This is a genomic window from Goodfellowiella coeruleoviolacea (genome assembly GCF_024171785.1).
Taxonomy (GTDB): domain Bacteria; phylum Actinomycetota; class Actinomycetes; order Mycobacteriales; family Pseudonocardiaceae; genus Goodfellowiella; species Goodfellowiella coeruleoviolacea.
Genome location: NZ_JAMTCK010000013.1, coordinates 85,900 through 143,570, shown reverse-complemented (window position 1 = coordinate 143,570; position 57,671 = coordinate 85,900). Strand labels below are relative to the sequence as shown.

The 57,671-nt window shown below is 72.3% G+C and carries 48 protein-coding genes and 1 pseudogene (1 of these 49 running past the window's edge); 31 read left to right on the top strand and 18 right to left on the bottom strand.

Translation table 11 applies throughout. The features are described from left to right. On the top strand, positions 1-95 hold the final stretch of the coding sequence (locus tag LX83_RS26180) for a hypothetical protein (RefSeq protein ID WP_253776000.1). 124 nt of this gene lie to the left of the window's left edge; the window shows 95 of its 219 coding nt (coding positions 125-219); the start codon falls outside the window, past its left edge; its stop codon occupies positions 93-95. Positions 96-215: 120 nt separating this feature from the next. Beyond that, complete coding sequence (locus LX83_RS26175) at positions 216-1,238, top strand: PrsW family intramembrane metalloprotease (RefSeq protein WP_253775998.1); 1,023 nt, start codon at positions 216-218, stop codon at positions 1,236-1,238. A 16-nt stretch (positions 1,239-1,254) separates the two neighbouring features. Here LX83_RS26175 and LX83_RS26170 read toward each other — a convergent pair whose 3' ends face one another. Both LX83_RS26170 and LX83_RS26165 read right to left on the bottom strand, forming a co-directional pair. Then, a complete protein-coding gene (locus LX83_RS26170) occupies positions 1,255-3,129 on the bottom strand; it encodes an ATP synthase subunit B family protein (protein ID WP_253775996.1) in 1,875 nt (624 codons plus the stop codon). 159 nt (positions 3,130-3,288) lie between these two features. Then, positions 3,289-4,095, bottom strand: coding sequence for a TetR/AcrR family transcriptional regulator (locus LX83_RS26165; RefSeq protein WP_308204050.1), 807 nt, complete (start codon positions 4,093-4,095; stop codon positions 3,289-3,291). Between the two features lie 283 nt (positions 4,096-4,378). On the opposite strand from LX83_RS26165, the gene LX83_RS26160 reads away from it, so the two are divergent. Both LX83_RS26160 and LX83_RS26155 read left to right on the top strand, forming a co-directional pair. Continuing rightward, entirely contained in the window at positions 4,379-5,599 is a 1,221-nt protein-coding gene (locus tag LX83_RS26160; RefSeq protein ID WP_253775994.1) for a sensor histidine kinase, read from the top strand. 77 nt (positions 5,600-5,676) lie between these two features. After that, positions 5,677-6,369 (top strand): response regulator, encoded by a 693-nt coding sequence (locus LX83_RS26155; protein ID WP_253775992.1) that lies wholly within the window; start codon positions 5,677-5,679, stop codon positions 6,367-6,369. Between the two features lie 90 nt (positions 6,370-6,459). Here the strand turns inward: LX83_RS26155 and LX83_RS26150 are convergent, their stop codons facing one another. The 6 genes from LX83_RS26150 to LX83_RS26125 all read right to left on the bottom strand — a co-directional run bounded on the left by LX83_RS26150 (position 6,460) and on the right by LX83_RS26125 (position 10,815). Continuing rightward, positions 6,460-7,251, bottom strand: coding sequence for an ESX secretion-associated protein EspG (locus LX83_RS26150; protein ID WP_253775990.1), 792 nt, complete (start codon positions 7,249-7,251; stop codon positions 6,460-6,462). A gap of 80 nt (positions 7,252-7,331) precedes the next feature. Beyond that, complete coding sequence (locus LX83_RS26145; protein ID WP_253775988.1) at positions 7,332-8,723, bottom strand: PPE domain-containing protein; 1,392 nt, start codon at positions 8,721-8,723, stop codon at positions 7,332-7,334. 18 nt (positions 8,724-8,741) lie between these two features. Beyond that, positions 8,742-9,350, bottom strand: a complete 609-nt coding sequence (locus LX83_RS26140; protein ID WP_308204060.1) for a DUF3558 domain-containing protein — start codon at positions 9,348-9,350, stop codon at positions 8,742-8,744. 79 nt (positions 9,351-9,429) lie between these two features. Then, positions 9,430-9,843 carry a hypothetical protein gene (locus LX83_RS26135; protein WP_253775984.1) on the bottom strand — a complete coding sequence of 138 codons (414 nt, stop codon included), beginning with the start codon at positions 9,841-9,843 and terminating at the stop codon, positions 9,430-9,432. Between the two features lie 125 nt (positions 9,844-9,968). Beyond that, the gene (locus LX83_RS26130; RefSeq protein ID WP_253775982.1) at positions 9,969-10,220 is read right to left on the bottom strand and encodes a hypothetical protein; all 252 of its coding nucleotides are present in this window, start codon (positions 10,218-10,220) and stop codon (positions 9,969-9,971) included. Between the two features lie 10 nt (positions 10,221-10,230). Then, a complete protein-coding gene (locus tag LX83_RS26125) occupies positions 10,231-10,815 on the bottom strand; it encodes a hypothetical protein (RefSeq protein ID WP_253775980.1) in 585 nt (194 codons plus the stop codon). A 217-nt stretch (positions 10,816-11,032) separates the two neighbouring features. On the opposite strand from LX83_RS26125, the gene LX83_RS26120 reads away from it, so the two are divergent. The 19 genes from LX83_RS26120 (at position 11,033) to LX83_RS26030 (ending at position 35,828) form a co-directional block, all read left to right on the top strand. Further along, positions 11,033-11,863 (top strand): helix-turn-helix domain-containing protein, encoded by an 831-nt coding sequence (locus LX83_RS26120; RefSeq protein ID WP_253775978.1) that lies wholly within the window; start codon positions 11,033-11,035, stop codon positions 11,861-11,863. An 11-nt stretch (positions 11,864-11,874) separates the two neighbouring features. Next, positions 11,875-12,093 carry a DUF397 domain-containing protein gene (locus LX83_RS26115; protein WP_253775976.1) on the top strand — a complete coding sequence of 73 codons (219 nt, stop codon included), beginning with the start codon at positions 11,875-11,877 and terminating at the stop codon, positions 12,091-12,093. Position 12,094: 1 nt separating this feature from the next. After that, entirely contained in the window at positions 12,095-12,286 is a 192-nt protein-coding gene (locus tag LX83_RS26110) for a DUF397 domain-containing protein (protein ID WP_301328921.1), read from the top strand. 158 nt (positions 12,287-12,444) lie between these two features. After that, the gene (locus LX83_RS26105; RefSeq protein ID WP_407649675.1) at positions 12,445-13,644 is read left to right on the top strand and encodes an ROK family transcriptional regulator; all 1,200 of its coding nucleotides are present in this window, start codon (positions 12,445-12,447) and stop codon (positions 13,642-13,644) included. A gap of 373 nt (positions 13,645-14,017) precedes the next feature. Next, the gene (locus tag LX83_RS26100) at positions 14,018-15,313 is read left to right on the top strand and encodes an ROK family transcriptional regulator (RefSeq protein WP_253775970.1); all 1,296 of its coding nucleotides are present in this window, start codon (positions 14,018-14,020) and stop codon (positions 15,311-15,313) included. A gap of 89 nt (positions 15,314-15,402) precedes the next feature. Then, entirely contained in the window at positions 15,403-16,905 is a 1,503-nt protein-coding gene (locus LX83_RS26095) for a sugar ABC transporter ATP-binding protein (protein WP_253776252.1), read from the top strand. Positions 16,906-16,961: 56 nt separating this feature from the next. Then, positions 16,962-17,960, top strand: a complete 999-nt coding sequence (locus LX83_RS26090; RefSeq protein WP_253776250.1) for an ABC transporter permease — start codon at positions 16,962-16,964, stop codon at positions 17,958-17,960. A gap of 46 nt (positions 17,961-18,006) precedes the next feature. Continuing rightward, a complete protein-coding gene (locus tag LX83_RS26085; RefSeq protein WP_253775968.1) occupies positions 18,007-19,074 on the top strand; it encodes a substrate-binding domain-containing protein in 1,068 nt (355 codons plus the stop codon). Between the two features lie 59 nt (positions 19,075-19,133). After that, on the top strand, positions 19,134-20,282 hold the full coding sequence (locus LX83_RS26080; protein WP_253775966.1) for a Gfo/Idh/MocA family protein: 1,149 nt from the start codon (positions 19,134-19,136) through the stop codon (positions 20,280-20,282). Between the two features lie 339 nt (positions 20,283-20,621). Continuing rightward, entirely contained in the window at positions 20,622-24,317 is a 3,696-nt protein-coding gene (locus LX83_RS26075; protein WP_253776248.1) for a ThuA domain-containing protein, read from the top strand. A 138-nt stretch (positions 24,318-24,455) separates the two neighbouring features. Beyond that, entirely contained in the window at positions 24,456-25,601 is a 1,146-nt protein-coding gene (locus LX83_RS26070) for an inositol-3-phosphate synthase (protein ID WP_253776246.1), read from the top strand. Positions 25,602-25,609: 8 nt separating this feature from the next. Further along, the gene (locus tag LX83_RS26065; RefSeq protein WP_253776244.1) at positions 25,610-26,464 is read left to right on the top strand and encodes an SCO3242 family prenyltransferase; all 855 of its coding nucleotides are present in this window, start codon (positions 25,610-25,612) and stop codon (positions 26,462-26,464) included. Between the two features lie 445 nt (positions 26,465-26,909). After that, the gene (locus LX83_RS26060) at positions 26,910-28,457 is read left to right on the top strand and encodes an EboA domain-containing protein (RefSeq protein WP_253775964.1); all 1,548 of its coding nucleotides are present in this window, start codon (positions 26,910-26,912) and stop codon (positions 28,455-28,457) included. A gap of 45 nt (positions 28,458-28,502) precedes the next feature. Further along, positions 28,503-29,396 (top strand): TatD family hydrolase, encoded by an 894-nt coding sequence (locus tag LX83_RS26055; RefSeq protein ID WP_253775962.1) that lies wholly within the window; start codon positions 28,503-28,505, stop codon positions 29,394-29,396. A gap of 2 nt (positions 29,397-29,398) precedes the next feature. Further along, the gene (eboE, locus tag LX83_RS26050) at positions 29,399-30,520 is read left to right on the top strand and encodes a metabolite traffic protein EboE (protein ID WP_253776242.1); all 1,122 of its coding nucleotides are present in this window, start codon (positions 29,399-29,401) and stop codon (positions 30,518-30,520) included. Positions 30,521-30,543: 23 nt separating this feature from the next. Continuing rightward, positions 30,544-31,971 (top strand): alkaline phosphatase family protein, encoded by a 1,428-nt coding sequence (locus LX83_RS26045; RefSeq protein ID WP_253776240.1) that lies wholly within the window; start codon positions 30,544-30,546, stop codon positions 31,969-31,971. Continuing rightward, positions 31,971-32,972 carry a sugar phosphate isomerase/epimerase family protein gene (locus LX83_RS26040; protein ID WP_253775960.1) on the top strand — a complete coding sequence of 334 codons (1,002 nt, stop codon included), beginning with the start codon at positions 31,971-31,973 and terminating at the stop codon, positions 32,970-32,972. The genes LX83_RS26045 and LX83_RS26040 overlap by 1 nt, the downstream gene beginning before the upstream one ends. Positions 32,973-33,012: 40 nt before the next feature. Further along, entirely contained in the window at positions 33,013-33,915 is a 903-nt protein-coding gene (locus LX83_RS26035; protein ID WP_253775958.1) for a sugar phosphate isomerase/epimerase family protein, read from the top strand. A gap of 179 nt (positions 33,916-34,094) precedes the next feature. After that, positions 34,095-35,828, top strand: a complete 1,734-nt coding sequence (locus LX83_RS26030) for a pyruvate dehydrogenase (RefSeq protein WP_253775956.1) — start codon at positions 34,095-34,097, stop codon at positions 35,826-35,828. Positions 35,829-36,003: 175 nt separating this feature from the next. On the opposite strand, the gene LX83_RS26025 is transcribed toward LX83_RS26030, so the two are convergent. Further along, entirely contained in the window at positions 36,004-36,909 is a 906-nt protein-coding gene (locus LX83_RS26025; RefSeq protein ID WP_253775954.1) for a cyclase family protein, read from the bottom strand. A gap of 43 nt (positions 36,910-36,952) precedes the next feature. Then, on the bottom strand, positions 36,953-37,207 hold the full coding sequence (locus LX83_RS26020) for a DUF6461 domain-containing protein (RefSeq protein WP_253775952.1): 255 nt from the start codon (positions 37,205-37,207) through the stop codon (positions 36,953-36,955). On the opposite strand from LX83_RS26020, the gene LX83_RS26015 reads away from it, so the two are divergent. Continuing rightward, positions 37,196-37,486, top strand: coding sequence for a hypothetical protein (locus tag LX83_RS26015; protein ID WP_253775950.1), 291 nt, complete (start codon positions 37,196-37,198; stop codon positions 37,484-37,486). The genes LX83_RS26020 and LX83_RS26015 overlap by 12 nt on opposite strands. Before the next feature lie 90 nt (positions 37,487-37,576). On the opposite strand, the gene LX83_RS26010 is transcribed toward LX83_RS26015, so the two are convergent. From LX83_RS26010 to LX83_RS25995, 4 genes are all read right to left on the bottom strand, one after another. Beyond that, positions 37,577-40,633: an AAA family ATPase gene (locus LX83_RS26010; RefSeq protein ID WP_253775948.1), complete on the bottom strand. Its 3,057-nt coding sequence runs from the start codon at positions 40,631-40,633 to the stop codon at positions 37,577-37,579. Positions 40,634-40,920: 287 nt separating this feature from the next. Continuing rightward, positions 40,921-41,415, bottom strand: coding sequence for a DUF4262 domain-containing protein (locus LX83_RS26005; RefSeq protein WP_253775946.1), 495 nt, complete (start codon positions 41,413-41,415; stop codon positions 40,921-40,923). Positions 41,416-41,752: 337 nt separating this feature from the next. After that, positions 41,753-42,655, bottom strand: coding sequence for a DUF72 domain-containing protein (locus tag LX83_RS26000; protein WP_253775944.1), 903 nt, complete (start codon positions 42,653-42,655; stop codon positions 41,753-41,755). A gap of 106 nt (positions 42,656-42,761) precedes the next feature. Continuing rightward, a complete protein-coding gene (locus LX83_RS25995; RefSeq protein WP_253775942.1) occupies positions 42,762-44,174 on the bottom strand; it encodes a glycoside hydrolase family 16 protein in 1,413 nt (470 codons plus the stop codon). A 178-nt stretch (positions 44,175-44,352) separates the two neighbouring features. Between LX83_RS25995 and LX83_RS25990 the strand changes: the two genes are divergently transcribed. The 6 genes and pseudogenes from LX83_RS25990 to LX83_RS25965 all read left to right on the top strand — a co-directional run bounded on the left by LX83_RS25990 (position 44,353) and on the right by LX83_RS25965 (position 48,869). Continuing rightward, positions 44,353-44,541: a hypothetical protein gene (locus LX83_RS25990; RefSeq protein WP_253775940.1), complete on the top strand. Its 189-nt coding sequence runs from the start codon at positions 44,353-44,355 to the stop codon at positions 44,539-44,541. Between the two features lie 88 nt (positions 44,542-44,629). Then, complete coding sequence (locus LX83_RS25985; RefSeq protein ID WP_253775939.1) at positions 44,630-45,418, top strand: PP2C family protein-serine/threonine phosphatase; 789 nt, start codon at positions 44,630-44,632, stop codon at positions 45,416-45,418. A 148-nt stretch (positions 45,419-45,566) separates the two neighbouring features. After that, complete coding sequence (locus LX83_RS25980) at positions 45,567-46,334, top strand: hypothetical protein (RefSeq protein ID WP_407649674.1); 768 nt, start codon at positions 45,567-45,569, stop codon at positions 46,332-46,334. A 232-nt stretch (positions 46,335-46,566) separates the two neighbouring features. Next, positions 46,567-46,977: pseudogene (locus LX83_RS38050) on the top strand (DUF6359 domain-containing protein); the annotation flags it as partial. Positions 46,978-46,986: 9 nt separating this feature from the next. Further along, the gene (locus tag LX83_RS25970) at positions 46,987-47,778 is read left to right on the top strand and encodes an endonuclease I family protein (protein WP_407649673.1); all 792 of its coding nucleotides are present in this window, start codon (positions 46,987-46,989) and stop codon (positions 47,776-47,778) included. 62 nt (positions 47,779-47,840) lie between these two features. Beyond that, positions 47,841-48,869, top strand: coding sequence for a DNA polymerase IV (locus LX83_RS25965; protein ID WP_253775935.1), 1,029 nt, complete (start codon positions 47,841-47,843; stop codon positions 48,867-48,869). 42 nt (positions 48,870-48,911) lie between these two features. Here the strand turns inward: LX83_RS25965 and LX83_RS25960 are convergent, their stop codons facing one another. After that, entirely contained in the window at positions 48,912-49,562 is a 651-nt protein-coding gene (locus tag LX83_RS25960; RefSeq protein WP_253775933.1) for an NADPH-dependent F420 reductase, read from the bottom strand. A 41-nt stretch (positions 49,563-49,603) separates the two neighbouring features. On the opposite strand from LX83_RS25960, the gene LX83_RS25955 reads away from it, so the two are divergent. Next, positions 49,604-50,002, top strand: coding sequence for a winged helix-turn-helix transcriptional regulator (locus tag LX83_RS25955; RefSeq protein WP_253775931.1), 399 nt, complete (start codon positions 49,604-49,606; stop codon positions 50,000-50,002). A gap of 360 nt (positions 50,003-50,362) precedes the next feature. Here the strand turns inward: LX83_RS25955 and LX83_RS25950 are convergent, their stop codons facing one another. The 3 genes from LX83_RS25950 to LX83_RS25940 form a co-directional block, all read right to left on the bottom strand. Further along, on the bottom strand, positions 50,363-51,100 hold the full coding sequence (locus tag LX83_RS25950) for a phosphotransferase family protein (protein WP_253775929.1): 738 nt from the start codon (positions 51,098-51,100) through the stop codon (positions 50,363-50,365). A 615-nt stretch (positions 51,101-51,715) separates the two neighbouring features. Next, the gene (locus tag LX83_RS25945; protein ID WP_253775927.1) at positions 51,716-54,223 is read right to left on the bottom strand and encodes a SpoIIE family protein phosphatase; all 2,508 of its coding nucleotides are present in this window, start codon (positions 54,221-54,223) and stop codon (positions 51,716-51,718) included. 250 nt (positions 54,224-54,473) lie between these two features. Next, on the bottom strand, positions 54,474-57,671 hold a 3,198-nt coding region (locus LX83_RS25940; protein ID WP_253775925.1), incomplete at its 5' end, for a HAMP domain-containing protein.

Genomic DNA, 57,671 nt, shown 5'->3' with positions numbered 1-57,671 from the left:
TCGTGCACCACTACGACCTGCACTACGCCGTGGAGTTCGGCTGCGAGTACCGGCTGCGGGTCGACGAGGCCGAGCACCCGGAACCGCCCCGCTGATTGCGCCCACCGCAGCGTCCTGACCTGGGGCGAGGCTGATTCGGCGGTGGTTCACCCGGCCGGAGCGCCCCCGTCGGCGGTCACGCTGCGCCTCGCCGGGCACGGCCCTAGCCTTCGCCCGTGAGCCTTGCTGGACCACCCGGTCCCCGGCCCGACGCGGTGCCCGCGCCCGGCCGGGCGCCCAGGGCGTGGCCGCGGGTCCTGGGCACCGGCGCGCTGCTGTGGGTGCTGAGCGTGGTGGTCACCTTCCTCACCGGCAACACCACCCTGCTGCCCACCGTGGTGCTGCTGGGCAGCTTCCTGGTGCCGGTCACGTTCGTGGCGTGGGCGTTCGAGCACCTGCGCGGCAACACCGTGACGCTGTACCTGGTGGCCAGGGCGTTCCTGGTGGGCGGGCTGCTCGGGGTGCTGGCCGCCTCCCTGGTGGAGAGCTACCTGCTGGCCCCGACGGTGTGGCTGTACCTGGGGGTCGGTCTGGTCGAGGAGCTGGCCAAGCTGCTCGCGCTCATGCTGGTCACCCGGCGCGCCTTCGCCGGGGGCGGGGCCGAGCGCACCCTGGCCGACGGCCTGCTGCTGGGCGCGGCGGTCGGCTTCGGCTTCGCCGCGCTGGAGACCTCCGGCTACGCCTTCAACGCCATGCTGACCATGCGCGGCCTGTCCCTGGGGCAGCTGGTGGAGACCGAGATCCTGCGCGGGGTGCTGGCGCCGGTCGGGCACGGCCTGTGGACGGCGATCCTGGGCGGGGTGGTGTTCGCCGCCAGCCGAGGCGGGCGGTTGCGGCTGACCGGCGGGGTGGTGCTCGCCTACCTGGGCGTGTCCCTGCTGCACGCGCTGTGGGACGCCATGCACGGCATCGCCGTGGTGCTCACCGTGGTGCTCACCGGCACCGCCTGGCAGTACCAGCTGTTCCAGCTCGGGTACGTGGTGGCGCCGACACCGTTGCAGGCGCACCTGTTCACCCTGATCAACTGGGTGGGGCTGGCCCTGGTGGCGCTGCTCGGGCTGGCGTGGCTGGCCCGGCTGCGCGAGCGCCTGCCCCGCACCAGTCCCGCACCAGGGCAGACACCGCCGGGGCCCGCGGCGGGACCAGCGCCACCCGGACCGCTGGGACCGCCGCCCAACCCGCTGGGGCCGCCAGCCTGAACCTGCCGGCACCGGGTCAGCGGCGCAGGTCGCGCACGTTGGCGACGAGCAGTGCGGTCGCGCCGATGCCGAGCAGGCCCACCAGGGCCAGCCGGCGGAAGTGGACCAGCAGGAACAGCAGCCCGATCAGCACCAGCAGCGCGCCCACCAGCATGCCGAGGCTGGCCAGGAACGCCAGCAGCTTGCGCCGGGCCAGCGCCTCGACCGTGGTGAACGCGAGCAGCACGGCGGCGAACGCGGGCAGTCCGATGTGGACCGGCACCGAGGTCAGCGCGGCCATGGTCAGGATGAACAGCGGGATGCTCAGCGCGGCCCAGACCCGCAGGAACCCGACCCGGCCGCGCTGGGTGCTGCGGTAGGGCAGGTGCGGGTCGCGCAGGTGGGCCTGGGGCGGGTCGGGTGGCAGCGGGTCGCGCAGCGACTCCCGGTGGGCGGCGCGCTCCTCGGCCAGGCGGGTGCGGTGCGCCGACAGCTTGGCCAGTTCCCGCTCGGCCTCCTCGATCGCCTGGGCGCGTTCCCTGGCCAGCTCCCGGGTGGCCAGTTGCCGCCGCAGCGAGGCCAGTTCCGCGGCCTGGGCGCGCAGCCGCCGCCGGCGCTCCTCGATGTCGGCCTCGGCCTCGGCGATCAGCTCGTCGAGCGCGGTGACCCGCTCGGCCAGCGCCCGGGTGCGGGCCGCCGGGTCCGGGGCGACCTTGTGCAGCCCGGCCCAGCCCACCGGGTCCGCCCAGGAGGTGCGCACGGTGCCGTCGCGGTTGTAGCGGGGGCCGGCCGGGGCGCGTTCCCCGCTGAGCCAGTCCCGGGTGTCCCGGCCCCACAGGCCCCGGAAGGAGCGCACCCACGGGGTGTCGTCGTCGATGAGCACGGCCTGCCACGGGTGCGCGCCGCCCGGCCCGACCTGGGGGCCGTCGCCGCGCGCGTAGTCGATGAACGGCACGGCGATGCCCCGCCGGTCCCGGTCCCTGGTCCACGGCAGCAGGAACCCGGTCAGCTGCTGGTAGCGGTGCACCAGGGGGCGCAGCGGCTTGGGGTTGACCGCGATCAGGTAGTCGCCGGGCAGGATGGCGCCGGAGTGCGAGCCGGCGCCCACGAACACCACCGGGTGGTCGCCGCGCCGCCGCAGGTCCGGGTCGTCCCAGCGGCGCCGCAGGTTGTCGCCGACCGACTCGTGGGTGGACGCGGCCACCCACGCCGGCCGCAGCCCCTCGGGGGTCTCGGCCAGGTACACGCTGACCGTCTCCCAGTCGGCCTCGTGCTCGTTGAGCCCGCCGAACGTGGTGCGCCAGTCGTTCATGGCGTAGAAGAACCAGTACTGGCAGACCACGAACCCGCCGTCGCGCACCACCCGGCCGTAGTAGGTGCAGCCGGCCGGGGCCAGCGTCCGCTGGTACTGGGTGGCCGCGGCGGCGGCCAGCCCGCCGGGCACCGTGCCGCGCACCACCAGGGAGATCTTGACCAGCACGTCGATCACCCTGCTGACCATGCCCACCGCGGCCAGCCGGCCGGACAGCCCGGTGCTCGGCCGGTTCTGCCGGCGCCAGCGCCGCACCTCGGCCGGCCCGAACGGCTCGTGCACGAACCGCAGGTGCAGCGCGTCGGTGGACCGGGCGGCGGCGATGTCGGCCAGCGCCTCCAGGGTCAGCTCGCCGGGCTCGGCCACCGGCTCCTGGTGGCCGTCCCTGGTGGTCACCCACAGCCCGCACGCGCGCACGTAGCCGTCCACGGCGGTGGGCAGGAACTGCTCGCCCCTGGTGTGCATGATCACCGGCTCGTACGCGCGCAGCAGCGCCAGCGCACCGCCGTCGGCCCACTTCTCGGTGGCCAGCGCCGCGGGCGGGGCGAGCGTGGCGGCTGGGGGAGCCACCGCGCCGGGGTGGCGGTCTGGCTGCGGCATGTCCCTCCTCGGCGGGCCTCGGCGTCGGCCTCCGGCGCGTGTCACTGGTGTACCAGCGCCGGCCGACCAGCAGGAGAATGACATGCACACACGCGGTGACGTCGGTGAACTCGTTCGGTGTGCGCGAATCGGGCCGACGCGGCCGGCCCAGCCCCAGTGTCAGCTCCCGGCGCGCAGTCCGGTGAACACGACGTCGAGGATACGGTCCCGGGTCGCGGTGTCGCAGCCGGCGTGCTCCACCGCTCGGGCGGCGCCCACCAGCAGCGCGATCACCTCGGCCGGCCGCAGGTCCGCGCGCACCGCCCCGGCGCGCTGGGCCCGGCCGAGCAGGGCACCGACCGCGCGCAGCAGGTCCTGGCCGGCCTGGTCGACCGCGCTGCCGCCGCCCGGGGTGCGGCCGGGGCCGGTGTCGCTGGATGCGGTGTCGTTGGGGCCGGTGTCGTTGGGCCCGGTGTCGCTGAGTGCGGTGTCGGCGAGTGCGGTGTCGGCGAGTGCGGCCAGGTAGGCGGTCCTGGCCGCGGCCTGGCCGATCACCCGCCGGAAGAACGCGAAGAACGCCGTGCCCGCGTCGCCGTCCCCACCGGATTCGTCCGCCTCCCGGGCCAGGGCGCGCAGCCGGCCCACCACGATCGCCTGGAGCAGCGCCTCCTTGGTGGGGAAGTGGCGGAACACGGTGGCGATGCCCACGCCGGCGCGCTGGGCGACCTCCTCGGTGGACGCGGCCGCGCCACCGGCGGCGAACACGGCCTCGGCCGCGGCCAGGATGCGGGCCCGGTTGCGCCGGGCGTCGGCCCGCAGCGCCGGTCGGGCCGCGCGTGCGGGTGCGCATGTCGTGGACGCCGGTGCCGCGGACGTCGGTGCCGCGGACGTCGGTGCCGCGGACGTCGGTGCCGCAGACGTCGGTGCTGTGGACGCCGGTGTTGGGGGCGCTGGTGCCGTGGACGTCGGTGCTGGGGGCGCCGTCATCGGTCCACGTCCACGTCCACGTTCATGTCCACGCCGCGCAGCCGGCTCGCCGCGTCCGGTCGTGCCGGATCGTCCGAACAGGACATGTGCGGCCCCCTGCTGGTGTGCGCCACGGCGATCGGCGCGCAACGCTAGTCGGGCCGGGCCGCGATCACGTCCCGCACGCGGTGGATTCCGGGTCCACCTGGGGGTGACGCCGCCGCGGCCGGGTCAACCTGGGGAGTAGCGCGGCTGCGCCTCCGGTGCGACGCGACCGGGCGGCGTGGCTGGTTAGGCTCTGGCGGTGTCTGTCCGGGCGAGGGTGGAACAGCGACTGCGGCGGACAGATCCACGCGTCGCGGACGCCGTCCTGGCCGTGGTGCTGTTCGCCGCCATGTGCGTGATGGGCGCGGTGTACCACGAACCGGGGTGGCGCCGGTTCCACCTGGACTCCTACCTGCTGACCGCGCTGATCTGCCTGCCGCTGGCGGTGCGCCGGCTGGCGCCGATGCTGGTGCTGCTGCTGGTGTCCCTGGCCTACGTGGCCTACCTGACCGTCGGGCACAGCCCCAGCCTCAACTACTGGGGCCCGGTGCTGGCCCTCTACAGCCTCGCCGGCCTGCGCCCGAACCGGGAGGCGGCGTGCGGCGCGCTGGTCACCGCCGCGGTGCTGTTCTACAGCGGGATGACCCCGCAGTTCCCGTGGGCCGCGGCCCTGGTGCAGGCCACCGCGGTGCCGGCGGGCGCGTGGATCCTGGGCGGGCTGACCCGGCAGCTGGCCGAGCGCAACCGGCAGCTGGCCGAGACCACCGCGCGGCTGCGCGAGGAACAGCGGCGCCGCGCCGAGCAGGCCGTGGCCGAGGAGCGGCTGCGCATCGCGCGGGAGCTGCACGACGTGGTCGCCCACCACGTGGCGGTGATCTCCATGCAGGCCGGGCTGGCCAGTTACGTGTTCGACACCGACCCGGCGACCGCGCGCGGCGCGGTGGACGTGATCGGCGGGACCAGCCGGGAGACGCTCAGGGACATGCGGCGGCTGCTGACCCTGCTGCGCGGGGCGGACGGGCCCGGGGCACCCGACGCCGACGCCGGTGGCGCGGCCGACCCGCTGCTGCCCGAGGACGGGCCGGCGCCCGGGCTCGACCGGCTGCCCGCGCTGGCCGAGCGGGTCCGCGCGGCCGGGGTGGACGTGGTGGTCGACCTGGCCGACGACGTGCGCACGCTGCCGTCCGCGTTGCAGCTGACCGTGTACCGGGTGGTCCAGGAGGCGCTGACCAACGTGCTCAAGCACGCCGGCCCGTGCCGCGCCGAGGTGCGGCTGCGGCGCGACGGCCAGCGGCTGACCGTGCGGATCAGCAACGACGCGGGCAGCGCGCCGCCCCCGGCCGAGGACAGCACCGGGGACGGTGGCGGGCACGGACTGGTGGGCATGCGGGAACGCGCCCGGCTCTACGGCGGAACCGTGACGGCCGGGCCTTGCGTCGAAGGCGGGTTCGCTGTGGAGTTGACCATGCCGCTGCCGTGATCGCTCCCCGGGGGAGCAGCGAACCTTGGGCGGCGGCACCAACAGTGAACCGGCGCACCAGGGAAGAACACCAGCTGATGATCAGCGTGCTTGTCGTCGACGATCAGGCGCTCATCCGAGCGGGCCTGGTCGCGCTGCTGACCGCGGCACCCGGGCTGAACGTGGTGGGCGAGGCGGCCGACGGCGAGCAGGCCGTCGGCATGGCCGCGGCGCTGCGACCGGACGTGGTCCTGATGGACATCCGCATGCCCGGCGTGGACGGCATCACCGCGACCCGGCGCATCCTCGCCGCCGCGCCCGAGCCGCCGCCCCGGGTGGTCATGCTCACCACCTTCGACCTCGACCAGTACGTCTACCAGGCGCTGCGCGCGGGCGCGGCCGGGTTCGTGCTCAAGGAGACCGAGCCGGCGCGGCTGCTGCGCGCCATCCACACGGTGGCCGAGGGCGAGATGCTGTTCGCGCCCAGCGTGATCCGCCGGATGGTGGAGACCTACGTCCAGCGCGCCGCCGAGACCGCCGAACCCACCGCGCCGGCGGGCCGCTGGTCGCTGGACGCGCTCACCACCCGGGAGCAGGAGGTGCTGCGGCTGGTCGGCACCGGCATCACCAACGCCGACATCGCGGCGCGGCTGTCCATCAGCGAGGGCACGGTCAAGACGCACCTCAACCGGATCATGACCAAACTCGACCTGGCCAGCCGCGCCCAGGCGGTGGTCGTCGCCTACGAGACGGGGTTGGTGGTGGCCGGGCGGGGTGTCGACCCGCGCTGAGCCGCCCAGCGCCAGAACGCGCGATCAGCGGTTCGGCGGCAGCGGCTGGCCCGTGCCGTGCTCAGTGCGCGGTCCTGACTCCGTGGGGGCTCACCCCCGGGTTTCCCCTACCAGCTCTCCGATCGCGGTCACCAGCTGCCGCGGCCCGGCCGGCACCAGCGTGACCCAGCCGTCCCGGCGCAGGTGCATGATCCGCCCGGCGGGCGTGTCGTGGAACCCGACCACCCGGCGGGCCCGCCGCCAGGTTCCCCTTTCCTCCGCCACGGTCGCCCCGAACTGCCCGCGCCAGCCCGCGCCGTCCACCATGCGCGCCACCGCCCGCGCCTGCGCCGCCCGCACCCCGCGCCGCGTCAACGCGTCCGCGAGCACGCCGACGTCACTGGTCTGTGTCTGCCTCGCCTCGGCCACCGCCGCGTCCAGCGTGGACGCCTCGACACTCACCGAGTCGTACCGCGGCGTCTCGGCCTGGGGCAACAGCCCCACCAGCTGGCTGAGCAACGCGTGTTCCGGCAGGGCACGGGTGACCACCGTGTCCCGGTCGTCGTCAACCACGGCCAACACCGCGGCCCCGCCGATGACCGAGCCCCACGCCCGCAGTCGCTGTTCGGTGTGCAGGCGGGCGTCCACCGCCCAGGAGAACCGTGCGAGCCTGGCCAGCTGCCCGGCCAGGTCCGGATGCAGACTCCGCTGATCAGCCAACCCCCTGGCCGCCAACGATTCTCGGGTGGACCTGACGATCTCCTCGCGCTCCGGCCAGGTGTCGCCCGGGCTGGGAAGATCGAGAACGTGGGGCAGCTCACCGAGCCCAAGCGTCGACCAGCACACTTCAAACTCCGTTGTGGACAGCTCAACCGGTGTCCACTCACCTATGGCAGCAGTCATCGCCTCACCAACACGAGCAGCGGAAACCCCGCGACAGCAACGTCACGGGGTGGGGAATCAGGTGGGGTGAGAACGCGTGATCAGCGGTGCGGCAGCTCGCCGATCACCGGCGGCGCGACCTTCTGCCCACCCTCGTCGTCAACGAAGTGCTCATCGGTGGGACGGGCGTACTTGTCGGAGTGCTCCACGTCCTCCTCGCCCTTGCCGCCGCGCCCGACCGCACCGGCACCCATGCCCGCACCAGCAGCCGCGCCAACCCCACGTCCCGCACCAGCACCGGCCGCCGTGCCAGCCCGGGTGCCCGCCGCCCCACCAACCCGCTCATCCGCGACCGCGCCCACACCCGGCCGGGCCACCCCACCCGGGACCCTGCCACCCGGCTCGCCCCCACCGGGCACGCCACCGGGGATACCACCTCGCGTTCCCGCACCAGCCAGGCCCCGCGACCCCACGCCACCAACCGTTCCACCCGGTCCCTGCCCAACACCTCCCGGCGGCAACCCCCACGCGGGCAGGCGCTGCGCCTCGCGCCGCTGCCGCAGGCCGTCCTCGTACTCGCGGCGCAGCTGCTCCAGGCGCTGCTGTTCCCGCTGCTGCTCCAGCTGCCGTTGACGCTCCACTTCGGACACCGGGTCTTGGTGGTGGAAGGACGGAGTGGTCGTGTCCACCGGTGGACACGGCACCGGTCGCACCTGCCGGACGGGGTCCGGTCCTCGCGGCGGAACCACACCCGGGTAGTCCACTCCTGGAGTGGTCGGTGGCAGCGACGGTGCCCGCCGCACCTGATCCCCGGTCGTGGCATACGAGGCGTACGACGGGTCGGCCTGCCCCGCCCGCCGATCAACCGAATACGTCGACGAATCAACCGACTGAACGTTGGTGGTGTCGGTCACCGGAGCCGGGTTCACCACCATCGTCGGCGGCTCCCGCATGGCCGGCATGCTCGTCGCCCGAGCACGAGTGGCCGACTCGTACTCGTACAGCGCCCGGTTGGCTTCCTGGTCGGCCTGCCGATAGGCGGCCACCTTCTCCTGCGCGTCGGTCTGCACGTCGAACACGCCGAACGTCCACGCGTTGACCATGCTCGCCGCCCCATCCTGAAGGCGATCACCAAAGCTCTGGTCCAGACTTGGCGGCGGTGGCACCTTGTTCCGCACATCCCCAGCCGCAGTCGCCTGCTCCTCAACACCCCGGCTCGCCTGGCTGGTCAGATCCCCGGAATCACCCAACCAGTCAGCGGCCGCCACGAACTGCGCACTCGCCGACTCCGCCGCGCCACCTTCCCACGATCCCCCCAGATCGGAAATGGCCCGCCGCAGGTCGGCCTCAGCATCGGCGATGTCCTCACCCAGACCGCGCAACTCGTCCTGCGTCGAAATCAGGGCCATCGGCCCCTCACCCTGCTGCATCCATCCGTTCTTCTCGGGCAGGCCCACGCCCTCGAACCGGTTGTACCGAATCTCCGGAATCATCGCTCCCCCTAATCCCGTTCACTTCAACGTCTGCAACGTCTGCACAGCCAGTTCGGCGCCATGCCTGGCATTGGCGCACATCTGCTCCAGCGGTATCGCGCCTGCCGTGTAAAGCGTGAACTGCATGTCAAGGCTCTGCCCCTCGGCGACATCCACCACGACATTGCACGAGATGTCCTGGTCACCCGGTAGTCGAGTCTCCACCGCGCCGAAGCCGCCCACATTCAGCACCTTGACCTCAGCGTTGCGCTTCTCCTTCAGCCAGACGTCCGCCCCTTCCTGAGGAACAAGCGAAACCGAATAGCCATAACGTGGCGTGCCTTCAACTTTCCGGTAGCCACATAGGGGATTGCCCAGGCTGTCAGCTCCGTCTGCGTTCAAACGAGGCGCTTGGTCCGTGCCAAGCTCCTTCTGCTGCGACTCAGTCAACAGCTTGCAGGGATCAATGCCGTCAACCTTCAACTCTTCAGGGCGCTTGGGCAGGCTCTCTCCGCCGTCACCACTGGTCCTGCCAGTCGAGACAGCGCTGGAGGAAGTCTGCTGGGTCCCACTGACAGAGGGCTGATCCCGCATCGGACTACATGAAGCAAGGATGAGTGCACCGACACCGATCGCTGTACTAAGCACTATGCAGCGACCAGCAGCAGTCGTGGTCAACGATTCTCCGTTCTCGTCACTCTTTTGTGGCTTTACAGCCCGTCTGCTGTCAACCGTTCTCGTCTAGCGCCCGCTTGATGTCCTCATCTGTATATCCGTACGACTTCGCGGTCGCCTTAAGCTCTTCTGCCGTATCGGCAAGGTTGTCAGCGTACTGGCGAGCCCGGGAAATATATGAGTCTGAGGCGTCAATAAGTCGATAGTTGAGCACGCGAGCCATATCCTTACTCACCGGATCATCCCAGGCCGGCTTGGAACGCATCCGATTAGCTCGGCGGTCGACAGTTTCATACAGCTGGATGGCTTTGTCCTGGAAGAGTTTGGCGATCTGGAGGACGTTGTCCTTGTTAACGGTGACCTTGCCGCCGCCCCCGCTCCACGGCTGGACCGGCGGCGCTGGCTGGTTTTCCTTGTTCCAAGGCGCGTTGTCGAAGGGCCGGTCCGCCCCACGCCACTCGTTCACTGACTCCCCTCACATCCACTTTCTCACTCTGGCAAACGCACTGACTGTAGCAAGTCGGACACGCAGCGGGGTGGAGTTGAGTGAATGGGCCGGACGTCACGCGAGTGGCGTAGCGGGGCGCACTGTCAGTTGAACTGGGACTTGATCACGTCCGTGGCGATGGCGTCGGCCAGTGCCTTCTTCGAGAGGTCCGGTGGGTCGAGGTTGTCCGCTGCCCATCGGGCAGCCGAGGCGCGAGTGTCCGGCCGGGGAGCGGGAAGGCCGACCCGCTCGCTGGCGAAACCCGGATCAGCGGCTGGGGCACTGGCCGGGTCGGCGGGCATCGGCGCGGTGCAGGCGGCCGTAGCCGACAGGAACAGCGGAGCCAGCAGGCACACGCGCCAGCGGTCAGTCCGACGCGCTGGCGCGCCACGTGGTGTTGATCCTGTTCTGGGCGCAGCCACGCCAGCACGCGTCGTGGAACGCCTGGGCCGCGACCAGCAGGCGGTGGGCGATGCGCAGGTCGTCGTGGGTGAGGTGGGCGGGGTCGGACGGCTCGAAGGTGACCTGACCGTCGGCGGTGGCGACGACCAGGGCCGGTTCACCGCTGGCGGCACCGAGGTAGGACGCCGTGGTGTCCTTGTCCAGTCGAAGGGTCAGCGAGGGGGCACCGGTGTCCTCGCTGGGCGGCTCGACCAGGGCGTAACCGTCGAACCAGAAGATGTCCTCCCAGTAGTAGGGGGCGCTGGTGTCGACGAAGTCGTTGCCGCACATGTCCTTGCGCGGTTCCACCAGCAGCGCCGCGTACTTCGCGTCGTCGTACTGGCCGGCCGTCAGCTCGCGCAGGCCCCACTCGCGCAGCCTGTTCGTGTGCTCCCGCAATGACTCCGGCGAGACGTCGGAGATCTCCACCAGCTCGACCTTCAACTTCTCGTACCACTCGCAGATCCTGTTCGGATTGTGCACCTCGCACAGGACGTAGGCGTACGTCATGAACACCTCCGTATCAACGTGGCTGACGTGATCTCGACTGTCCTCAGTGGACGGAAGTGGGGGCGGGTAGAGCGGGATGAGGTCAGGAGCACCGTGGTTTCGAGAGACTACGCGAGTGACGCAAACATTGTCCTGCCCCGAACGGGTGCAGATGTGTTGCTGTCGGTAGCTCTTGGGTGTTCGGCTCACGTGGGCGCGGCTGGGGCAGACTTGCCTCATGGCGGAGGAAGATCCCGGGCCAGTTGTCCAGCGTCTGATCCTCGGGAACCGAGCGAGGGAGCTACGCGAGCGGGCTGGACTTGGACTGGAAGCAGCTAACAGCGCCCTTCGTTGGTACCGAGGAAAGCTCAGCAAGATCGAGACTGGGCGGATTTCACCGTCTCCGAAGGACACTGAAGCGCTGCTCAAGCTGTGCAACGTGATTGGTGCCGAGGCTGAGGACATTCGCAGGCTGGCCGCCGCGTCACGCCGGTACGCGGCACCGGAACGCGTGGCGGACTCCGGACGCGATTATGTGGCATTTGAGCGGGTAGCGTCCACGATCGACATGGTGTACCCAGAAGTCCCTGGTCTTCTGCAAACGATGGAATACGCTCGCGCTCAGCTCATGTGGTCGCCCGTGATCCTTGGCAGTGAAGTCATGGGCATGGCTGCTGCTCGGGAGGAAAGGGGTGAGCGTCTTCGGGCAAGCTCCACTCGTACTCGCCTGATATTGGGTGAGGAGGCGCTGTACCGCCAAGTGGGTGGGAACGGGGTGCTCCGCCGCCAACTGGAGCGTGTGCTCGATTTTTCGCGGCTTCCGCACGTGGCGATCCGCGTGATGCCGTTCCAATCTGGTGCGGCCCCAGGCTTGAGCTGCCCCTTCACGCTGCTCTACATCGAGGCGGCGAAGGCGCACATCGTGTACGCGGAGACGTTGACCGGTGCGGACTACATCAAGACCCCTGGAGCGTACAGTCTGGTCCTCGAACAGATGTGGGAGCGAAGTCTGTCTGACGAGGACACCAGAAGTCTGTTGCAAGACCGTATTCGAGACATTGCCGACTGAGGGAGCGACACATGTGGCAGCCTGCATCCACCCTTGCTGGGGCAACCTGGCGAAAGAGCACGTTCAGTGGAGGTGGCGGGGCACAGTGCGTTGAACTTGCCCGCGTCGGCGCGGGAACTGCCGTCCGCGACAGCAAGTTCGCGAGTGGGCCGGCCATCATTTTCCCAACCACTGTGTTCAGCGGGTTCCTCCTGAACGTGAAGGCCGGTCAATACGACTTGGGGCGATAAAATGTCGACTTGGCGGAAGAGTTCGTACAGCGGTCAGCCGGACAACAACTGCGTTGAGATGCTCGTTTCTGTCGACCGGAGCTTTGTTCGGGACAGCAAGCGGCCGGCGGCTGGAACTCTGACATTCGAGTCTGCGGCGTTCGCCGCGTTTCTCTCGGCCGTCAAGGGTGGTCGGCTCGACGTCCGGCACTGAGCTGAACACGGTGGAGCGCCCGGGGACGTGGTCGCCGGGCGCTCTTCGCTGATGTGGTGGTTGCTGGGCAACCTGACCGGCCGGCCTGGTGCGGGGCTGCGCTTGAATGGGTGGCTCAGTGGTCGTTGGCTCAAGCGTCGCGAGGTGAACGGGTGGGCGTGCCGGTACAGGGGGCAGCACCGGGTGTGGCGTCGCGGCACCAGTCGCGGTTGCTGACGCTGCTGCGCGACGAGGGTCCGCTGTCCCGGGTGGAGCTGGGGGAGCGGCTGGAGCTGCCCAGGGCGCGGCTGGCCACCGAGTTGGGTCGGCTGGCCGAGGTGCGGCTGGTGGAGTCCGGCGGGCCGGCGGCCAGTCGGGGCGGGCGGCGCTCCACGCTGGTGGAACTCGCCACCGACCTGCGGTTCCTCGCCGTCGACGTGGGCGCTACCTCGATCGGGGTGGCGGTGACCGACGCGCGCTGCGAGGTGCTCGCCCACCAGTCCCAGGAGTGCGACGTGCGCCAGGGGCCCACCACCGTGCTGGACCGGGTCGCCGCCCTGGCCGAGCAGGTCATGGCCGAGGTGCCGGGCCGGCTGGTGGCCGCCGGGGTGGGGCTGCCCGGGCCGGTGAGCTTCCGCGAGGGGATGCCGGTGGCGCCGCCGATCATGCCGGGCTGGGACCGGTTCCCGGTGCGCGACCGGCTGGCCGGGCGGTGGGGCTGCCCGGTCGCGGTGGACAACGACGTGAACGTGATGGCCCTGGGCGAGCGGCACGCCGGCGTGGCCCGCTCCCTGGACGACCTGGTGTTCGTCAAGGTCGGCACCGGCATCGGCTGCGGCATCCTGCTCGGCGGGCGGGTGTACCGGGGGGTGGCCGGCACGGCCGGGGACATCGGCCACATCCGGCTCGACGACTACGGCCCGGCGTGCGCCTGCGGTGAGGTCGGCTGCCTGGAGGCCTACTTCGGTGGCGCCGCCCTGGCCAGGGACGCGCTCACGCTGGCCCGCAGTGGCCGCTCGGCGCACCTGGCCGAGGTGCTGGCCCGCCAGGGCACGCTGACCGCCCGGGACGTGGGCGTGGCCGCGGCCTCGGGTGACTTCGCCTCGATCAACCTGGTGCGGGAGGGCGGCCGGCGGCTGGGCCACGTGGTGGCCTCGCTGGTCAGCTTCATCAACCCCGGCATGGTGGTGATCGGCGGCGGGGTGGCGCTGCTCGGCCACCAGCTGCTCGCCGAGGTGCGCAGCTCGGTCTACCGCCGGTCCATGCCGCTGGCCACCGGCAACCTGCCGATCGTGCTGTCCGAGCTGGGGGACCTGGCCGGGGTGGTGGGCGCGTCCTGGCTGGCCACCGAGCACGCCTTCGCGGTGCACCGCGGCTGAGCCCGCCCCCGGACCGCGCCGCCCCACCCCGGGCTTGGCCTGAGCCACCGGCCTGAACCACTGGGCTGAACCACTGGGCTGAGCTGAACCGGCCTCGACCCGTTCCGCACCTTTCGCATCGCCCTGAACCCGTGCCGGCGTCCGCCGGCTCGGGGGAGTCCGGCTGGGCGCGGTTCGGCCTTCAGTTGCTCGCGCTGCGTACTCGGGCCGCTACTTTCGCGTGAAATGAGCCGACTTTTGATCAGTTCAGGCGAAAGTGTGTTCCACTTTGATACGACAAACGGTGGATTGCGCCCGAAGTAGCGGTTGGGCACGGTTCTGTGTGAGTTGAACCACGCAGGTTCGATCGCTTCCCCAACGAAGTGGAGCAGCAGTGGCGAACACGCGAGCACGCCCGGCCGACGCCGCCGGGCCGCGCCGCGCCAACCTCGCGCTGCTGCTGCGCACCCTCCAGCACCACGGCCCGGCGTCCCGGGCCCGGCTCGCCGTGCTCGCCGGGCTGAGCAAGGCCACGGTGTCGCAGCTGGTCGCCGACCTGGTGGCGCGCCGGCTGGTGCGCCTGGGCGGCGCCGCCGCCGGTGGCGCGGGCCGGCCGGGACAGCTGGTGGAACTCCGCCCGGCCGCGGTGTGCGGGATCGGGCTGGACATCGCCGCCGACCACCTCGGCGCGGTGGCCCTGGACCTGACCGGCGCGGTGGTCGCCCGCCGGTGGCTGGCCCGCGACGTGCCCGCGCTCGCACCCGACCGGGCCCTGGACGAACTGGCCGCCGTGGCCGAGGCGACCGCGGCCGAGGTGGCCGGGGCGGGCGGCTGGGTCGCCGGCCTCACCGTGGCCACCCCCGGACTGGTCGATGTGGACAGCGGCGTGGTGCGGCTGGCCGCCACCCTGCGCTGGCGCGAGGTGGCCGTGGCCGACGCCCTGGCCGCGCGCACCGGCGTCGGCCTGGACCGGATCGCCGTGGACAACGACGCCAACCTCGGCGCGCTGGCCGAACACGCCCGCGCCGGGCAGTCGCCCGACCACCGGCCGGCCGCGCCGGACCGGCCGGAGACGTCCACAGTGGACGACCTGCTCTACCTGAGCGGCGGGGTCGGCGTGGGTGGCGGCCTGGTCGCCAACGGCGAGCTGGTGCGTGGCGCCTTCGGCTTCGCCGGCGAGGTCGGGCACATGTCGCTGGACCCGATGGGCCCCTACTGCTCCTGCGGTCGGCGCGGCTGCTGGGAGACGCAGGTCGGGGTGCGCGCACTGGTGCACGCCGCGGCCATGCCCGACGACCCGATCCGCGACCCGCTGCTGGGCGTGGAGCAGCGGCTGGAGGTGATCCGCTCCCGGGTCAGGGCCGGTGACCGGCGCACCGTGGCGGCACTCCAGCAGATCGGCTCGGCGCTGGGCGCGGGCGTGGCCATCCTGGTCAACGCGCTCAACCCGGCCCAGGTCGTGCTCGGCGGCTACTTCGCGGCGCTGCACGACTGGCTGGTGGAGCCGGTGCGCATCGAGATGGCGAGCAGGGTGCTGGCCCCGGAGGCGGCGAGCACCCCGGTGGTGGCCGCGCGGTTCGGCTTCGACGCGGCCCGGCGCGGTGGGGCGTACGCGGCGCTGCGGCGGGTGGTCGACGACCCCACCCTCGCCCCGGTTTCGGCAGAGCAGGCAACGGAGGCACCGGCATGAGCGGCCAGGCGACAGACCAACCACCGGCGGGCGAACCGTCCACACCGGACGGTACCGGCCCGGACGGGGCCGGTGAGGTGCTGCTCACCATGACCGACATCGTGAAGACCTTCCCCGGGGTGCGCGCCCTGGGCGGGGTCAACCTGGAGGTGCGCGCCGGCGAGGTGCACTGCCTGCTCGGCCAGAACGGCGCGGGCAAGTCCACCCTGATCAAGGTGCTGGCCGGGGCGCACCAGCCCGACTCAGGGCAGATCCGCTGGCGCGGCGAGCCGGTGGTGCTGTCCTCGCCGGTGGCCGCGCTGCGCCTGGGCGTGGCCACCATGTACCAGGAACTGGACCTGGTACCCGGGCTGTCCGTCACCGACAACGTGTTCCTCGGCCACGAGCGCGCCCGCTACGGCTTCACCCGGCGGCGCGCCGCCCGCGCCGAGGCCGCCGCGCTGCTGGCCCGGCTGGGCCACCCGGAGATCCACCCCGACCAGACGGTGGGCGAGCTGTCCGCGGCCGGCCAGCAACTGGTGTCCATGGCCAGGGCGCTGGCGCACAACGCCCGGCTGCTCATCATGGACGAGCCCACCGCGGCGCTGGCCGCCGACGAGGTGGACAACCTGTTCCGCATCGTCGGCGAGCTGACCTCGGCCGGGGTCGCCGTGGTCTACATCTCCCACCGGATGGAGGAGATCCGCCGCATCGGCCACCGGGTCAGCGTGCTCAAGGACGGCCGGACCGTGGCGCGCGACCTGGACGCGCGCACCACGCCCACCGCGGACCTGGTCGCGCTGATGTCCGGCCGGCGCCTGGACGCGGTGTTCCCCGAGCGCGCCGCCGCGCCCGCACCGGAACCGGCCGCGACCGGGCAGCCCGCGCTGCTCACCGTCGAACACCTCAGCCGGGCCGGCGAGTTCACCGACGTCAGCTTCACCGTGCGGGCCGGCGAGATCCTCGGCATCGCCGGGCTGGTCGGCGCCGGCCGCAGCGAACTGCTGGAGACCGTGTTCGGCGCGCGCCGGCCGGATGCCGGGCGGGTGCTGGTGGACGGCGTGCCGCTGCGCGCCGGCAGCGTGCCCTCGGCCGTGGCCGCCGGCATCGGGCTGTGCCCGGAGGAGCGCAAGAGCCAGGCGCTGCTGCTGGAGATGTCCGTGGCGCACAACGTGACCCTGGCCAGCCTGCCCGCCTACAGCCGGTTCGGGTTCACCGACCGCGACCGGGAGACCCGCGACGCGCTGGACCGGCTGACCGAACTGGACCTGCGCCCGGCCGACCCGGCACGGGCGGTGCGCACGCTCTCCGGCGGCAACCAGCAGAAGGCCGTGGTGGCCCGGTGGCTGGTGCGCGGCTGCCGGGTGCTGCTGCTCGACGAACCCACCCGGGGCGTGGACGTGGGCGCCCGCGCCGAGCTGTACCGGGTGGTCCACGAACTCGCCGCCGCCGGCGTGGCCCTGGTGGTGGTGTCCAGTGAGGTTCCCGAGGTGCTCGGCCTGGCCGACCGGGTGCTGGTGCTGCGCGAGGGACGCGTGGTGCACCAGGCGCCGGCGGCGGAGCTGACCGAGGCCGACGTGCTCGACATGGTGATGGAAGGAAGTGCGGCGTGACCGAGAAACCCCCGGCGCCGGTTCTTGGCCAGGACGCACCGGCCACCGACCCCGCCGTGCCGGCGGATGCGCCCGGCCCGGCCACCCCGCGCGCGGGCGGCGCCCGCCGCGCCTGGGACGTGCGGCTGCTGGGCCTGCTCGGCGTGCTGGTGCTGCTGTGCGCGGTCGGCTACGCCACCCGCCCGGACGCCTTCCTGACCGAGGGCAACATCTCCACGATCCTGCGGCTGGCCGCGGCCATCGGCGTGGTCAGCGTCGGCATGACGTTCGTGGTCCTGACCGCCGGCATCGACCTGTCGGTCGGGTCGGTGGTGGCGCTGGCCAGCGTGTGGATGACCACGGTGGCCACCCAGTCCTACGGCCCGGTCGTGATGGTGCTGTGCGCGCTGCTGGTCGGCCTGGGCGCCGGCCTGGTCAACGGGGTGCTGATCAGCTACGGCCGGGTGGTCCCGTTCATCACCACCCTGGCCATGCTGGCCTCCGCGCGCGGCCTGGCCGAGCGGATCAGCGGCCGGCGCACCCAGGTGGTCGAGTCGCCCGAGTTCGGCGCGTTCTTCCGCGGCTCGCTGCTCGGCGTGCCCGTGCTGGTGTGGCTGTTCGCCCTGGTGTTCGCGGTGGGCTGGGTGCTGCTCAACCGCACCACGTTCGGCCGGCGCACGCTGGCCGTCGGCGGCAACGCCGAGGCCGCCCGGCTGGCCGGCATCAACGTGCGCCGGCACATCGCCCTGGTCTACGCGCTGTGCGGGCTGTGCTGCGGCATCGCCGCGATCATGGTGGTGGCCAGGACCAACTCGGGTGCCTCCACCAACGGCCTGTCCTACGAGCTGGACGCGATCGCCGCGGTGGTCATCGGCGGCACCGCCCTGGCCGGCGGCCGGGGCACCCTGCTGGGCACCCTGGTCGGGGTGCTGATCTTCACCGTGCTGGGCAACGTGTTCACGCTCAACAACCTGGACACCGACATCCAGAACATCGCCAAGGGCCTGGTCATCGTCGTCGCGGTGCTGTTGCAGCACCGCACCCTGCGCGGCCGGCGCGCCGCGGCCACCACCTGACATCCTCTGTCCACTGGGGACAGTCCTGTTCGTACTGGGAGAGCACATGTCCGCACAGCCATCACCGGGGTCGTTCCTGGCCCGCCGCGGCTTCCTGCTGGCCGGTGGCGCGGTCGGCGCCGGCGCCCTGCTGGCCAGCTGCACCTCCAACGCCCGCACCGAGCCCACCCAGCAGGCGCTGGCCAGCGGGCAGGGGGACAACGCCGCGCCGGGCAAGCAGGTCACCATCGGCTTCTCCGCGCCCGCCGCCGACCACGGCTGGATGGCGGCGATGACCAAGAACGCGCGGGCGCAGGCCGAGCGGTTCAGCGACGTGACCCTCAACGCCACCGAGGGCAGCAACGACGTCAACCAGCAGATCGCCCAGGTGGAGACGCTGATCAACGCCAAGGTGGACGCGCTGGTGGTGCTGCCCTTCGACGGCAAGGCGCTCACCCAGGTCGGCCAGCAGGCCACCGACGCGGGCATCCCCGTGGTCAACGTGGACCGCGTGTTCGACACGCCGCTGGCCTACCGGGTGTGGATCGGCGGCGACAACTACCGGATGGGCGTCAACGCGGGCAACTTCGTGGCCGCCGAACTCAAGCGGCGCGGCGTGAGCAACCCGGTGATCGGCGAGGTGGCCGGCATCGACGCGCTGCCGCTGACCCAGGAGCGCAGCTCCGGCTTCCGCGACGCGCTGGCCCGGCACGGGTTCTCGGTGGGACCCCGGGTGTCCGCCCAGTTCACCCCGGAGAGCGGGGAGCAGCAGACCGCCAACCTGCTGCAGTCGGCCAGCAAGCTGGACGCGCTGTGGAACCACGACGACGACCAGGGCATCGGCGTGCTCGCCGCGATCGAGAGCGCCGGCCGCAAGGAGTTCTTCATGGTCGGCGGCGCGGGTTCGCGCAACATGATGAACCTGATCCAGGCGGACAGCGGCCCGGTCAAGGCGACCGTGCTCTACAACCCGTCGATGGCCGCCTCCGCCGTGGCGCTGGCCCGGCTGCTGGGCCAGGCCAAGGGCCTGGGCGACCTGGCCGAGCACGAGATCCCGGCCAGCATCACCACCTACTCGGCCGTGGTCACCAAGGAGAACGTGGCGCAGTACCTGGACGTCGGGTTCGACTCCTGACCCGCACCCCCCCCCGGGTGCGCGCGATCCACAAGCGGGAACAAGACGAGGAGAAACGCATGGCAGGCGGCGACGGTATCGGCGTGGGCATGGTGGGGCACGCGTTCATGGGCGCGGTGCACTCCCAGGCCTGGCGCAACGTGCACCGCTTCTTCGACGTGCCCCTGGTGCCCCGGCTGGCCGTGCTGGGCGGGCGCGACCCGGACCGGACCAAGGCGGCGGCGGACCGGCTCGGCTGGGCCGCCACCGAAACGGACTGGCGTCGCCTGGTGGAGCGCGACGACGTGGGGCTGGTGGACGTGTGCACGCCGGGCGACAGCCACGCCGAGATCGCCATCGCCGCCCTGGCCGCGGGCAAGCACGTGCTGTGTGAGAAACCACTGGCCAACACGGTGGCCGAGGCCGAGGCCATGGTCGAGGCCGCGCAGCGGGCCGCCCGGCACGGGGTGCGCGCGATGGTCGCGTTCAACTACCGCCGGGTGCCCGCGCTGGCCCTGGCCCGCCAGCTGGTCGAGCAGGGCCGGCTCGGCGACATCCGCCACGTGCGCGCGGTCTACCTGCAGGACTGGCTGTCCGACCCGGCCGCGCCGATGACCTGGCGGCTGCGCCGCGAGTCGGCCGGCTCCGGCGCGCTGGGCGACCTGGGCGCGCACATCGTGGACGCGGCCCAGTTCGTCACCGGCCAGACGGTGACCGGGGTGTCCGCGCTGACCGAGACCTTCGTCCGGCAGCGGCCCCTGGCCGGCAGCGACCAGACCGACGAGGTCACCGTGGACGACTGCGCGCTGTTCCTGGCGCGCTTCTCCGGCGGCGCGGTGGGCAGCTTCGAGGCGACCCGCTACGCGTTGGGGCGCAAGAACGCGATGCGCCTTGAGGTCAACGGCTCGGCCGGCAGCCTCGCGTTCGACTTCGAGTCCATGAACGAGCTGTCCTTCTACGACCACGCCGACGGCGCCGACGCCGGGTTCCGCCGCATCCTGGTCACCGAGCCGCAGCACCCGTACCTGGGCGCGTGGTGGCCGCCGGGGCACCTGCTCGGCTACGAGCACACCTTCACCCACGAGGCCGCCGACTTCCTGACCGCCATCGGCACCGGCACCGACCCGCACCCCGGCTTCGCCGAGGGGCTGCGCGTGCAGCGGGTGCTGCACGCGGTGCAGACCAGCGCCGAATCCGGCGGGAACTGGCAGTCCACCGACGCCGGCTGAGCGCCGGCCCGCCGGGACGACCAACCACAGTGGACGGTTGAGCCCGGCGACCCGAGGCCACCACTGGTGGCGCTGCCCGGTTCGGTGGCCGCCGAGCCGAGCAGCGCTACCCCCAACGGAAAGGAGATCGACCTCTATCCCGGTGGGTCCCCAACCACCTGCCGCCGAACCGCGGTCGACCGATCGGCGCGCAGACCGGTAAGAGCGAGGAGAAAGCTACCAGTGCGAAGCGGAACACAGACGAGCGGACAGGACCGGGCAGGAGGCGGGCGCCCCCGCCGATCCCGGGTGGGCACGGCGGCCGTGGCGCTGCTGACCGGACTGGGCACGGCCCTCGGCATGGCCGTCCCGGCCAGCGCCGACACCGACGACCACGGGCCGGGCCAGCGCAAGGCCAGCGTGCTGGTCTTCAGCAAGACCGCCGGATACCGGCACGACTCCATCCCGGCGGGCATCGCCGCCATCCAACGGCTGGGCCGGGACAACGGTTTCAAGGTCACCGCGACCGAGGACACCCGGCAGTTCACCGACACCAACCTGGCCAAGTACGACGCCGTGGTGTGGCTGTCCACCACCGGCGACGTGCTCAACGCCAGGCAGCAGGCCGCGTTCGAGCGCTACATCGCGGCCGGCGGCGGCTACGCCGGCGTGCACGCCGCCTCCGACACCGAGTACGACTGGCCCTGGTACGGCAAGCTGGTCGGCGCCTACTTCAAGTCGCACCCCGCGGTGCAACAGGCCACGGTGGACGTGGAGGACCACGACCACCCGTCCACCGCCACCCTGCCGGACCGGTGGACCCGCACCGACGAGTGGTACAACTACCGGGAGAACCCGCGCTCGGCCGTGCACGTGCTGGCCAGCCTCGACGAGTCCAGCTACCAGCCGGGCGACGGCGCCATGGGCGACCACCCCATCTCCTGGTGCCAGCAGGTCTCCGGGGGCCGCTCCTGGTACACCGGCGGCGGCCACACCAGGGAATCCTTCAGCGATCCGCAGTTCCTGGCCCACCTGCTCGGCGGCATCCGCTACGCCGCCGGACTGGTCGAGGCCGACTGCACCCCCACCCCCGACACCACGCCCCCGGTCGACACCGACTTCGACCAGATCACCCTGGCGCAGGGCGCGGAACGCACCGGTGAGCCGATCGCGCTGAGCGTGCTGCCCGACCGGCGGGTGCTGCACACCTCCCGGGACGGCCGGGTCTGGCTGACCACACCGGACGCCACCACCACGCTGGCCGCGCAGATCCCGGTGTACAACCACGACGAGGACGGCCTGCAGGGCATCGCCGTCGACCCCGACTTCGCCACCAACCGCTGGGTCTACCTGTTCTACGCGCCACCGCTGTCCACCCCGGCCGGGGACGCGCCCAACGACGGCACCGCCGCCGACTTCGCGCCGTTCGACGGCGTCAACCGGCTGTCCCGGTTCCGCTTCACCGACACCGGCACGCTGGACCTGGCCAGCGAGCAGACCATCCTGGAGATCCCGGCGACCCGGGGCATCTGCTGCCACGTGGGCGGGGAGATCGACTTCGACGCCCAGGGCAACCTGCTGCTGTCCACAGGGGACGACAGCAATCCGTTCGCCTCGGACGGCTACACCCCGATCGACGAGCGGCCCACCCGCAACCCCGCCTACGACGCGCAGCGCACCTCGGCCAACACCAACGACCTGCGCGGCAAACTGCTGCGGATCAAGGTGAACGAGGACGGCGGCTACTCCATCCCCGAGGGCAACCTGTTCCCGCCCGGCACGGACAAGACCCGGCCGGAGATCTACGCGATGGGGTTCCGCAACCCGTTCCGGTTCGCCGTGGACAAGCAGACCGGCTGGATCTACCTGGGTGACTACGGACCGGACGCTGGCTCGGCCAACCCGGACCGCGGCCCGGCGGGCACCGTGGAGTTCAACCTGGTCAAAGGCCCGGGCAACTACGGCTGGCCGTACTGCGTCGGCGACAACCAGCCCTACCACGACCACGACTTCGCCACCGGCACCTCGGGTGCGGCCTTCGACTGCGCCGCGCCCAAGAACACCAGCCCGAACAACACCGGCCTGACCGACCTGCCGCCGGTGCAGCCGGCCTGGATCCCCTACGACGGCGGGTCCGTGCCGGAGTTCGGCACCGGCGGTGAGTCCCCGATGGGCGGCCCGGTCTACCGGTTCGACCCGAACCTCAACTCGCCCACCAAGTTCCCGAAGTACTTCGACGGCAAGAACTTCGCCTACGAGTGGGACCGGGGGTGGATCAAGGAGATCAGCGTCGGCCAGGACGGCGCGGTCGAGAAGATCCAGCCGTTCTTCGACTCGATGAAGCTGACCAGGCCGATGAACATCGAGTTCGGGCCGGAGGGATCGCTGTACGTGCTGGACTACGGCAGCGGCTACTTCGGTGGCGCGGCCGACTCGGCGCTGTACCGCATCGACTACACCGGCGGCAACCGCACCCCCAGCGCGGTGGTCTCCGCCGACCGCACCTCCGGGCCGGCGCCGCTGACCGTGCGGTTCGACCCGAGTGGCACCAGCGACCCGGACACCGACACCGGGGACCTGCGCTACGCCTGGGACTTCACCGGCGACGGCACCACCGACTCCACCGAGGCCGGCCCGGTCAGCTTCACCTACGAACAGGTCGGCGAGTACACCGCGCGGCTGTCGGTGACCGACGCGGACGGCCTGACCGGCGTGGCCAGCGTCAAGGTGGTGGTGGGCAACACCGCGCCCACCGTGCGCCTGGACACCCCGCCGGCCGGCGGCTTCTTCGGGTTCGGCGACAAGGTGCCGTTCACGGTGACCGTCACCGACCCCGAGGACGGCCAGATCGACTGCGCCAAGGTGGTGGTGGAGTACATCCTCGGCCACGACAACCACGGCCACCCGCTCAGTCGGGCCACCGGCTGCCAGGGCGTGATCGACACGCCCGCCGACGAGGGCCACGGGCTGGACGCCAACATCTTCGCGGTCATCAACGCCAGCTACACCGACGGCGGCGCCGAGGGCGCGCCGGCACTGACCGGCTCGGCCCAGAACATCCTGCAGCCCAAGGAGAAGCAGGCCGAGTTCTTCGCCAAGGCCCAGGGCGTGGACGTGATCAGCGAGGCCGGCGCGCACGGCGGCAAGAAGGCGGGCAACATCGACCCCGGCGACTGGATCACCGTTGACCCGGCCAACCTGTCCGGGGTGGACGGCATCGGCTACCGGGTGTCCTCGGCCGGCCCCGGCGGTGCCATCGAGGTGCACGCGGGAGCGGTGGACGGCCCGCTGGTGCAGACCGTGACCGTGCCCAACACCGGCGGCTGGGCCAACTACGTGGACCTGCCGGCCACTCCGGTCACCGACCCGGGTGGCAGCGGCCCGCTGTACTTCGTGTTCACCGGCACCGGCACCAGCCTGTTCGACGTGGACGCGATCACGGTCAGCGGCAGCGGCGTGGCCAGTCCGGCCGAATGCCGGCCGGCACAGCCGGAAACCGGTTACCAGGCCCTGTTCGACGGCACCGCAGCGAGCCTGGACGCCTGGCGCCAGTCCGGGCCGGGGCGCTTCGACCTCACCACCGACTGCGAGATCCGCTCGGTCGGCGGCATGGGGTTGTTCCGCACCACCCAGGAGTTCCACGCCTACAGCCTGAAACTGGACTGGCGGCTGGCCGGCGACGACAACTCCGGGGTGTTCGTGGGATTCCCGGAACCCGGTGACGACCCGTGGGTCGCGGTCAACCAGGGCTACGAGATCCAGATCGACGCCACCGACGCCGCCGACCGCACCACCGGTTCCATCTACGGGTTCCAGGGCGCCGACCAGGCGGCCAGGGACGCGGCGCTGCGCCCGCCGGGGGAGTGGAACACCTACGAGATCGTGGTGTCCGGCCAGAACATCAAGGTCTACCTCAACGACACCCTCATCAACGACTTCACCAACACCGACCCCAACCGGGACCTGACCCAGGGTTTCGTCGGCATCCAGAACCACGGTGACGACGACGACGTCTCGTTCCGCAACATCCGGATCAAGGAGTTGCCCCAGCAGTAGTCAACGCGCGAGGGGTGGGCGCCGCCACACGCGGGCGGCGCCCACCCCGAGGGCAGCACCGGCGAGGAGGAGAACGTGGCGGCACATCAGCAGCCAGACCGTCCACACGCGACAGAATCGGCGGCGGCGCCCACCGGCCTGTGGCTGGTCGGAGCCAGGGGATCGGTGGCGACCACGGCCGTGGTCGGCCTGCTCGCGCTGCGCGCCGGGCTGGTCGACCCGATCGGCTGCGTCACCGAGCGGCCGCCACTGACCGACATCGACCTGCCCGCCTGGGACCAGCTGGTGATCGGCGGCCACGACATCGTGGACACCCCACCGGCCAAGCGCGCCGAACAGCTGGCCGGCGCCGGCGTGCTCCCGCCCGCGCTGCTCGGCGCGGTCAGCGACGGCCTGGCCGAGGTGGAGGCGCAGCTGCGGCCCGGCTACCACCCGGCCAGCCACGCCGGCGCGCAGCGCGCCGCCGCCGACCGGCTCGCCGCCGACATCACCGAGTTCCGCGCCCGCCACGGGCTGCGCCGCGTGGTCGTGGTCAACGTGGCCTCCACCGAACCGCCCCTGCCCCGGCTGCCCGAACACGCCGACCTGGCCGCGCTGGAGGCGGCCTTGGCCGACCCGGCCAGGACCGTGCTGCCGGCCAGTGCGGTGGCCGCCTACGCGGCACTGCGGGCCGGCTGCCCCTACGTCAACTTCACCCCGTCCACCGGCATCGCCCTGCCCGCCCTGGCCAGCCTGGCCGAGCAGGTCGGCCTGCCCTACGCCGGCTCCGACGGCAAGACCGGCGAGACCCTGCTGCGCAGCGTGCTCGCCCCGATGTTCGCCGAGCGCGCGCTGCGGGTGCGCTCCTGGGCCGGCACCAACCTGCTCGGCGGCGGTGACGGCGCCACCCTCGCCGATCCGGGCCACGCCAGCAGCAAGCTGGAGTCCAAGGCGCGCGGGCTGGCCGCGCTGCTCGGCTCGGACGTGCGCGCGCCACTGCACATCGACAACGTGCCCGACCTCGGCGAGGTGAAGACCGCCTGGGACCACGTGTCGTTCGAGGGGTTCCTGGGCGCGCGGATGAGCCTGCAGCTGACCTGGACCGGCTACGACTCGGCGCTGGCCGCCCCGCTGGTGCTGGACCTGGCCCGGCTGGTGGCCGCGGCGCACGCGGCCGGGCAGCGCGGCCCGCTCGGCGCGCTGGCGTTCTTCTTCAAGGACCCGCTGGGCAGCACCGAGCACCGCTTCGCCGAGCAGGTCCGCGCCCTGGCGGCGTGGGCGTGCGAGCTGGGCGGGCGGCGGTGAGCGGGACCGTGCGGGCGCTGGCGCAACTGGTGCGGGCCCCGGCCGCGCTGACCGTGCTCGGCGACACCGTGGCGGGCGCGGCCGCGGCGGGTCGACCGCTGCGCGGCCGGCGCCTGGCCCTGCCGCTGGCGTCGGTGGCCCTGTACTGGTCGGGCATGGCCCTCAACGACTGGGCCGACCGGGCCGTGGACGCGGTGGAGCGGCCCGAGCGGCCCATCCCGTCCGGCCGGATCTCGGCGAACGGCGCGCTGGCCGTGGCCGTCGCGCTGACCGCGACCGGGCTGGGCCTGGCCGCGGTGGGTGGCGGCCGGGACGCCCTGGGCGTGGCCGTGCCGCTGGCCGGCGCGGTGTGGGCCTACGACACGCTGCTCAAGCCGAGCGCGGCCGGCCCGGTCGGCATGGCCACCTGCCGGGCGCTGGACGTGCTGCTGGGCGCGGGTCTGCGGGCCGGCCCCCGGGCACTGGCCCCGGCCGCGGTCATCGCCGGGCACACCCTGGGCGTGACCGCGCTGTCCCGCGGCGAGGTGCACGGCGCCAGACCGAGCACGGCGCTGGGCGCGCTCACCGGCACCGCCGCGGCCACGCTGGCCGCGGTGACCGGGGTGGCGCGCTCCCGGTGGCACCGGGCGGCGGCGGCCGCGGGCGCGGCGGTGTACGCGGCCACGGTGGGCCGGGCACAGCTGGACGCGGCGCGCCGACCGGACGGCCCGACCGCGCGCGCCGCGACCGGCGCCGGCATCCACGGCATGGTCCCGCTGCAGGCCGCCCTGGCCGCCCGACGCGGCTCGATCACCGGCGCGCTGGCCGTGGTCACCGCGCTGCCCCTGGCCCGTCGACTCAGCAGGAAGGTGAGCCCGACGTGAACCCGCTGACAGCGTCCCACCGGGGGCGTCCCCGAACCGGGCGAGACCGGGTGCGGTGTGCTGACCGGGCGCTCGCGCGCCCCGCGGCGCGGCTGGTGGTGCTGGTCACCGACCCCAGCGCAGCCCCCCACCCTCCCGGGGGGCGAGCCCCGCTCCAGCCTACCGACGCACCCCCCGCAACCGGGCCGCACAGCCGCTGCCTGTGGACAACCCGGGTACCTGTGGACAACTCCACGCCCGATCGGGTGATCTGCCGCGATCGACCGCGATGCTGTGCTAGCCGGCCACCCGCGACCACACCGCCCCACCGGCACCGACCGGCCGAGGCGCCCCACCGGCCGGTCACCTCGACCCGCCGGCCGCGGCCGCCCCGGCGATCGCCGCACCCACCCGAGGCAGCGGCGGCAGCCACACCCAACACGGACACCGAGGCGGTGACAACGGGATGAGCGCGATCGCCCTGGGTTACGGCACCAACGGATTCGCCAACCACCGGCTGGCCGACGCGGTGGCCGTGCTCGCCGACCTCGGCTACGACGGCGTGGCCCTGACCCTGGACCACGCCCACCTCGACCCGTTCGCCGCCGACCTGACCAGCCAGGTGAACCGGGTTTCCCGGCTGCTGTCCAGGGCGGGCCTGCGGGTGGTGGTCGAGACGGGCGCGCGCTACCTGCTCGACGCCCGGCACAAGCACCAGCCGACCCTGCTCAGCGACGATCCCACCGCCCGGGTGGACCTGCTGCGCCGCGCCCTGCGCATCGCCCACGACCTCGGCGCCGAGTGCGTCTCGTTCTGGTCGGGCAGCACACCGTCCACTGTGGACGACGCTACCGCGTGGCGGCGGCTGCGGGACGGCGTGGCCGGCCTGCTGGACGAGGCGGGCCGGTGGGACGTGCCGCTGGCCCTGGAACCCGAACCCGGCATGCTCGTCCAGCACCTCGCCCAGGCGCTGCGGCTGCGCGACGAACTCGGCGCGCCCGACCTGCTCGGCATCACCCTGGACGTGGGCCACTGCGTGGCGGTGGAACCGGTTGACGCGGCCGAGTGCGTGCGGCTGGCCGGCGCGGTGCTGCGCAACGTGCAGCTCGACGACATGCGTCCCGGCGTGCACGAGCACCTGGAGTTCGGCCAGGGCCAGCTCGACCTGCCCGCCACCCTGGCGGCGCTGGCCGAGGTCGGCTACACCGGACTGGCCGCCGTGGAACTGCCCCGGCACAGCCACGCCGCACCGGTGGTGGCCGAACGGGCCATCCACGCGCTGCGGCACGCCATGCCAGCCGCGCCAGCGGCGGCGGAGAACCCGGTCCGACCGACGAACAACCCCGCGCCGGCCACCGCGACCGCCCCGCCCGACCGCGACGCCGGCCCCCGCCCCGTCCGGCCGCCGTCGCCGGACGAGGTCGACCACCCCTGGCTGGTCGCGGCCGAACAGCGGGTGCGCGCCGAACCCGAGGCGATCCGGGTGCTGTTCCCCGCTGTCGGCCGCGAGGTGGGGCGCGCGGCCCTGCGGCCGGACAGCGACCCGCACGGACTGGTCCACGGCACCGTCGACGACCTGGCCCGCGTGCGCCTGCTCACGGTGCTGGCCACCGCACTGCCCGACGACGCGGCCGCGACCGAGGTGACCGAGCTGTACCGGTACGGCGACGACGCCGAGCGGCGCGGGGTGCTGCGCGGCCTGTCCGCGCTGCCGGAACGGCCCGCGCTGGTCGAGGCCGGCCTGACGCTGGTGCTGGACGCGTTGCGCAGCAACGACATCCGGCTGGTCGCCGCGGCCATGGGGGAGTTCTGCGCCGGCCACCTCGACCAGCACTCGTGGCGGCACGGCGTGCTCAAGTGCCTGTTCGTCGGGGTGCCACTGGCGGCGGTGGCGCGGCTGGACCGACGCGGTGACGCCGAACTGCGGCGCATGGTCGACGACTACGCCGCCGAGCGGCGGGCAGCCGGCCGGGACGTGCCCGCCGACGCGCTGCGCCTGTTGGGGTCGACCTGAGGGGAGTCCGTTCCGCACCAGCCACCCGCACCCACCGGAGTCCACATGCGCATCTTCGATCCGCACATCCACATGACCTCCCGGACCACCGACGACTACCAGGCCATGTTCGACGTGGGGGTGCGGGCGCTGGTCGAGCCGGCGTTCTGGCTCGGACAGCCCCGCACGAACGTCGGCTCGTTCACCGACTACTTCGACGCGCTGATCGGGTGGGAGCGCTTCCGCGCCGCCCAGTTCGGCATCCGGCACCACTGCACGATCGCGCTGAACCCCAAGGAGGCCAACGACCCGCGCTGCGTGGACGTGCTCGACGTGCTGCCCCGCTACCTGGCCAAGGACGGGGTGGTCGCGGTGGGTGAGGTCGGCTACGACTCGATGACCGACGCCGAGGACACCGCGTTCGCCCGGCAGCTGGAACTGGCGCTGGCGCACGAACTCCCCGTGCTGGTGCACACCCCGCACCGGGACAAGCTGGCCGGCACCAGGCGCACGCTCGCCGTGGTGCGGGAGTCGGGCATCGCGCCCGAGCGCGTGGTCGTGGACCACCTCAACGAGGTCACCGTGGGCGAGGTGGCCGACTCGGGCTGCTGGATGGGTTTCTCCATCTACCCGGACACCAAGATGGACGAGCACCGGATGGTCGCCCTGCTCCGCGAATACGGCACGGACCGCGTGCTGGTCAACTCGGCGGCCGACTGGGGCCGGTCGGACCCGTTGAAGACGCACCGCACCGGGCTGGCCATGCTGGCGGCCGGGTTCTCCGAGTCCGATGTGGACAAGGTGCTGTGGGACAACCCGGTGGCGTTCTACGGTCAGAGCGGCCGGCTGGTGCTGGACCCGCTGCCCGGGTTCACCGCGAGCACGGACACCTTCGCCGGCAACTCGGTGTTGCGCGGCGGCCGACCGGACCACGCGGTGACCCCGGGGGAGGAGCGGTGACGGTGCTGTCCTACTGCACGAACGTGCACCCGGCCGAGGACCTCGACGGCATCCTCGACCAGCTCGACCGGTACGCCGGGCCGGTGCGGGCCGAACTGGGCGCCGACCGGCTGGGCGTGGGGCTGTGGCTGGCCGCGCCCGTGGCCGAGGCACTGGCGCACGACCGCGCCGCCCGCACCCGGTTGCGCGCGGAGCTGTCCGCCAGGGGCCTGGCCGTGGTCACCCTGAACGCCTTCCCCTACGGCGGTTTCCACGACCAGGTCGTCAAGCACCGGGTGTACCGGCCGAGGTGGACCGATCCGAGGCGGCTGCGCTACACCGCCAACTGCGCGGTGGTGCTGGCGGACCTGCTGGCCGAGGACGCCGGCTTCGGCAGCATCTCCACCCTGCCGCTGGGCTGGCGCGAGCCGTGGTCGCCCTCCGACGACACGATCGCCCGACTGGCCCTGGACGAGCTGACCCAGACCCTGCGCGAGGTGTCCGCCCGGCACGGTCGGCCGATCCGGCTCGCGGTGGAGCCGGAACCCGGCTGCGTGCTGGACACGGTGGCCGACGCGGTGGGCTGGCTGGCCGGCCGGGTCGATCCGGCGCACGTCGGCCTGTGCCTGGACACCTGCCACCTGGCGGTGTCCTTCGCCGACCCGGAGCAGACCGTCGCGCGGATCCGGGCCGCCGGCCTGGACGTGGTCAAGGTGCAGGCCTCGGCCGCGCTGCACGTGGCCGAACCGGCCAGCCAGCCCGTCCGCGCCGCACTGGCCGGCTTCGCCGAACCCCGCTACCTGCACCAGGTGCGGGAACGGGCCGAGGACGGCGGCGTGCTGGCCGCCGACGACCTGCCCGAGGCACTGGCCGCGCTGCCGGCGGCCGGCCCCTGGCGGGTGCACTTCCACGTGCCGCTGCACGCCGCGCCACCGGCGCCGCTGAGCGCCACCACCGACGTGCTCACCTCGGCCACCGCCGCCGCACTGTCCACATCGGACCAGCCGCCGCACGTGGAGGTGGAGACCTACACCTGGCCGGTCCTGCCCAGCAGCCCCGAGGGCGGCACCGACCTGGTCGCCGGCATCGCCGCCGAACTGCGCTGGGCCGAAACCCACCTGGTGGCACAAGGAGCGCGCCCGTGACCCCCCGCCCAGCCAAGGACTCCGTGCGCCCACTGGTGGTGCTCAACGTGGTCGGCATGACCCCGGCGCTGCTGGCGCACATGCCGAACCTGGCCGGCCTGGCCAGCCGCGGCTGGCAGGCCCCGCTCGGCACGGTGCTGCCCGCCGTCACCTGCAGCGCCCAGGCCACCCTGCTGACCGGGGTGCCACCGGCCCAGCACGGTGTCGTCGGCAACGGCTGGTACTTCCGGGAACTCGGCGAGGTGTTCCTGTGGCGCCAGCACAACAAGCTGGTCGGCGGCGACAAGCTCTGGGACGTGGCCCGGCGCACCCACCCCGACTACACCGTCGCCAACATCTGCTGGTGGTACGCGATGGGCGCGAGCACCAACCTCACCGTCACGCCCCGACCGGTCTACCACGCCGACGGGCGCAAGTCACCGGACTGCTACACCCGCCCGCCCAGCCTGCACGACGAGCTGACCGCGCGGTTCGGGCCGTTCCCGCTGTTCCAGTACTGGGGGCCGACCGCGGACATCACCTCCACCCGGTGGATCGTGCGGGCCAGCCAGCACGTGCTGGAGCGCCACCACCCGGACCTGCTGCTGGCCTACCTGCCGCACCTGGACTACGACCTGCAGCGGTTCGGGCCGGACGGTCCACAGGCGGTGGCCGCCGCCCGCGCGGTCGACGCCACGGTCGCGCCCCTGCTTGCCGCGGCCGAACGGGCCGGCGCCACCGTGGTCGCGCTCAGCGAGTACGGCATCACCCCGGCCAACCGGCCGGTCGACATCAACCGGGCGCTCCGCCGCGCGGGGCTGCTGGAGGTCTACACCCAGGCCGGCATGGAGTACCTGGACCCGTGGGCCTCGCGCGCCTTCGCCGTGGCCGACCACCAGATCGCGCACGTGTACGTGGCCGACCCGGCCGACCAGGCCAGGGTGGCCGACCTGCTCGGCCAACTGTCCGGAGTGGACCAGGTGCTGGACCGGGTCGGCCAGGCCGAGCACGGACTGGACCACCCGCGCGCCGGTGAACTGGTCGCGGTCGCCGAGCCGGACGCCTGGTTCACCTACTACTACTGGCTGCGCGACGACCGCGCCCCGGACTTCGCGCGGGGCGTGGACATCCACCGCAAACCCGGCTACGACCCGGCCGAGCTGTTCTTCGACCCGGCCGACCCGCTGGTCAAGGTCAAGGCCGCGGCCAACCTGGCGCGCAAGAAACTCGGCCTGCGCTACGCCATGAACACCGTGCCACTGGACCCGGCACCGGTGCGCGGCAGCCACGGCCGGCTGCCCGAGGACCCCTCGGCCGGCCCGGTGCTGCTGTGCTCCGATCCCGGTGTGCCGGCACCCGTCGCGGCCGGGGGAACCGTTGCCGCGACCCAGGTCCGCGACCTCCTGTTGGACCTCCAGGGGATTCCCGGGTCCAGCGCGTCACCATCATTGCCACGAAAGGGAAACAACTGATGAGCCGACCCATCACCCTGTTCACCGGACAGTGGGCCGACCTGCCGTTCGAGGAGGTGTGCCGGCTGGCCGCGAGCTGGGGCTATGACGGCTTGGAGATCGCCTGCTCCGGCGACCACTTCGAGGTGGACCGGGCCCTGGCCGAGGACGACTACGTGGCCAACCGCCGGGCCATCCTGGAGTCCCACGGGCTGAACGTGTGGGCGATCTCCAACCACCTGGTCGGCCAGGCCGTGTGCGACGACCCCATCGACGACCGGCACCGCAACATCCTGCCGGCCCGGGTGTGGGGTGACGGCGAACCCGAGGGCGTGCGCCAGCGGGCGGCGGCCGAACTGGCCGACACCGCGCGCGCCGCCGCGAAACTGGGCGTGGACACGGTCATCGGCTTCACCGGGTCGAAGATCTGGAAGTACGTGGCCATGTTCCCGCCGGTGTCGCAGGAGGTCATCGACGACGGCTACCGCGACTTCGCCGACCGGTGGAACCCGATCCTGGACGTGTTCGACGAGGTGGGCGTGCGGTTCGCGCACGAGGTGCACCCCTCGGAGATCGCCTACGACTACTGGACGACCAGGCGCGCCCTGCAGGCCGTGGGCCACCGGCCGGCGTTCGGCCTGAACTGGGACCCCTCCCACTTCATCTGGCAGGACCTGGACCCGGTCGGGTTCATCCTGGACTTCGCCGACCGGATCTACCACGTGGACTGCAAGGACACCAAGCGCCGCTTCGACGGCCGCAACGGCCGGCTCGGCTCCCACCTCGCCTGGGCCGATCCCCGCCGCGGCTGGGACTTCGTGTCCACCGGACACGGTGACGTGCCGTGGGAGGAGTGCTTCCGCGCGCTCAACGCGATCGGCTACACCGGGCCGATCTCGGTGGAGTGGGAGGACGCCGGCATGGACCGGCTGCGCGGCGCCGAGGAGGCCGTCCAGTTCATCCGGGGCCTGCTGTTCGACCCGCCCTCGGCCGCGTTCGACGCCGCCTTCAGCACCAAGTGAGCGTGAGACCAGCCATGCCGGGCAAGGGAGAGGAGCGACGATGCCAGGTCGGGATCGGATGAGTCGGGTGAGCAGGAGGAGCGTGCTCGGCGGCGCGCTGGGCGCGGCCGCGCTGCTGGGCGCGAGCGGCGTGCTCGCCGGCAGCGCCCTGGCCGCGCCGGGTGGTGTGGACCAGGCCACGGACGGCCAGGCGCTGGGTGGGCGGCCGGCGCGGCGGATCCCCCGCGACCAGATCAGCGTCCAGCTCTACACCCTGCGATCCCTGCTGGAGCAGGACTTCGAGGGCACCCTGGCCGAGGTCGCCGGAATCGGCTACCGCAAGGTGGAACTGGCCGGCACCTACGGCCGCTCCGCCGAGCAGGTCCGGTCCACACTGGACCGGCTCGGGCTGCGCGCCACGTCCAGCCACGTGGGCCTGGACGTCGACGTGAACCAGGCCATCGCGGACGCGAAAACCCTGGGCCACCGGTACGTGGTGGTGCCGTGGGCCAAGTACGAGACGATCGCCGAGTGGCGGGCCCTGGCCAGCCGCCTCGACGAGGCGGGCAAGGCGTTCCGCCGCGCCGGGCTGCGCCTGGGCTACCACAACCACGACCACGAGTTCGCCGTGCTCGACGGCACGCGTCCCTACGACGTGCTCCGCGCGCACACCGGCAAGCTCAACGTCTACTTCGAACTCGACCTGTACTGGGCGGTGGCCGCCGGTGTGAACCCGGTGGACCTGGTGCGCGACACCGGGCGGGTGCTCCAGTTCCACGTCAAGGACCGCGCGACCGACGGGAGCTGGGCCGACCTGGGCACCGGCACCATCGACTTCGCCGACATCTTCCGCCGCACGTGGCGCTACGGGCTGCGGGAGTACATCGTGGAGCACGACAACCCCACCGACCCGCTGACCACCGCCAGGGTCGGCTACCAGTACCTGACCAACCTCCGGTTCTGACCCCGGTTGTGCCGCCGCTGGGGGCTGCGGGGCGTCACCCCTGGTCCCCACCGGCGGCCCACCGCCGAGCCTGGCGTCAGTCCTGGCCAGCGCCGCTCCTGGTGCGGTCGGCCCCGCCCCGGGGCAGCATCTGGGGTAACGGGGACGACCCGCGCCGGCGACAGCGGAGGAGGGCTGGCATGCCCACGGTGGCCGAACAGTTCGTGCAGGTGCTCAGGCAGGCCGGGGTGGCCCGCATCTACGGGGTGGTCGGCGACAGCCTCAACCCCGTGGTGGACGCCGTGCGGCGAACCGAGGGCATCGACTGGGTCCACGTGCGCAACGAGGAGGCCGGCGCGTTCGCCGCGGCCGCCGAGGCGCAGTTGACCGGCCGGCTGGCGGTGTGCGCGGGCAGCTGCGGGCCCGGCAACACCCACCTCGTCCAGGGGCTCTACGACGCCAACCGGACCGGCGCGCCCGTGCTGGCGCTCGCCTCGCACATCGAGTCCGCCCAGATCGGCACCGGCTTCTTCCAGGAGACCCACCCGGAACGGGTGTTCGTGGACTGCAGCAAGTACTGCGAACAGGTCACCCAGGCCGAGCAGATGCCCCGGGTGCTGCGCATCGCCATCCAGAACGCGCTGGGCCAGGGCGGTGTGTCGGTCATCGTGATGCCCGGCGACGTGGCGTCCCGGCCGGCCGAGCAGCCCACCGGCACCGGCAACGTCATGGTGGAACAGGGGGTGCTCACCCCACCACCCGACCAGGTCCGGCGGCTGGCCGACGCGCTCAACCGCGCCGAGAAGGTCACCCTGTTCTGCGGCGCCGGGGTGCGCGGCGCGCACGCCGAGGTGATGGAGCTGGCCGGCAAGCTGCACTCACCGATCGGCCACAGCCTGCGCGGCAAGGAGTGGATCCAGTACGACAACCCCTACGACGTGGGCATGAGCGGCCTGCTCGGCTACGGGGCCTGCTACGAGGCCACCCAGCAGGCCGACCTGCTGGTGCTGCTGGGCACGGACTTCCCCTACGACACGTTCCTGCCGCAGGCCCGGACCGTGCAGGTCGACCACAACGCCACCCACCTCGGCCGGCGCACCCCGCTGGAGTTGGCCGTGCACGGCGACGTGCTGGCCACGCTGCGCGCGGTGCTGCCACTGGTGCGGCAGAAGACCAGGCGCGACTTCCTCGACCGGATGCTGCGCGAGCACGCCCGCACCCTGGAGAACGTGGTCGACGCCTACACCAGGGACGTCGAGCGGCACACCCCGATCCACCCCGAGTACGCCGCCGCGGTGCTGGACGACGTGGCCGCCGACGACGCGGTGTTCACAGTGGACACCGGCATGTGCAACGTGTGGGCCGCGCGCTACCTGAGCCCGAACGGGCGGCGCCGGGTGATCGGCTCGTTCCTGCACGGCACCATGGCCAACGCGCTGCCGCACGCGATCGGCGCGCAGTTCGCCTACCCGGACCGGCAGATCATCTCCATGTCCGGCGACGGCGGGCTGGGCATGCTGCTCGGTGAACTGCTGACCGTGCGGCTGCACAACCTGCCGGTCAAGATCATCACGTTCAACAACTCGTCGCTGGGCATGGTCAAACTGGAGATGCTGGTGGCCGGTCTGCCGGACTTCCAGACCGACCACGCCGCGGTGAACTTCGCCGCCATCGCCACGGGCGCCGGCCTGCACGCGGTCCGGGTCACCGATCCCGCCGACGTGCGCGCCGCCCTGACCGACGCGCTGGAGTTCGACGGGCCGGCGCTGGTGGACCTGGTCACCGACCCCAACGCGCTGTCCATGCCGCCGCGCATCACCGCCGCCCAGGTCAAGGGGTTCGCCCTGGCGGCGAGCAAGATCGTGCTCAGCGGCGGGGTGGGCCGCATGATCGAGTTGGCCCGCTCCAACCTCCGCAACATCCCCCGCCCCTGACCAGCACCCGCACCGCCGCCGGCACCGGTGCCACGCCCAGCCCCGGCGGCGCGCGCGAGCCCCGTCGCTGCCGAGAGTCCACCTCGCATCGTTCCCGCCGCTGCCGCCGCGCGGCGCTGGACAACCGGACACCGGGCCGCGGCGGGGGTGGGCTGGGGACGGGGCCGACCCGGGCTCAGAAGATCGCGAGCGGGTTGACCGGGACGCCGGTCAACCCGTGAACACGCGGCGGTGCCACCGCCAACAGGAAGCTGTGGCGGCGCAGCTCCGCGCACACGGCGGCGAGATCGTCCACGTGCGCCGCGTCGATCAGTGGCATGCCCATCCGCGCCAGGCCGACCTCGTGCAGGGGCGCCGGCAACGCGGGGTCCAACTCGGGATGGGCGTCGCCGATGTCGCCCGCGTACAGCGAGACGCCGCGCCGGTGCATCCACCGGACCGCGTCCAGGGTCATGCCGGGCCGCTGCTGGCCGATGGCGGACGCCGGGGGCCACCCACCCCGCACGATGAGCGCGTCACCCGGTTCGAGGTGGACACCCTGCCGGTCCTCGGCCGCGTCGAAGTCGTCCGGGGTGACCGGGTGGCCGTCGGGCAGTTGGCTGTTCGGCGCGAGGTCGAGCAGGACTCCCCGGGTGAGCACACCGGCGGCGAACGCGGTGGTGGACCCGTGGTGCGCGCCGGCCTGACTCATGCTCTCGCTGACCGGGCGTCCCGGGTAGACCTGGTCGCCCACGAACACGTGCCCCAGCGCGTCGAGGTGCGTCGAGCACGGGTGGTGGTTGGTGACCACCAGCACGTCCGCCGCCGCCGTTGTCGGGTACGCGGTGAACACCATCGCCTGCTGCACCGGTGAGGCGTCCGAAGTGGACGGTGCGAACGGACCACTGATGAACGGGGTCGGCTGGATCGGTACGGCCAACGACACCGCGCGCCCACTCCGCACCTCGGCGGCGGCCCTGGCCCTGACCTCCTCGGTGATCAGGTTGAGCGTGCCCCGCTCGTCATCGTCTCCCCAACGCCCCCAGTTGCTCGGTAGGTCGATCGGCTCGCCGGCACTGGTCTCTGCTTCCCGCGTTCGCACAGCCCTGAGCCTAGGGCGTTCAGCTGACAGATTGCAATATTTGTCATCCCTGCATCTGGTTGATTCCCGCTCCCTGCTGGCCCCCCGGCCTGCGCCGGCGCAGGCGCACGAAACCCGCGGGCCAGGCGGCATCGAGCACCAGTGCCCGGTCGGCCGTGACCCCGGTGAGCCGTTCGGCCAGTTCGAGTGGTGCCGCGAGGGGCGCGGGAGCGGCCTCGGGTGTGTCGGTGCGCATCCCCACGGCGTTCATGTGGTCGAGCAGTGCGTCCGGTGTCGCACCAGTGCGATGCGTTTCCATCCCGGGCTCGAACCCGCACAGCAGTTCTACGAGGTGGCGCCGGACCGACAGGACGCGTGGTTGTGGGGCCTCGGGGTGGCTACGCGGGACCAGGTGATCGTGCGGCGGCAGCGGAGCGGCGCGCTCTGCGTGTACACCTCGGTTCAGCAGATCATGGACCGCTGGGGGCGGCGGCGGGAGCTGCGGCTGCTGTGGGCGGCCGGCGGTGCTCCGAAGTGGACGGTGGAGCCGGGCGACGACCCTGACGGTGAGTCGGACCACGGGGCGAACGGGGCCTGATTGGGGCGGGCGTCACCCGTTTGGGCCTGCGTGAAGTGTCAACTCGGGGGGTTTGCAAAGTCGACTCGCGCGGAGCGGTGGGGATGGGGGTCAGGGGAGGGTGTCGGGGACGTCGTCGACGCCGAGGAGTTTGAGGTCGGTCAGGGTGGGTTCGAGGACGCCGTCCAGGCGGTGGGCGTGGCGGTCGATCATCAGGTCCAGGGTTTTGCGGGCGTGGCGGGCGTTGCCGAAGGTGTCGGTGCGCGGGAACGCCTCGTAGCGCGTGGTCAGCAGGGTCAGCGCGGCCGGGCTGACCTCGTAGTCCTGGTCGGCGGCGGACTTGGCGATGATCTGCACCAGCTCGGCCGGGCTGTAGTTGGCGAAGGTGATGGTGCGGGAGAACCGGTCGCGCAGGCCCGGGTTGCTGTCCAGGAACCGGTCCATCTGGTCGGTGTAGCCGGCCGCGATCACCAGGACCTCGTCGCGGTGGTCCTCCATCAGCTTGACCAGGGTGTTGATCACCTCGCGGCCGAAGTCGCGGTCGCCGTCGTCGGACGGGGCCAGCGCGTAGGCCTCGTCGATGAACAGCACCCCACCCTTGGCCTGCTCGAACGCGTCCTTGGTCCGCTGCGCGGTGTGCCCGATCCACTGGCCGACCAGGGTGTCCCTGGACGCCTCCACGAACTGGCCCTGGGCCAGCACGCCCAGCGCCGCCAGCACCTCGCCGAGCAGCCGCGCCACCGTGGTCTTGCCGGTGCCGGGCGGACCGGCGAACACCAGGTGCCCGGCCAGCGGCGGGGTGGCCAGGCCGGCGGCCTCGCGGCGCTTGCTCACCCGGATGCGGCTGATCAGCCGGTGCACCTCGCGCTTGACCTCGTCCAGGCCGATCATGCCGTGCAACTGGTCGAGCAGACCGGTGAGCTGGTCGCTGTCCTGTCGCCGGTTCAGCCCCATGGCCAGCTGCGGCCGGCCCAGCTGCGGGCTGATGTCCTGCGGCAGCAGCGTGACCAGGGCGTCCGGGTTGGTCTTCGTGGCCTTCGGCGCGGTGGTCACGCGCTTGATCAGCTCGTCGCGCATGGACTCGAACACGTTGCGGGCCAGCCGGCCGTTGCCGAACGCCGCGCGCCGCGCCTGCCTGCCGAAGAACTCGGCCAGCGCCTGGTCGGTGTCCTTGCCGAACCGGAACCCGTGGTCCACGGCCAGCTTCTCGACGATCCGCACCAGTTCGGCCGGGGTGTAGCTGGGGAAGGTGATGGTGCGGGAGAACCGGTCGCGCAGACCCGGGTTGCTGTCCAGGAAGCGCTCCATCTGCCCGGTGTAGCCGGCCGCGATCACCAGCACCTCGTCGCGCCGGTCCTCCATCAGCTTGACCAGGTTGTTGATCACTTCCCGGCCGAAGTCGCGGTCGCCCTCGTCGGTGGGGGCCAGGGAGTACGCCTCGTCGATGAACAGCACGCCGCCGCTGGCCGTGTCGAACGCCCGCAGCGTGCGCTCGGTGGCCGAGCCGATGTTCTCGCCGACCAGGGTGTGCCGGGACACCTCCACGACCTCGGCCTTCTCGATGAAGCCGTGCTCGGCCGCGATCCGGGCGAACAGCCGCGCCACCGTGGTCTTGCCGGTGCCGGCCGGACCGGCGAACACCAGGTGCTGCTTGTCCAGCCGGACCGGCCGGCCGGCCTTGGCCGCCTCCCTGGCGAAGCGCATCCGGGAGATCAGCATCCTGATCTCCTCCTTGACCGAGGCCAGCCCGACCAGCGCGTTGAGTTCGGCGACCGCGGGGGAGGAGCCCTCCACGATCTCCGCGGGCGGCTGGGCGTCCTCGCGCCGGCCGTGCCTGGGCGGCGGGTCGGCCGCGACCATCGCCGGGGTGGGCGCGGGCGCCACCGGCGGCTTGACCACGGTCGCGCCGGTGCGGCGCACCCCGGGCAGCTCGGCGCCGCGCAGGTTGGCGCCGCCGTTGCGGTTGGAGTCGCACCGGTCCAGCACCACGTCCCTGGGCTTGGCCAGCACGATGCCGTCGCCGTGGTTGTCGCGCACCACGCAGCGGGACAGCTCGGCCGAGGAGTTGTCCAGCCGGATGCCCGTGCCGCACCGGCGGATCTCCGCCTTGGTCACGGTGACCTGGCTGTTCTGGATGATCCGGATGCCGTTGCCGGTGGCGTCCTCGACCGTGCAGCCGGTGTACTTGCCGCCGGCGCCCTGCAGGCTGATGCCGTCGCCGGCGGCCCGCTCCACGCTCACCCCGGCCAGCGTGGGCTGGCTGTTGCCGATCACCTCGACCGCGGCGAACGTGCCGCGCATGTCGGTGACGATCAGGTCGGTGTAGGTGCCGCCGGCCTCCTTGACCACCAGGGCGGCGTCGGCCTCGCTGAGCCGGCAGCCGATGAACGTGGGCTTGGCGCCGTCGCGCACACCCACCAGGGGCAGCTGCGACCGGCTCAGGTCGCACCGCTCGAACTGGCCGCCGGCCGCGCTGATCACCACGGCGTTGCCACCGGCACCGGTGACCGAGCAGTTGCGGATGTGCGGGTGGGAGCCGCCGATCACGGCGATCCCGGTGTCGGCGGAGTCGGTGATCGCGCAGTGGTCGAGGGTGCCGGAGCTGGCCCGGTCGAACAGCACGCCGTACTTGCCCGGCGACTCGATGGTGCACTCCGTGGCGTTGAGCCGGGAGCCCTCCACCACCAGGCCGACCGCGCCCGGGCTGGTGACCTGGCACTTCTCGATCAGACCCTGGGCGTCGCGGTAGAAGATGGCGTGGCTGCCGGCCCGCACCCGGCACCGGCGCAGCCGCGCCTCCGCGCCCTGCACGAACACGGCCACCGAGGTGGCCGACTGGATCTCGCTGTCCTCCAGGATCAGGCCACCGCTGGTCACCCCGACGGTCGCGGCCTCGCCGCTGTCGCCGCCACCACCGACGAAGGTCAGCCCGCGGATGATCGGCGCCTCGCGCGAGGCGTGCACGTGCAGGGTGGTGCCCGTGCTGATCACCCGAACCGTGCCGGGGCCCTCCGCCGCCTTCAGGCTGACGAACTGGGTCAGCGCCAGTGCCTCGTGGTACTCGCCGGGCTCGACCAGCAGCACGTCCCCGGTCTGCGCGGCGTGCAGCGCATCGGCGATTGTCCGGTACGGGGCGGACTTGTGGGTTGAGACGCGTAACTCCGCCACGACGTAACGACCTCCCAGTCAACTGCGTGCAGACTCTAGGGAGCGCCGCAGTGCCGATCAACGTGACGGGCCCGGTGGTGGCCGTGGGGCCGGTCACCGGGTCGGGGCGGCCGGCCTGGTGTGCTGATCAACATGACGGAAAACCTCGCTGTTCCGCTGAATCGATTGGGGATCGGTTGAATAGCACGAATCGCTTTCGGCGGCTATTGCGGGACGGGGTCGGACATTGTGTGACGGAATCCCGGGGAACGGCATAACCGGGCGCATTCCGGGACCGGCGCGCGCATTCACTCGACGATCGGCGGGGCGAGAACGGGCTGCACGTGGATGGGCTCGCGGTAGCCGTCGTCCCAGGGGAAGCGCCAGTCCGCGTCGCTCCACACCACCTGCAGCGCGGGCACGGGCGGCCCGCCAGGCGGGCGGTGGCACACGTTGGCCAACGGCAGCAGCGCCACCGACGCCGACTCCGGGACCGGGGTGATCGCCCAGGGCCGACCAGCGCGTTCGTCCTGGATGATCTGGCCGGCGGCGAGCCGCTCGCCGCTGCGCACCCGCGCGCCGAGGGCGTTGAGCACGGTCCTGGCGGCCTGCTCGGACAGGCCCACTGTCAACAGCTCCGGGTGGCGGCGGAACACGCTCAGGCCCACCGTGTACGCGTAGGGCGGCTCGTCGTCGTGCTCGGCGGGGACGAGCTGGACCGTCCAGTCGGAGCCGGCGCGCGCATTCGGCACGGCGGAATGGAAGTGGTCGTCGGAATGGTCGATGGGCGCGTGGCCGGTCATGGGTGTCTCCCACGGGTTTGGGGGTTTGGGTTTGGCTGGTTCCGACGCTAACCCCCGGCACTGACAGATTGGGCGGGTTGGAACGGAATCGGGAGAGACGCTCACTCGAAAGAGTGACTTCGAAAAGGATTGCCGGCGGGGTGGGGCGGGGGCGGCGCGGCGGGGCCGGCCCCGGGTCGGCCGGTCCGCGACCCGCCGGCCCGGATCCAGCCAGCGCGAGGCCGGTCATCCCGGGACCGGTCAGGGTCAGCCCGGGACCAGCCTCACCCGGGGCCGGTCAGCCCGGGGCCAGCCCACCCGAGTCCGGTCAGCGCGAGTCCGGTCCGCGCGAGGCCGGTCAGCCCGTGGACGAGTCGGTGCTGGCGGGCGCCAGCAGTGCCTGGAACGCGGCGGCATTGGTGTGTGCGTCGTCGCGGTAGCAGTTGTTGAACACCACGTGGGTCTGCTCGGCCGTGTCGGCCAGCGCCCGCACCCGGTCGGCCCACCCGGCCAGTTCGTCGGCGGAGTACCGGTAGCGGTAGCGCTCCGCCTTGTCCTTGCTCGTCCACTGTGGACTCTGGCCGTGCAGGCGCAGCACGGCCACGTCCGAGGTGGCGATCAGCAGCGGCGGCACCGAGTCGGGGTGGCCCTGGGGCATGTCCACGCACACGAACGGGATGTCGTGGCGGGCCAGGAAGGTCAGCGTCTGCTCGGCGTGCGCCGCGTCCAGCCACGAGCCGTGCCGGAACTCCACGCAGATCCGCGCCGGCGCGCAGCGCCGCTGGCAGTGCAGCAGGTAGTCGCGGGTGCGCTCGCCCGGCCGGAACCACGGCGGGAACTGGAACAGCACCAGGCCCAGCCGGTCGGCGAGCCACAGCGGCTCCAGCGCGCCGAGGAAGCGCTGCCACACCGCGTCCACCGCCTCGGACGGCAGGTCGCGCTGGTACACCGGGACCTCGCGGTCCGGCCGCAGGTCGGCCGGGAGCGCGCTGGTCGGGGTGGGGTGGTGGGTGAGCAGGCTGAACGCCTTGACGTTGAAGACGAAGCCCGGCGGGGTGCGGTCCACCCAGGCCAGCGCGTTGCGCGTGCTGGGCAGGCCGTAGTAGGTGGAGTTGACCTCCACCAGCGGGAAGCGCTCGGCGTAGTGGCGCAGCCGCGCCTCCGGGGTGCGCACCCCGGGCGGGTACCAGCGGGTGGACAGCAGCGAGCGGTCGGTCCAGCCCGCCGTGCCCACCAGCACCTCGCCGTGATCGCCGGTCATGGCGGTGATCTACCCGGAACGGGATCTTGGGAAACCCGGGCGGATCAGGTCACCGGAACGGGGCAGCGCCGCTGGTGGGCACGGAGTCGGGTGGTGCCGGCCCGGCTCAGCGGCCGAAGGTGAACCAGTTGAGGCTGACGAAGGCCGCCGGCTGACCGCTGGTGAAGGTCAGGTAGACGTCGTGGGTGCCGGTGACCCCGCTGATGTTGGCCGGCACCGACTTCCACGTCTGCCAGCCACCCGTGCTGGCGATGGCGAAGCTGCCGATCGGGGTGGCCGTCCGGCTGTCCAGCCGCACCTCGACCAGCCCGCTGACCCCGGTCGCGGCGCCGGAGGCGACCCGGCCGACGAACTGGGTGGCCGCGGTGGACCCGAAGTTGACCTTGTTGTACCGGGCCCAGCCACCGTTGCCGACCTGGGTCAGCGCCTGGCCGCCGCCGGTGTCGCTGGCGCCACCCGTGGTCACGTTGCCCGACTCGGCCGGGCTCTCCGCCTGGATGGTGCCGTAGGCGTCGACGCCGCCACCGGGGTTGCCCGGGGTGGTCGTGGTCGGCTGGGTGCCGCCAGCCGTGCTGTACACGGCGACGTAGTCGACCAGCATGGGCACGCCCGAGGCGGTCGCCGAGGTCGGCATGCCCGGCCAGCCGCCGCCGATGGCCACGTTGAGGATGACGAAGAACCCGTGGTTGGTGGCGTTGGCCCAGGTGGTCGCGTCGACCTGGTTGGCGCTGACCGCGTGGTACTGGACGCCGTCCACGTACCAGCGCAGCTGCTCGGGGGAGACGCCGCGGTCCCACTCCACCGCGTAGGTGTGGAACGCCTGCTGCAGCGAGGGCGAGCCCATCACCCGGCTGCCGCCCAGTCCGGTGGTCTCGTTGCACGGTCCACCCGGGCTCACTCCACAGTGGAGCGTTCCCCACACCTGGTTGGCGCCGTTGACGTTCTCCATCACGTCGATCTCGCCGACGCTGGGCCAGTTCGTGTAGACGCCGCGGAACGGCGCGCCCAGCGCCCAGAACGCCGGCCAGATGCCCTGCGCCTGCGCCCCGGTGACGTTGGGCAGCTGGATCGAGGACTCGATGCGCAGCTTGCCGCCCGCGGGCGGCTGGAAGTCGGTCCGCTGGGTCTCCACCCGGCCCGACGTCCAGTTGCCGGCCGCGTCCCGGATCGGCTTGATCGCCAGCCGGCCGGCCCCGTCCTGGTAGACGTTGGCCGTGCTGTCGGTCATCCGCTCGATCTCACCCGTGCCCCAGTTCGGGGCGCCGCCCGGATAGCTGGTGCCGATGTCGTAGAGCCACTTGGAGCTGTCCAGCCGGCTGCCGGCGGCGCCGGTGAAGTCGTCGCTCCACACCAGGTTGAACCCGGCGGGCGGGGCGGGGACGGCCAGCGGTGCGACCGCCGGTGCCTCCGCGGCGTTGGCCGAGAACACCGCGGCGCCGACCAGGGCGGCGGCGGACAGCAGGGCCGAGCCGACGGCGAGCAGCCGCCGGTGGCTCGGGCGGGGCGGGGGAGTTTCCATGTCGTGGCCTCCTTGGCGCGAGCAGAACTCCGCTTGCCCACTATGAGAGCGCTCTCACCACCGGGTTCCAAGGGTGCGTTCGAACCAATCGACCTGGTTGTTCGGGCAGACCAGGTCACTGGCGCGGGGAGCGGTCGCGCTTTGTGTCGGCGCGGTCACTCTCGGCTGGTGGTCGCGCATGGCGCGGCTGGCCGCCGGACGCCGGCTCGCGCGCCACGGCGGCGGCCCGGCACCCCGCACCACCTTCGGCGTGACCCGGGACACCGGATCGGGTGGCTCATCGAATTCTCAGCTGTTTCTTGGCCACACCACAGCCGCGCGGCAGAACCTCGGCCGCCGGTGCGCGTCCTTACTGGTGATCAACTGAGGGCGCGCGGGCGGACCGGCTGGCCGAGGGGCCGGGCGCGGGTCGCGGTGAGCGCGCCGGTCAGGGGAAGTCGGGGAAGGGGAACGTGATGCCACAGGAGTTTTCCACGCTGCGGGTCGGCTCGTGCTGGGCCAGCGCCACCCGGGTGGTCTCCCGCAAGGTCAACGCCGACGCCGTGGCGAGCTACCGCGATCCGGCCAGTCAGGTCGAGGCGTTCGCGGTGGCCGACGGGATCGGCGACACGGCTCAGGCGGCCAGAGCGGCGCGCGCCGCGGTGGACACGGCCGTGCGCAGCGCCGTGGTGTCCGGGCCGCTCGCGGCGGTGCTGGCCGCGCAGCGCGGCCTGCCCGCGGACGCCGGCGACTGCGTGCTGGTGGTGGCCACGCCCTTCGCCGACCGCACCAGCCGGGGCTACCGGCTGGCGTGGGTCGGGGACTGCCGGGCCTACCGGTGGGACGGCGGCCGGCTGACCAGGCTCACCAGCGACCAGACCATGGCCCAGTACCTGCGCGACCACGGTGAGGTGCCGGCGCCGCGCTGGGAGCACGTGGTCACCAACTCGGTGCGCACCACCGACGTGGCCCAGATCGGCTGGAACCAGGTGCGGTTGCCGCACGGGCTGCTGCTCACCACCGACGGCGTGCACAAGGTGCTGACCGACCAGCGGATGGCGGCGCTGCTGTCCCGGTCCGGCACGGTCGAGCAGCGCGTCACCCGGCTGGTGGCCGCCGCCGCGGCCGAGGGCGCGGACAACGCCTCGGCCATGCTGGTGGAGGAGGCGATCTGCTGGCCGCCCACGGCCGTGGACCGGGACCGGGAGTCACCCGGACCCGCGGTCGGCGGCCCCAGCGACCTGGTGCTGCTGGCCGCCGCCTGACCGCCGCGGCCGCGGTGACCAGGCGTTGTATCCCGCCTGTACCCGCGGTCTTGTACACCGCTTGTACCCGCGCTGACCATCCTGTCCGCACACCCCGCGAGGGGACTGGGGACAGGAGGACACAACCATGCGGCTGCGGCCGAAGCGGATGAGACAGGTCCTGGTGACGTTCCTGGCGACGGCGGCGGTCACGCTGGTCGGCGCCAACCAGGCGTGGGCGGCGGCGACCGGCACCGTGCGCACGGACTCCGGTGTCGCGGTGACCGTCCGCGCCACGCCGAGCACCAGCGCGACCGCGGTGGGCAGCGCCCCGAACGGCACCGTCGTCAGCATCGAGTGCCAGGCGATCGGGGAGACGGTCACCGGGAAGTACGGCACCAGCGACCTGTGGGACTACGTGCCGGCGCTGGGCGGCTACATCACCGACACCTACGTCTACACCGGGGCGGACGGCCGGGTGGCGCCGGACTGCACCGGTGACGGCGGCGGCGACACCCCGACGGCCTGCTCGACCACCGGTCTGGGCAACCCGAGGACCTGCGCGCAGGCCGTGGCCTGGGCCAAGGAGCACGTGCACACCAACTACAACGGCGACTACTACCGCTGGTGCGACCGGATCAACGCCTGGGCGTACGGCTGGAGCGCCAGCGGCTCGGAGACCGCCTACAAGCACTGGACGCAAATCCCGTCCAGCTACAAGTACCCGGGCAGCTACGAGGTGCCCGCCGGTGGGCTGGCGTTCTTCAGCAACGGCGGGTCCGGCCACACCATGATCTCCATCGGTGGCGGCAAGTTCCTGTCCAACGACATCCACGGCAACGGCACCTACACCGAGACGACGATCGCCGAGATCAAGTCCCAGTGGGGCGCGACCTACCTGGGCTGGGCGCAGCCCTGGTTCAAGATCAACCACTGAGCACGCCACCCGTTCGGGCCCCGTCCGGTGTCGCACCGGGCGGGGCCCGACGTCGTTGCCGACAATCGGACGCACGCGAACTGCTGCTCCTGGTAGAGAGCGTCACCTAATTGCCTCAGGAAATTCACTCCAAAGTGGTCAACTGCGTGGCAGTCTTCCCCCGATCGTGAACCGTTAGCTACGCTCCGTCGCTGCTGTGCGGGTGGCGTGGCCCTGAGGAGAGGACCTGCCCGTGCGTCTCACCCGCGCCGCCTGGTGGACACCGGTGGCCCTGCTGTTCGCCGCGGTCACCGCGGTGGTGCTGGTCCAGGCGCCGACCAGCGCGCTCGCCGCCAGCCCGCTCACCGTCGCCCAGGCCATCAGCCAGCAGACCGGCGCCTCGGCCACGGTGCGCGGCTACGTGGTCGGCCAACCCACCGCCACCACCACCGTGGTCACCTCGAACTTCCCCACCGACTACGCGCTCGCGCTGGCCGACTCGCCGGGTGAGACCAACACCGCGCGCATGCTCTACGTGCAGATCACCTCGTCGTTCCGCAGCGCGTACGGGCTGCGGAGCAACCCCGGCAACCTGGGCCGTCAACTGGACGTCACCGGCAAGCTCGGCGCCTACTTCGCGCACGCCGGCCTCACCTCGCCGACGGCGTTCGCCCTGGTCAGCGGGGGCACCCAGCCGCCGACCACGACACCGCCGACGACGACACCACCCACCACTACACCACCCACGACGACACCGCCCACCACGCCCGGTGACTACGACGGCACCTACTACCGCACCGCCGTCGGCAGGACCGGCACCGCGCTGAAGACCGAGCTGCACCGGATCATCAGCACCAACACCAAACTGTCCTACAGCCAGGTGTGGGACGCGCTCAAGGACACCGACGAGGACCCGAACAACCCGGCCAACGTGATCCTGCTCTACAGCGGACGCTCGCAGAGCAAGTCCAGCAACGGCGGCGGCGTCAACGACTGGAACCGCGAACACGTCTGGGCCAAGTCGCACGGTGACTTCGGCACCGCCACCGGCCCCGGCACCGACGTGCACCACCTGCGGCCCGAGGACGTGTCGGTCAACGCCGAGCGCGGCAACAAGGACTTCGACGAGGGCGGCTCCGCGGTGAGCGAGGCACCGGGCAACTACACCGACGCCGACTCCTGGGAACCGCGCGACGCGGTCAAGGGTGACATCGCCCGGATGATCTTCTACATGGCCGTGCGCTACGAGGGTGACGACGGCTTCCCCGACCTGGAGGTCAACAACAGCGTCAACAACGGCAGCAACCCCTACCTCGGTCGGCTGTCCGTGCTGCTGGCCTGGAACGCCGAGGACCCGCCGGACGCCTTCGAGCAGCGGCGCAACCAGGTGATCTACGACGACTACCAGCACAACCGCAACCCGTTCATCGACCACCCCGAATGGGTCAACGCGATCTGGAACTGACGCCGGCCGGCGGGCAGCGGCACGACCGCGCGCCCGGCGCCCACCGGGGTGAGAATGACCGGGTGGCCCGCTGGGTACTGCACGTCGACCTCGACCAGTTCATCGCCGCGGTCGAGCTGCTGCGCCGCCCGGAACTGCGGGACCGGCCGGTCGTGGTCGGCGGCGACGGCGACCCGACCAAGCGGGGCGTGGTCGCCACCGCCTCGTACCCGGCCCGCGAGTTCGGGGTGCACTCCGGCCTGCCCCTGCGCACGGCCGCGCGCCGCTGCCCGGACGCGGTGTTCCTGCCGGTCGACCGGCCCGCCTACGAGGCCGCCTCGGCCGAGGTGATGGCCGTGCTGCGGGAGTTCGACGCGGTCGTCGAGGTGCTCGGCTGGGACGAGGCGTTCCTGGGCGTGACCACCGCCGACCCGGAGGCGCTGGCCCACCGGATCCGCCGCCGGGTGCGTGCCGTGACCGACCTGGACTGCAGCGTGGGCATCGGCCAGAACAAGGTGCAGGCCAAACTGGCCACCGGCTTCGGCAAGCCCGCCGGCGTGTTCCGGCTGACCGACCAGAACTGGTTCGCGGTGCTCGGCGACAAACCCACCAGCGCGCTGTGGGGGATCGGCGCCAGGACCGCCAAGCGCCTCGCCGAGGCGGGCATCACCACCGTGTGCGAGCTGGCCGCCGCCGACCCGGCGCGGCTGGCCGAGCGGTTCGGGCCGGCCACCGGGCCGTGGCTGGTGCGCGTGGCCCGCGGCCAGGACAGCACCCCGGTGCTGGCCACGCCGGCCAGGGCGCGCTCGCGCAGCCGGGAGACCACCTACCAGCGCGACCTCGACGACTGGGAGCTGATCCGGCAGGAGGTCGGGCAGCTGGCCCGCCGGGTCGCCGTGGACGTGCGCGCCGAGCACCTGCCCGCGGTCCGGGTGGTGGTGAAGGTGCGCTACGCGCCGTTCACCACGCGCACCCACGGCCAGGCCCTGACCGCCCCCAGCGCCGAGGCGAGCGTGATCGAGCAGGCCGCCCTGGCCGCGCTGGACCGGTTCACCGAGCACCGCCCGGTGCGGCTGCTCGGCGTGCGCGCCGACTTCGCCCGCGCCGCATGATCCAGTGTGGACGCTCGGCCGTCGTGGTCCACTGTGGACCGATCAGCCGGGTTGCCCGGCGAACTCCAGCGGCGTGAGGATGGCCTGCGCGTCCTCACCCGCGAACCACAGGCCGATCACGAACGCCGCCGTCGCCTCCAGCAGGCCGGCCCGGTCCAGACCGCCACCGTTGACCGGGTGGCACCCCAGGTCGCGAACCAGTGCCGCCACCGTCTCGACCGCGTCGGCGTCGTCCCCGCACAGCGGCACGGACAGCGGCCGGCCGCCGAACACCGGCGGGGTCATCCGCCACACGTCCACGTGGCACAGGTTGAACCCCTTGACCACGCGCGCGCCCGCCGCCTGCTCGGCAATGCCCGCCGCCACCGACCGCCCGGGGGTGGCCAGGGTGAACCCCGGCGGCACCACCGGGTTCGTGCAGTCCACCACGACCCGGCCGCGCAGCGCTGCGCTGTCCGCGCGCAGCACCTCGGCCAGCACCGAGGGCACCGCGTCGTGCGGCACGGCGACCAGCACGACCTCGCCGAACGCCGCGGCCTGGGCCAGCGTGCCGGCGGACGCGCCGATCCGCCCGGCCAGCGCCGCGGCCCGCCCGGTGTCGCGCCCGCCGACCACCACCTCGTGGCCGTGCCGCACCCACTGGCCGCCGAGCGCGTCCGCCATGCCACCACTGCCGAGAATGCCGATTCGCATCGTGTTTTCCTTGCTGTGCCTGGGAATGATTTGATGACCGCGTGAACGATGCTAGGCAGCGCGGTGGTTACCAAACGGTTCCCGACCGGGAGCCGCTCGCCGACTGCCGCACCCGGCTCGCCCTGGACCTGCTGGCCAACACCTGGAACGGCGTGGTGCTGTGGGCACTGCGCCCCGGCCCGACCCGCCACGGCGAACTCCGCGCGCGCATCGGCGGCATCAGCGCGAAGGTGCTGACCGAAACCCTGCGCCGGCTGGAGTACAACGGCCTGCTGGCCCACCGGGCCGGCCACTACGAGCTGACCCCACTCGGCCGCGGCCTGCTCGCCCCACTCGAACTGCTCGGCCAGTGGGCACACGACCACGGCGACGAGGTCATGGCCGCCCAGGAACAAGCCGACCTACTGGCCGCAGCAGCTCCCCCCGACACCCACTCTTGAGACCCGGCCCCACGAGCAGGTTGTGTGCCCCTGCCCCGGTTTCGGTGTACGGGTTTGTGTCCAGCCAGTGCTGGTTCAGCGAACTGCAGGTTCGGCGCCCCGGATTGTAGGTCGCGGCGAGTAGGTGCCAACTCAGCCCGGTCGCGACCTGCAATGCGGGTTTTCTAGCCGAACATGCGGTTCGCGTTACAGACGAGGTGCGCGGCGATCGGTCAACGGACGGCGTTCCCGCTCTGGGCCACAGGCGCAATCGCCCCGTGCGTGATCGCGAAACTTCGGCCGATCAACCCGGGGGCGCAGCGAAGCTCACCCGAACTGGTGTTGACCGCGCTGACAGATCCGGCGAACACTGATCAGCCCTCACATCCGGGATCTCAGCACGTCCACTTCACAGCCCGGCGCGGTCGGGTCGAAGCCGTGCTCGGCCAGCCAGCGAACGCCCAGCAGGCTTCGCAACGACCACCACGCGCGGATCACGTCGAGGTCGACGTCGGTGCCATAGCCGGCGACGACGTCGCCGAGGTGCTCCTCGTGTCCGAGCGTCAGGGTGGCGAGGTCGTACAGGGCATCACCCTGGCTCGCCTCAGACCAGTCGATGATGCCCGTGATCTCGTCGCCGTCGACGAACACGTGAGCGATCTGCAGGTCGCCGTGCGTGAACACCGGAGTCCACGGCCTGAGCGCGGCCTCGGCTACCTGGCGGTTGCGGGTGACCAGGTCGGCGGGCAGGACGCCGTTCGCCACGAGCCACTCGCACTCACCGTCGAGTTCCGCGACCAATTCGTCAAGGCGCCGGCCGGGCCACGGCGGCAACGGCGCGTCGTGCAGCTTCCGGATGGCGGCACCCGCGGCGGCCCACGCCGCTGGGGACGCGGTCGACGGCTCGCCGAGGCGGCCGAGCACCGTCCCCGGGACCGCGGCGATCGCGAGCACGGACGGCTTGCGCCACAGGACCTTCGGGGTCGGTACCGGCGCCAGGGCCATCGCCTCGACCTCGACGTCGATGCGCGCCTGATCCGCATCCACCTTCAGGAACACGTCGCCGACGCGCAGGGTCGCGCGCTCCGAATGGGCGACGACGACTTTGACCTCATCCACGGGCGAGAAGTATCCCGGGGATGACCGTTGACGTCGCCGGGTTTATCGCGGGCGAACGGTCTGCCGGAGTGAGGGCTGATCAGTGCTCGCCGGATCTGTCAGCGCGGCCAACACCAGTTCGGGTGAGCTTCGCTGCGCCCCCAGGTTGATCGGCCGAAGTTTCGGGGCCAGCCACGGGGCGATTGCGCCTGTGGCCCAGAGCCAGATCGCCGTGCGCTGATTGATCGCCGCGCACCTCATCCTTAACGCGAACCGACATGTTCGGCTAGAAAACCCGCATTGCAGGTCGCGACCGGGCTGAGCTGGCACCTACTCGCCGCGACCTACAATCCGGGGCGCCGAACCTGCAGTTCGCTGAACCAGCTGGGGTTGGACACACCCCGGTACGGCGATTCCGGGGCAGGGGCCCCAAACCCGCCACGTGCGAACAGGGCAGGCGCGCGCCGAACCTGCAGTTCGCTGAACCAGTTCGGGTTGGACACACCCCGGTACGGCGAACCCGGGGCAGGGGCCCCAACCCCAGCACGCGCGAACAGGGCAGGCGCGCTCACCCCGTTCTGGTTGGACACAAACCCCTACACCGGAACCAGGGCAGGCGCGCCGAATCCGTACGTGTCAGCGGGCCTGGATGCCTACCAGGCAGGTGTCGTCGTCGGTGTCGGCGTCGCTGTGGGTGAGCAGGTGGTCCAGGCGCTGGTCCAGGCCGGCGGTGGTGCGTTCGGCCATCGACATCAGCTGGTGCAGGGAGTCCTCCAGGGAGCGGTCGCGGCGTTCGATCAGGCCGTCGGTGTACATCAGCAGCAGGTCGTCCGGTTCCAGGCGCAGCCGGCCCTCCTCGTAGCTGGCCTCGGGTACCGCGCCCAGCAGCAGGCCCTTCACCAGCGGCAGGCTGGTGGCCCGTTGGCCGCGGACCAGGATGGGCGGCAGGTGGCCGGCGCGGGCCCAGCGCAGCACGCGGGTCCTCGGGTTGTACAGGGCGCAGATCCCGGTGGCGATGACCCGTTCGGTGAGGTGGTTGGCGACGAGGTTGAGCCAGGTCAGCAGCTGGGCCGGGCCGGCGCCGGTGGCGGCGAGGCCGCGCAGCGCGTTGCGCAGCACCACCATGTCGGTGGCCGCGTCGATGCCGTGTCCGGCGATGTCGCCCACGGACAGCAGGATCTCCCGCGAGGGCAGCACCATCACGTCGTACCAGTCGCCGCCGACCAGGTGCTCGGTCTCGGCCGGGCGGTAGCGCACGGCGATGCGCAGCCCGTCCACCTCCATCGGCCCCTGGCTGGGCGGCATGATCGCGCGCTGCAGCTGCAGGGCCAGGCGGTTGCGTTCGGCGGCCTGCTGCTCGGTCTGGGCGAGCTGGTCGCGGGTGGCGGCCAGGGCCACCTCGGTCCAGTGCTGGGCGGAGATGTCCTGGTAGGCGCCGCGCACCGCGACCAGTCGGCCGTCGTCGGCCAGCACGGGTTCGGCGATGACCCGGATGTAGCGGGCCACGCCGTCCGGACGCTGTAACCGGAAGGCCGCCGAGGTGGGGCGGCGGTGGTGCAGCAGCGCGCGCAGGAACCGGCCGATGGTGTCGGCGTCGTCCGGGTGGGCGTGCGCGGGCAGCCGGGTCAGCGGGATCGGCGCCTCGGTGGCGGCCAGGCCGTAGAGGGTGAACAGCTGGCTGTTCCAGGTGATCTGGCCGGTGACCAGGTTCTCCTCGAACCCACCTATCCGGCCCAGCCGCTGGGCGTGCTGCAGCAGGTTCGCCACGCGCGCGGCCTCGTCCTGCACCCGCCAGATCAGCAGCACGTTCTCGCCGTGCCGGGTGATGCTCACGCCGGCCGCCGCGGTCAGCGGCACCTGGTCGACCAGGGCGGTGAGCGCCATCCGCTCGGTGCGGAAGCTTTCCCCGGTGGCGTGCACGTGCTCGATCTTGGCCAGCAGGCCGCTGTCGCCGCCCGCCATCGGGTACGCCTCCAGCAGCAGCGCGCCGGTGACCGCGCCGCGCGGCCGGCCGGCCGGGTCGACGAAGTGGATGTTGGTGTGGTGGATGCGGAAGTCCACCAGCCGGCCGTGGACGTCCAGGTGGGGCCGCAGCACCAGGGCCGAGTCGAGCAGGCCGTCGGCGAGGTCGACCAGCTCGGACAGGGTGGGGTCCACGCCCGGCTGGGCGGTGGGCGGCAGGCCGGACGCGGCACTGGGCCGGGTGGTCTCCAGGGTGTGCGCGCACAGCTCGGCCAGCGCCTCGACCTGGCGCTGGACCGCGGGCGGCTGCGGGTCCAGCGGCTGTGGCCAGGCGATCTCCAGCACGCCGAGCACCCGGCCGCCGGTGCCGGCCGGCACCACCACCCGGCCACCCTCCGGGATCTCCCGCTGGCCGATCGAGGGCAGCCCGGACACGGCCAGGGAGGTGAACCACTGGGCGCCGCGCTCGATCAGCGCCCGCCGCGCCGGGGTGGCCACACCGGGCGGGACGTGGTGCCACCGCGCGCCGTCCTCCGGGGTGAACCCGGCGAAGCCGGCCAGGGTCAGCGAACCGTCCGCGCCGGCCGCCCACACGGCGACGCCGACCGCGCCGAGCGGGGCGAGCGCGTGCTCCAGCAGGGACTCGGCCACGGACTGCGTGTCGCTGGCGGCCAGCGCGCTGCTCTCGGCGGTGCGCAGCCGCACCGCCACGGCGCGGTCCGCGGTGTCGCGGCCGGGGCCACCCACCTCCGCGCCGCCCATCGCCGCCTGCTCCAGGAAGTCGCGCGCGGCCTCGCTGAGCCGGTCCCTGGACGCCTGGTTGATGATCTCCGCGGCCAGTTCCAGCTGCGGCACGCCGGCCCGCTCGGCCAGCACGGTGAGCTGGCGGGCCGCCTCGGCCGGGCCGCAGTGCAGCCGCTCCACCAGCACCCCCTTGGCCATCTCGACCAGGGCGCGCCCGTCCGCGGCGGCGTGCGCCTCCCGCACCTCCTGGCGCAGCCGGGCCACGGTCGCGGCCAGCCGGCCGAGGCTGTGCTCCGGCCCCGCCTCCGCGCGGGCGGCGGTCAGGCCGGTCTCCAGACTGCTCTCCAGGTCGGCGAGGTCCCGCTCGGCCGGTGCCGGCGCGGTCGCGGTCGGGTCGGTGGCCTCCGGATCGGGCACCTGGCTCAGCTGACCGTCCACAACAGACACTATCGGCCTGCCCCTGGGTGGCGGGCGGCCACGGCCGGGCCGTGGCCGCGCGGTGGTGTCGCTGGCCGCTGTTGGCCCGCGGCCCCGCCGTGGCGTGTGGTCGTGTGCACTCCGCAGCTCCTTCGCCCGTCACCTGTGGTGCGCCAGCCTGAGACCTCCCGGCCTGGAATCCCCCAGCCCGGAATCCCTAGGTGACTACCCAGCCCGGGGACCACCCAACCGCCGGTGTCGCCCGCGACCCTCACGTGCCCTCCGTTCCCAGCCAGTGCTGGATGCGGCGGACGAGGTCGTGCGCGTCGACCGGCTTGGTGACGTAGTCGTTGGCGCCGGAGGCCAGGCTCTTCTCCCCGTCGCCCGGCATCGCCTTGGCGGTCACCGTGATGATCGGCAGCTTGGCGTAGTTCGGCATCGCCCGGATCGCCGCGGTCGCGGTGTAGCCGTCCATCTCCGGCATCATCACGTCCATCAGCACCAGGTCGATCTCGGGGTGGCTGACCAGCGCGTCAATGCCCTCCCGGCCGTTCTCGGCGTGCAGCACCTGCACCCCGTGCAGCTCCAGCATGCTGGTCAGCGCGAAGACGTTGCGCGCGTCGTCGTCGACGATCAGCACGGTGCGCCCGGCCAGTTGGTCGTCCACCTCCTGGCCGCCCTGGTCCCTGGTGTCCTGCGCGCGCACCAGCGGCAGCACGTCGCCCGGCTGCTCCGCGGTCAGGTGCAGGGCGATCCGCTCGCGCAGCTCGTCCAGGCTGGAGATGAGTTCCAGCGGCTGGCTCTGGGCGCGCGACTGCAGGCTGCGCTCCCACTCCGGGGCCAGCCGCCGGTTGTTGTGCGCCAGCACCGGGATGCCGCTCAGCGCGGAGTCACCGTCCAACGCCTCCAGGAACCGCAGCGCGGCCCCGTCGGCCATGTCCAGTTGCAGCACCACGCAGTGGCAGGGCTGGGCCGCGAGCGCGGCCGCCGCCTCCTCGGCGCTGACCGCGGTGACCGCCTCCACCCCCCGGGAGCTGCCCAGGTCGCGGCTGTCGCCGAGGTCGGCGACGGCGCTCTCGGCGACCAGCGACAGCAGGCCGCGGGGCCGTTCCTCGATCACCAGCAGCCGGCGCGGCTGGGGCGTCAGCGCCTTGGCCGCGGCCAGCCCGGCCGTGCCGTTGCCGGACGTGCTGATCTCGGCCGCGGCGGCCTCGGCCGGGGGCAGGCCGGTGGCCAGCTCCTCGAAGCCGGGCCGGGCCACCGGCAGGTACAGCGTGAACACGCTGCCCTTGCCCACGCTGCTGGACACGGTGATCTCGCCGCCGAGCAGGTAGGCGATCTCCCGGCTGATCGACAGCCCCAGCCCGGTGCCGCCGTACTTGCGGCTGGTGGTGCCGTCGGCCTGCTGGAACGCGCCGAAGATGCTCTCCAGCTGGTCCTCGTCGATGCCGATGCCGGTGTCGATCACCCGCAGCGCGATGGCCGCGCCGTGCCGGCGCACCGAGGTGGGCAGCTCTGTCGGACCGGCCGGCTCGATGCGCAGCTCCACGCTGCCCGTCTCGGTGAACTTCACCGCGTTGGACAGCAGGTTGCGCAGGATCTGGCGCAGCCGGGAGTCGTCGGTGAACAGGTCGACCGGCAGGCCGGGCAGGGTGGTGATGCGGAACCCGAGGCTCTTCTGCGTGGTCACCGGCCGGAAGGTGGCCTCGACGTAGTCCAGCAGCTGGCGCAGCGGCACCCGCTCGGGGTTGATGTCCATCTTGCCCGCCTCGACCTTGGACAGGTCGAGGATGTCGTTGATCAGCTGCAACAGGTCCGAGCCGGCCGAGTGGATGATGCTGGCGTACTCGACCTGCTTGGGGGTGAGGTTGCGGCTGGGGTTCTGCGCCAGCAGCTGCGCCAGGATGAGCAGGCTGTTCAGCGGGGTGCGCAGCTCGTGGCTCATGTTGGCCAGGAACTCCGACTTGTACTTGGAGGTCAGCGCCAGCTGCTGGGCCCTGGTCTCCAACTCCTGGCGGGCCTGCTCGATCTCCAGGTTCTTGGTCTCGATGTCGTGGTTCTGCCTGGCCAGCAGCGCGGCCTTCTCCTCGAGTTCGGCGTTGGAGCGCTGCAACTCCTCCTGGCGGACCTGCAGCTCCTCGGAGCGGGCCTGCAGTTCGGCGGTCAGCCGCTGCGACTCGCCCAGCAGCTGGTCGGTGCGGGCGTTGGTGACGATGGTGTTGATGTTCACGCCGATCGTCACCATCACCTGGGTGAGGAAGTCCCGCTGGACGGGCGTGAACCGGTGCACCGAGGCCAGCTCGATCACCCCGAGCACCTGCTCCTCGACCACGATCGGCAGCACCACCAGGCTGACCGGGGAGGTCTGGCCGAGCCCGGAGGTCACGCTCACGTACCCGGCGGGCACGTCGTCCACCTCGATCGCGCGCCGGCTGCGGGCCACCTGGCCGACCAGGGACTCACCCAGCCGGAACCGGGTGGGCCGGGTGCCGGCGGCGGTGCTGTCCGGGTAGCCGTAGGAGCCGATCAGCCGCAGCTCGGTGCCGTCGACGCCGTCCTCGCTCAGGTAGAACGCGCCGTACTGGGCGGAGACCAGCGGGGCCAGCTCGTCCATCACCAGGCCGGCGACCTCCACCAGGTCGCGCCGACCCTGCATCAGGTCGGAGATGACCGCCAGGTTGGACTTCAGCCAGTCCTGCTCCTCGTTGGCCCTGGTGGTCTCGCGCAGCGACGCCACCATGAAGTTGATGTTGTCCTTCAGCTCGGCGACCTCGCCGGAGGCCTCCACCGTGATCGAGCGGGTCAGGTCGCCCTCGGCCACCGCACTGGCCACCTTGGCGATGGCGCGGACCTGCCTGGTCAGGTTGCCGGCCAGCTCGTTGACGTTCTCGGTCAGCCGCTTCCAGGTCCCGGACACGCCCTCGACCTCGGCCTGCCCGCCGAGCCGGCCCTCGCTGCCCACCTCCCTGGCCACTCTGGTGACCTCCGCGGCGAACGCGGACAGCGTGTCCACCATGGTGTTGATGGTGGTCTTCAGTTCGAGGATCTCGCCGCGCGCGTCCACGTCGATCTTGCGGGTGAGATCGCCCTGGGCGACCGCGGTGGTCACCTGCGCGATGTTGCGGACCTGGTTGGTGAGGTTGTTCGCCATCGAGTTGACGTTGTCGGTCAGGTCCTTCCAGGTGCCGGCCACGTTGGGCACCTGGGCCTGGCCACCGAGGATGCCCTCGGTGCCGACCTCTCTGGCCACTCTGGTCACCTCGTCGGCGAACGCCGACAGGGTGTCCACCATGGTGTTGATCACGCTGGCCAGCGCGGCGACCTCGCCCTTGGCCTCGACGGTGATCCGCTGCGACAGGTCGCCCCTGGCGACCGCGGTGGCCACCTGCGCGATCGAGCGCACCTGACCGGTCAGGTTGGAGGCCATCACGTTGACGTTGTCGGTCAGGTCCTTCCACGTGCCCGACAC

What these genes read in the sequence shown, in the direction of transcription:
- LX83_RS26170 (WP_253775996.1), bottom strand. Translation starts at nt 3,129, where the DNA reads ATGCCGCAGCCAGACCGCCACCCCGGCGCGGTGGCTCCCCCAGCCGCC.
- LX83_RS26165 (WP_308204050.1), bottom strand. Translation starts at nt 4,095, where the DNA reads ATGACGGCGCCCCCAGCACCGACGTCCACGGCACCAGCGCCCCCAACA.
- LX83_RS26155 (WP_253775992.1), top strand. Translation starts at nt 5,677, where the DNA reads ATGATCAGCGTGCTTGTCGTCGACGATCAGGCGCTCATCCGAGCGGGC.
- LX83_RS26150 (WP_253775990.1), bottom strand. Translation starts at nt 7,251, where the DNA reads ATGACTGCTGCCATAGGTGAGTGGACACCGGTTGAGCTGTCCACAACG.
- LX83_RS26145 (WP_253775988.1), bottom strand. Translation starts at nt 8,723, where the DNA reads ATGATTCCGGAGATTCGGTACAACCGGTTCGAGGGCGTGGGCCTGCCC.
- LX83_RS26125 (WP_253775980.1), bottom strand. Translation starts at nt 10,815, where the DNA reads ATGACGTACGCCTACGTCCTGTGCGAGGTGCACAATCCGAACAGGATC.
- LX83_RS26120 (WP_253775978.1), top strand. Translation starts at nt 11,033, where the DNA reads ATGGCGGAGGAAGATCCCGGGCCAGTTGTCCAGCGTCTGATCCTCGGG.
- LX83_RS26115 (WP_253775976.1), top strand. Translation starts at nt 11,875, where the DNA reads ATGTGGCAGCCTGCATCCACCCTTGCTGGGGCAACCTGGCGAAAGAGC.
- LX83_RS26110 (WP_301328921.1), top strand. Translation starts at nt 12,095, where the DNA reads ATGTCGACTTGGCGGAAGAGTTCGTACAGCGGTCAGCCGGACAACAAC.
- LX83_RS26095 (WP_253776252.1), top strand. Translation starts at nt 15,403, where the DNA reads ATGACCGACATCGTGAAGACCTTCCCCGGGGTGCGCGCCCTGGGCGGG.
- LX83_RS26085 (WP_253775968.1), top strand. Translation starts at nt 18,007, where the DNA reads ATGTCCGCACAGCCATCACCGGGGTCGTTCCTGGCCCGCCGCGGCTTC.
- LX83_RS26080 (WP_253775966.1), top strand. Translation starts at nt 19,134, where the DNA reads ATGGCAGGCGGCGACGGTATCGGCGTGGGCATGGTGGGGCACGCGTTC.
- LX83_RS26075 (WP_253776248.1), top strand. Translation starts at nt 20,622, where the DNA reads ATGGCCGTCCCGGCCAGCGCCGACACCGACGACCACGGGCCGGGCCAG.
- LX83_RS26060 (WP_253775964.1), top strand. Translation starts at nt 26,910, where the DNA reads ATGAGCGCGATCGCCCTGGGTTACGGCACCAACGGATTCGCCAACCAC.
- LX83_RS26055 (WP_253775962.1), top strand. Translation starts at nt 28,503, where the DNA reads ATGCGCATCTTCGATCCGCACATCCACATGACCTCCCGGACCACCGAC.
- LX83_RS26040 (WP_253775960.1), top strand. Translation starts at nt 31,971, where the DNA reads ATGAGCCGACCCATCACCCTGTTCACCGGACAGTGGGCCGACCTGCCG.
- LX83_RS26035 (WP_253775958.1), top strand. Translation starts at nt 33,013, where the DNA reads ATGCCAGGTCGGGATCGGATGAGTCGGGTGAGCAGGAGGAGCGTGCTC.
- LX83_RS26030 (WP_253775956.1), top strand. Translation starts at nt 34,095, where the DNA reads ATGCCCACGGTGGCCGAACAGTTCGTGCAGGTGCTCAGGCAGGCCGGG.
- LX83_RS26015 (WP_253775950.1), top strand. Translation starts at nt 37,196, where the DNA reads ATGCGTTTCCATCCCGGGCTCGAACCCGCACAGCAGTTCTACGAGGTG.
- LX83_RS26020 (WP_253775952.1), bottom strand. Translation starts at nt 37,207, where the DNA reads ATGGAAACGCATCGCACTGGTGCGACACCGGACGCACTGCTCGACCAC.
- LX83_RS26005 (WP_253775946.1), bottom strand. Translation starts at nt 41,415, where the DNA reads ATGACCGGCCACGCGCCCATCGACCATTCCGACGACCACTTCCATTCC.
- LX83_RS26000 (WP_253775944.1), bottom strand. Translation starts at nt 42,655, where the DNA reads ATGACCGGCGATCACGGCGAGGTGCTGGTGGGCACGGCGGGCTGGACC.
- LX83_RS25995 (WP_253775942.1), bottom strand. Translation starts at nt 44,174, where the DNA reads ATGGAAACTCCCCCGCCCCGCCCGAGCCACCGGCGGCTGCTCGCCGTC.
- LX83_RS25990 (WP_253775940.1), top strand. Translation starts at nt 44,353, where the DNA reads ATGGCGCGGCTGGCCGCCGGACGCCGGCTCGCGCGCCACGGCGGCGGC.
- LX83_RS25985 (WP_253775939.1), top strand. Translation starts at nt 44,630, where the DNA reads ATGCCACAGGAGTTTTCCACGCTGCGGGTCGGCTCGTGCTGGGCCAGC.
- LX83_RS25980 (WP_407649674.1), top strand. Translation starts at nt 45,567, where the DNA reads ATGAGACAGGTCCTGGTGACGTTCCTGGCGACGGCGGCGGTCACGCTG.
- LX83_RS25960 (WP_253775933.1), bottom strand. Translation starts at nt 49,562, where the DNA reads ATGCGAATCGGCATTCTCGGCAGTGGTGGCATGGCGGACGCGCTCGGC.